We start from the raw sequence: 57,671 nt of genomic DNA, 5'->3' as shown, positions 1-57,671 counted from the left end.
CCGATACGACAGATTTCCGCGGCTTCGGCATTGCGGAAACCGGCGCCGGCCAGCAGCCTGTCTATCGAAGCGCCGGCGTGAAGCTGGGCGATCTGCAATGCCAGCTGAAAGCTGCGGGTTGGTGCTGCCATGTAGGAGCTGAGCGCGAGGGTTTTGCCGGCAGGATCGTAGTGCCGGATCAGACCGCCCGCCGCCTCCGTTCTTGTGATGTGGATGCCGTAACGGCTGCGCAGATGCGCCGCCAGAATGCCGTAGGTCTCGCCGCCTTCTATCTCCAGTTCCTGCGCCAGCTCCTCGGCCAGAAGGTCGATTTCGGCGACGTAATTGTCGACGAAGTGGAAGAAGTCGCGCACCTCCTCATAGGGGGTTCTTTCCACCTGCGCGGTGCCGCGGCCCAGCCGGTCGTCCAGCTGCACCAGCTGTTCGCTGTTCTGCCGGTAAGCCTGATGGGCGCGCAGCAGTGCATGGGCAAAACCGGGAGCGTTCTGGGCAATCAGCTTCAATTCCTGAAGCCCCGGTTCGTAATTCATGAACAGCGGATCTTTCAGCGCCTCGCGCACGGCGGAAACCAGCCGGTCGTTTTCGCCGGTCGCCAGTTCCGCCATGTCGAGCTGAAATTTCTCCACCAGCGTCACCAGAACACTGGCCGAAACCGGACGCTGGTTATTCTCGATCTGGTTCAGGTAACTTGCGGAGATGCCCAGCCGTTCGGCAAATTGCGCCTGCGTGGCGCGGGCATTTTCGCGAAGGCCGCGAACCTTGCGGCCGATGAAGAGTTTTTCCGTCGCCATGTTGCAACTTTGCAAAATTTAATATTGCAAATATTTATGGCACGCATACGCGCACGATCAAGGCTTCTGGACGACTATTTTCTGGGCTATGGATCGTAATGACAACGCATGGAGGAAACATGCCCGGCATTCTGGAGCAGTTGGAAACGCGGCGGGAAGAGGCCAGGCTCGGCGGTGGCGTCAAGCGCATCGAGGCGCAGCATGCCAAGGGCAAGCTGACCGCGCGTGAGCGCATCGACGTGCTTTTGGATGAAGGCTCCTTCGAAGAATACGACATGTATGTCACCCACCGGGCGGTGGATTTCGGCATGGCGGGCCAGAAGATCGCCGGCGATGGCGTCGTTACCGGCTGGGGCACCATCAATGGCCGGCAGGTCTATGTGTTTTCCCAGGATTTCACCGTGCTTGGCGGTTCGCTCTCGGAAACCCACGCCCAGAAAATCTGTAAGATCATGGATATGGCGGTCAGGAACGGCGCGCCGGTGATTGGGCTCAACGACAGCGGCGGCGCGCGCATTCAGGAAGGTGTCGCCTCGCTCGGCGGTTATGCCGACGTCTTCAAGCGCAATGTCGTCGCCTCCGGCGTCGTGCCGCAAATCTCCGTCATCATGGGGCCATGTGCCGGCGGTGCCGTTTATTCGCCCGCCATGACGGATTTCATCTTCATGGTGCGCGACACCTCCTACATGTTCGTCACCGGGCCGGATGTGGTGAAGACGGTAACGAACGAAATCGTCACGGCCGAAGAGCTGGGCGGGGCCTCCACCCATACGAAAAAATCCTCTGTCGCTGACGGCGCTTACGAAAACGACATCGAAACGCTGGAGCATGTGCGGCTGCTGTTCGATTTCCTGCCGCTCAACAATCGCGAAAAGCCGCCGGTGCGCCCGTTCCATGACGACCCGGCGCGGCTGGAAGCACGGCTGGATACGCTGATTCCCGACAGTTCCAACAAGCCCTATGACATGAAGGAACTGATCCACGCGCTGGCCGACGAGGGCGATTTCTTCGAGTTGCAGGAGGCCTTTGCCCGCAACATCATCACCGGCTTCATTCGTCTCGAAGGCCAGACTGTGGGGGTTGTGGCCAACCAGCCGATGGTGCTGGCCGGCTGCCTCGATATCGACAGTTCGCGCAAGGCCGCCCGTTTCGTGCGCTTCTGCGATGCCTTCAACATTCCGCTGCTGACGCTGGTGGATGTGCCGGGCTTCCTGCCGGGTACGGCGCAGGAATATGGCGGCGTCATCAAGCACGGCGCAAAACTTCTCTTCGCCTATTCGGAGGCCACGGTGCCGATGGTGACGCTGATTACGCGCAAAGCCTATGGCGGCGCTTATGACGTGATGGCCTCAAAGCACATTGGCGCAGATGTGAACTACGCCTGGCCGACGGCGGAAATCGCGGTCATGGGCGCCAAGGGTGCGGCGGAAATCCTCTATCGCTCCGAGCTTGCCGATCCCGAGAAGATTGCCGCGCGCACTAGGGAATATGAGGAGCGTTTCGCCAATCCGTTCGTGGCGGCGGAACGTGGTTTCATCGACGAGGTGATCATGCCGCATTCCTCGCGCCGCCGCATCGCCCGTGCATTTGCCTCGCTGCGCAACAAGAGTGTCGAAACCCGCTGGAAGAAACACGATACCATTCCGCTCTGATCCGCTACGGGGCTGGAAAAATGCTTCGGCCACCTTACTATAATGATGTTCAGGCGCCCGGACCTTCGGATGCCCTCCCGAAACGCACAAGGACAGAGTTTTATGGCCGAAAATTCCTCTGCAGATAATTTCCCCGCTGGATATGAAGTGCCCAAGGTCTGGACCTGGGACAAGGGCAATGGCGGCCAGTTCGCCAATATCAATCGCCCGATTGCCGGTCCCACCCATGAAAAGGAACTGCCAGTCGGCAAACATCCGCTGCAGCTTTATTCGCTGGCGACGCCGAATGGCCAGAAGGTTTCCATCATGCTGGAAGAATTGCTGGCCGCTGGCCACAAGGGCGCCGAATATGATGCGTGGCTGATCAAGATCGGCGAAGGCGACCAGTTCGGTTCCGGTTTTGTCGGCGTCAATCCGAATTCCAAGATCCCGGCGCTGATGGATCATTCGACATCAGAGCCGACGCGGGTTTTCGAAAGCGGTTCGATCCTCGTTTATCTCGCGGAAAAATTCGGCGCTTTCCTGCCGAAAGAGGGCAATGCCCGCACGCAGGCGCTGAACTGGCTGTTCTGGCAGATGGGCTCCGCCCCCTTCCTCGGCGGCGGTTTCGGGCATTTCTACGCTTATGCGCCGGTGAAGATCAAATACGCCATCGATCGTTACGCCATGGAAGTGAAACGCCAGCTGGACGTGCTGGACCGGCATCTCGCCGAAAACCGTTATCTGGCCGGTGACGAATACACGATTGCCGACATGGCCGTCTGGCCGTGGTATGGCAAGATCGCGATCGGTCAGGCCTATGGTGATGCCGGTGCTTTCCTTGAAGGCGATGGCTACAAGAACCTCATGCGCTGGACGCTTGAAATCGGCGAACGCCGGGCGGTAAAACGCGGCGTGATCGTCAACAAGACCTCGGGCGATCCGTCCGAACAACTGCATGAACGCCACGATGCCTCCGACTTCGAGACGAAGACGCAGGACAAGATCGGCAAGTAACGAGAGACTGGAGCGCTTCTGGTTTATTGGACCGTGGAAGCGCTCCCATTATTTGAATTTGCGCATTCTCAGGACATAAAGCAAACCCGCTTTTACTGAAAATGCTTCTGGAAGGAAAAGACATGGCGAACCTGCCCGAAATGACCAAACACAAGGGGTTTCCCTCCGGCATGCCAAGCACGGGCGTCCAGTTCACCATCCGCCGCGCCAACCCCAAAGGGGTAACGCCCATCAAGATGATACCCCGCAGAGCGCGCGACGACTCCAAGGAACATCGCATCGACGCCGCTTTCCTGCACTCGCTCTGGCACCATTTCGGTCCGGAACCGTTCGAGCGGGGTAATCTCGACGCTGCCCGTCTCAACCTGCTGTTCGGTCGCGAAGTTCTTCCGGCGGAAAAAAATTTCGATCCGCTGTCCTACCAAGCGATGCTTGTCATCGACGAGCGTGTCGCCCGGCAGAATTTCCCTGAATCCTTCGAGAATTTTTTCGAGATTTGAGTGTGCTGTCATCTACCAGCGGGGAATGAAATTCGATGTCGGCAGCAACCAGCAAGTTCCTGAGTTATGTTCTGCGCCATGCGCCTGAAAGTATTGGCCTCACTCTGGATCATCAGGGTTGGGCAGATGTCGCAGACCTGCTGGCAAAAGCCAATGCGAGCGGCACGCCGCTCGATGAGGCAGGCTTGCTTGCGGTCGTCGCCGAAAGCGACAAGAAGCGCTTCACGCTGTCAGAAGATGGTCGCCGCATCCGGGCGGCGCAGGGGCATTCCGTGAAGGTTGATCTTGGCCAGCCGCCGGCCGAGCCGCCACCGCAATTGTTTCACGGTACGGCGACGCGTTTTCTCGATTCCATCCTGCAGCAAGGATTGCGCCCGGGGGAAAGGCAACAGGTTCATCTTTCCGCTGACCGGACGACGGCGCTTGCCGTCGGACAACGGCATGGAAAGCCTGTGGTCCTGATTGTCGATGCCACCAAGATGTTTGCGGATGGTTGCCGTTTCTACCTGGCCGATAACGGCGTTTGGCTGACGGATGCCGTGCCCTTTTCCTATCTGACCGTGTCTGCGGATTCCTCAGCGGAAAGCGACAGGTGACGGGGTGAAGTTTGATAATGGAGGAGGGAGGCGAAATGGGTGTCGGTATATTTCAGATCGATATGGATTGGCTGCATCGCTGGCTGCGGCAGCGGCGTCACCCTGGCTCCGGTAAGACATCCGGCAATCGTAACCTGAAACCCAGGCTGACACCGGAGGCCGCGCAGCAAGATCATCGGCAGATGCTGCGCTTCATGGCGCTCAATGCGGCGGTTGGTGTTTTGATCGGTATCTGCGTCGGTGCGGCACTGTTCCTTCTCGATATTGGCGGTTTGGGCGCGCGGATCGGCCGGGCCGCAAATCCTGTCGTGCCGGTGCTGCTGGTCGTCGTGCCCATCGCGTCCCTGTTCGGCGCGGCGGCCGCTGCCTCGGCGATCTTGCTGATGCCCTATGAAAAGAAATTCCGCGACGATGATGACGATGCGAGGGGAGAATAACCGCATGATCAAGAAAATCCTCATCGCCAATCGTGGCGAAATCGCCTGCCGGGTGATCAAGACGGCTAAGAAAATGGGCATCGCCACCGTCGCGGTCTATTCTGATGCAGATGCCAATGCGCTGCATGTAAAGATGGCTGATGAGGCCATTCATATCGGCCCGGCCCCTTCGTCGCAGTCCTATATCGTCATCGACAAAATCCTTGAGGCAATCGCCAAGACCGGGGCGGATGCGGTGCATCCGGGTTATGGGTTCCTGTCGGAAAATGCCGCCTTTGCCGAGGCGCTGGAGAAGGCGGGCGTCATTTTTATCGGCCCGCCCGTTGGCGCCATCAAGGCGATGGGTGACAAGATCACCTCGAAAAAACTCGCGGCAGAAGCGGGTGTTTCCACCGTTCCCGGCCATATGGGGCTGATCGACGATGCCGAAGAGGCGGTCAAGATCGCGTCACAGATCGGTTATCCCGTGATGATCAAGGCCTCTGCCGGCGGTGGTGGCAAGGGCATGCGCATCGCCTTTAACGACGCCGAGGCACGTGAGGGTTTCCAGTCCTCGAAAAACGAGGCGAAATCCTCTTTTGGCGACGACCGCATCTTCATCGAGAAATTCGTCACCCAGCCACGCCATATCGAGATACAGGTGCTGGGCGACCGGCACGGCAATATTCTTTATCTCGGTGAGCGCGAATGCTCGATCCAGCGCCGCAACCAGAAGGTCATCGAGGAAGCGCCGTCGCCATTTCTGGATGAGGCAACTCGGCATGCAATGGGACAAGAGGCCGTGGCGCTGGCAAGGGCCGTCGGCTACCATTCGGCCGGAACGGTGGAATTCATCGTTGATGGCAACCGTAATTTCTATTTTCTGGAAATGAACACCCGCCTGCAGGTGGAGCATCCGGTGACGGAACTCGTCACCGGCATTGATCTGGTCGAGCAGATGATCCGTGTCGCGTCCGGGGAAAAGCTGTCCTTCGGGCAGGCGGATGTGAGGCTGAACGGCTGGGCGATCGAAAGCCGGCTTTATGCCGAAGACCCCTATCGCAACTTCCTGCCCTCCATCGGCCGGCTGACGCGCTATCGCCCGCCGCAGGAAGGCGAGCAGGAAAACGGCACCGTCATCCGCAACGATACCGGCGTTTTCGAAGGCGGCGAGATATCGATGTATTACGATCCGATGATCGCCAAGCTGTGCAGCTGGGGTAAGGACCGCGAAACGGCAATCGACGCCATGGGAGAGGCGCTGGACCGTTTCGAGGTGGAGGGTATCGGCCACAACCTGCCGTTCCTGTCGGCGGTCATGCAGCATGAGCGTTTTCGCGCCGGGCGCCTGACGACGGGCTTTATCGCGGAAGAATTTCCGGAAGGCTTTTCCGGCGTCGAGCCTGATGAGGCTTCAGCGCGTCAGCTTTCCGCCATTGCGGCCATTATTCAGCAGCGGTTGCAGAACCGCGCGGTGGAAATTTCCGGCACCATCGGCAATCATCGCCGCATTGTCGGTCAGGATTGGGTCGTGTCGTTTGGCGCTTCCCGTCACCGGGTCGGCGTTGAAACCGGCGCAGATGGCACGGCGATCCGTTTTGAGGACGGCACAGCGTTGACGGTCGACACCGGCTGGCTTCCCGGCCAGAGGCTCGGGCTGTTCACAGTGGCGGGCGAGGTAGTCGCTGCCAAGGTCGATCTTGCCGGGGCCGCGATCCGCCTTCGCTGGCGGGGCATGGATGTTGTCGCCCGCGTGCGCAGCCCACGCGTGGCGGAACTGGCGTTGCTGATGCCGGAAAAACTGCCGCCGGATACCTCGAAACTGCTGCTCTGCCCCATGCCGGGCGTCATCACCGGCATCACGGTGAGCGAGGGTGACGAGGTGGAGGCTGGTCAGGCGCTGGCGACGGTTGAGGCCATGAAGATGGAAAACATCCTGCGTGCGGAAAAACGCGGCCGCGTCTCGAAAGTTTCGGCAAAGCCGGGCGACAGCCTTGCCGTGGATGAGGTGATCCTCGAATTCGAGTGATGGCCGCTGCCGTTTTTCCGGAACGCATGTGGGCCGGAGCGGTTTACGGGGTCGGACCTGCGGGCGGATCGTTCGATTTTCGTCACGATCACCCGCCACAGTGCTAAGATGAAATGCAGAAGGGGAGAGATGCATGTCGGGTGAAAAAACGGTGCGGGATTGGCTGCAGCTTGCCGAAAAGGAGCTGAAGCGGTCACCGGAAACACTCGTCTGGCACACGACTGAAGGCATTGACGTCAAGCCGCTTTATACGGCCGACGACCTGCAAAACGCGTCGCATCTCGAAAGCCTGCCGGGCTTTGCGCCCTTCACCCGCGGCCCGCGCGCCACCATGTATGCCGGGCGGCCATGGACGATCCGCCAATATGCCGGTTTCTCCACGGCGGAGGCCTCAAATGCCTTCTACCGCAAGGCGCTTGCCGCCGGCCAGCAGGGCGTTTCCGTGGCTTTCGATCTCGCCACCCATCGTGGTTACGATAGCGACCATCCGCGGGTGGAAGGCGATGTCGGCAAGGCCGGCGTGGCGATTGACAGCGTCGAGGACATGAAAATCCTGTTCGACGGCATTCCGCTCGAAAAAGTCTCGGTATCGATGACCATGAATGGCGCGGTTATTCCGGTGCTTGCCAATTTCATCGTCGCTGGCGAAGAACAGGGCGTTTCCCGTGAAAAACTTTCCGGCACCATCCAGAACGATATCCTCAAGGAGTTCATGGTCCGCAATACCTATATATATCCGCCCGAACCTTCGATGCGCATCATCGCCGATATCATCGAGTATACCGCGAAAGAGATGCCTAAATTCAACTCCATCTCGATCTCCGGCTATCACATGCAGGAGGCGGGCGCGACGCTGGTGCAGGAGCTTGCCTTCACGCTGGCGGATGGGCGGGAATATGTGCGGGCCGCGCTTGCGAAAGGGCTGAATGTCGATGATTTCGCCGGCCGCCTGTCGTTCTTTTTCGCCATCGGCATGAATTTCTTCATGGAGGCGGCAAAGCTGCGCGCCGCGCGTTTCCTGTGGTCGCGCATCATGGAAGAGTTCAAGCCGCAAAAGGCCTCGTCGCTGATGCTGCGCACCCATTGCCAGACTTCCGGCGTGTCCCTGCAGGAGCAGGATCCCTATAACAACATTGTCCGCACCGCCTTTGAGGCCATGTCCGCCGTGCTTGGTGGTACGCAGTCGCTGCACACCAATTCCTTCGATGAAGCCATTGCCCTGCCGACGGAATTTTCCGCCCGTATCGCCCGTAATACCCAGCTTATCCTCCAGCATGAAACCGGCGTCACCAAGGTCGTCGATCCACTGGCCGGTTCTTATTATGTCGAAAGCCTGACGGACGAACTGGCGCAAAAGGCCTGGGCGCTGATCGAGGAAGTCGAGGCGCTTGGCGGCATGACCAAGGCCGTGACGGACGGTCTGCCGAAACGGCTGATCGAGGAGGCCGCGACACGCCGACAGGCAGCCGTGGACAAAGGGGAAGAGGTCATCGTCGGGGTCAACCGCTACCGGCTGGAGACCGAAGAGGATATCGATGTCCTCGATATCGACAACGCCGCCGTGCGTGCGGCACAAATCCGCCGGCTTGAGGACACCAAACGTCGCCGGGATGGTGGAGATGTTTCCAAGGCGCTCGCCACGCTTTCCGAAGTCGCCCGCAGCGGCAAGGGCAATATTCTCGAAGCGGCAGTCGCCGCCGCCCGCGCCCGGGCCACGGTCGGCGAGATTTCCGATGCGCTGCGCGTAGCCTTCGGCGATCACGCTGCCGTGCCGGAGGTGGTGAGCGATATTTACGGTGAAGCCTATAAGGACGAGCCGGAGCTGGCCACGCTTGCCGCCCGGCTTTCCGGCGTTGCGGCAAGGATCGGCACCAAACCGCGCATCATGGTCGCCAAGCTCGGGCAGGACGGGCATGATCGTGGCGCGAAGGTCATCGCCTCCGCCTTCGGCGATATCGGTTTTGATGTGCTGGCCGGCCCGCTATTCCAGACGCCCAACGAGGCGGCCGATCTTGCCGTTCAGAACAAGGTGCATGTGGTTGGCATGTCGTCGCTGGCAGCCGGCCACAAGACGCTGGCGCCACAGCTGGTCGAGGCACTGAAACACAAGGGTGCGGAAGACATCATCGTCGTCGTTGGCGGCGTCATTCCGCGTCAGGATTATCAGTTCCTGCTCGACCACGGGGTCTCGGCAATCTTCGGACCCGGCACCAATGTCATGGACGCCGCCAACAAGGTTCTCGACCTGCTGGAAGGCGTCAGGCGCAACGCGTGAGGGAAAACACCCATGTTTGGAAGATTGAACCACGTCGCCATCGCGGTGCCCGATCTCGATGCCGCCATTGCCCGTTACAGGGCGCTTGGCGCAGATGTATCGGAACCACAATCCCTGCCCGAACATGGTGTGACGGTGGTGTTCATTCAGGCTGACAACACCAAGATCGAACTCCTTCATCCGCTCGGAGAAAGCTCGCCGATTGCCGCTTTCCTCGACAGGAACCCGGGCGGCGGCACCCATCATCTCTGCTTCGAAGTGCCTGATATTGTCGTGGCCCGCGATGATCTCGTCAAAAAAGGCGTCCGGATTCTGGGCGATGGCGAGCCGAAGATCGGCGCGCATGGCAATCCCGTGCTTTTCCTGCACCCGAAGGACATGGGCGGCGTGCTCTATGAGCTTGAGCAGGTTGGGGCAGTTCCCGTGAACAACGGTTCACGAGAACTGTCCTAACCTTTTGTTTTGACACATTGTCTAGACGTAAAAGCGATTCCGCTTTTACTGGAAATGTTCTAGCCGACACATGGCTGAAACACAGACGCCCTAAGACGCTGGCCATGCGGTGGACGGCGGGCAGTGGCCGCCCGCCTTTGCCGTAACGTGTTTCGTTTGTTTTCTTTTGACATTCGTTTTGTTTTCGTTTTTATGGCAATTGTCTTTCAACGATGGGGATACGATCCCCTGCGCTGTCGTGGAGGCTCTATGTCCGGCGAGAATATTTTCGATCTTTTTGTCATCGGTGGCGGCATCAATGGCTGCGGCATTGCCCGCGATGCGGTGGGCAGGGGTTACTCCGTGGCGCTTGCGGAAAAGGGCGATTTTGCCTCCGGCACCTCTTCTGCCGCGACCAAGCTTATTCATGGCGGCCTGCGCTATCTCGAACACTACGAATTCCGCCTGGTGCGCGAAGCCCTGATGGAGCGGGAAATCCTTTGGGCCATGGCGCCGCATGTCATCTGGCCGATGCGCTTCGTTCTGCCCATCCAGAAGGGCGGCGTACGCCCGGCCTGGATGGTCCGGCTCGGTCTGTTTCTTTATGACAATCTCGGCGGCCGCAAACTTCTGCCGGCAACCCGCACGCTCGATCTGAGGCGAGACCCGGCGGGCAAGCCGCTGAAGCCGGCTTTCGCCAAGGCTTTCGAATATTCCGATGGCTGGGTGGATGACGCCCGTTTCGTGGTGCTTAATGCGCGCGATGCGGCAAATCGCGGCGCGACGATCATGAACCGCACACGGGTCGTCTCCGCGCGGCGTGAAGGCGGCCTTTGGCTCATCGAAACGCTGGACGAAAAAACCGGACGGGCGGCCACGCACAAGGCGCGCATGCTGGTGAATGCCGCCGGCCCCTGGGTGGACAAGGTGCTTTCAGGCGTCTTTGGCCGCCAGGATGTTCATAATGTCCGGCTCGTGCAGGGCAGCCACATCATCGTGCGCAGGAAGTTTTCCGATCCGCGCGCCTATTTCTTCCAGAACCCTGATAACCGCATCATCTTCGCCATTCCCTATGAGCGGGATTTCACGCTGATCGGCACAACGGACCGCGATTATCAGGGCGACCCGGCGAAGGTGCGCATCTCGGAGGAAGAGATTTCCTACCTCTGCAATGCCGCAAGCGACTATTTCAGCGACGCGGTAAAGCCGGAAGATATCGTCTGGACCTATTCCGGCGTGCGGCCGCTTTTTGATGACGGTGCTTCGAAAGCACAGGAGGCCACCCGCGATTACGTGCTGAAGTTGGAAGAGGGGAACGGCGAAGCCCCGCTCCTCAACATTTTCGGCGGCAAGCTGACCACCTATCGGCGGCTGGCCGAACATGCGCTGGAAAAGATCGGCACGGCCATCGGCGAGAAGGGCAAGCCATGGACGGCGGGCTCCCACCTGCCGGGTGGCGATTTCGGCGCGGAGAGATATGAAAATCAAGTGAGGGGACTGATTGACCTTTATCCCTTTCTTGAGCGCCGCCATGCGGAACGCCTCGTCAGGAACTACGGCACCAAAGCGGTAGATCTGCTCGGCCCGGCCACCGATATATCCGGCCTCGGCCGCCATTTCGGCGGCACGCTTTACGAATGCGAGGTTCGCTTTCTGGTGCAGCATGAATGGGCCTGCGCGGCAGAAGATATTCTCTGGCGGCGCACGAAGCAGGGCCTGTTGCTCAACAAGGATCAGGCGGCCGGTCTTGATAAATTCGTCCGGCTTTTGACAGGCACCGAGGAAAAGACCGTTTCCGTAGCCGAGCGGGCCTGAGCCTTTAGCAATTGTTGTCAGTTCCCCGAATTGCTCGCAGGCTTCGGGGCTCTCAACGGTTCACAATAGAGCTTTCACGTCGTTTCATCCGACTTCAGCTTCGCCAGCTCCTTGCTTTCCTTCTTAAGCGGCCGGCCAACGGGGCAGACATCCTGGACGAAGCCGTTGAGTGTGTTCACCAGCTTGTTCGGTGTCAGCGAATAACGAATGAATTGGCCCTCACGCTTGCCGGAAATCAAACCGGCGGTTTCCAACACATTTAGATGCTGTGAGATGGAAGGCTTTGACATGTCAAAGCGCGCAGCGATTTCGCCGGCCGTAAGATCCGTATGGGAGAGATAGGCCAGGATTTTGCGGCGCGGGGCGGATGCGAGCGCCTCGAAAACCAGTTGCATGGGCGGAGTTGTTACCTGTTCTGCCAGCATATCGGAATCATTTTTCTGCCCAGTCACGTCGTCCTGTCTTTCATTGGCAATCCATAAGTATCGGCGCCTGAGTTAATTAGCTAATTGCCTAATTAAAAAAATCGGCTACAAAGGTAATTAGCTAATAGACTAAATAAGTACCATTTGCTGGCTGGCGAAGCAAGCGTGCGAGCGGCACGGAAAGGACATTGTGATGGCGATTTCCACAGGACGCATGATCTCGCAACCGTTTTCCGATGCAAGCGAGGGGCGGGTATGCTGGATGCCAGCAAAATCGCTCTGGGTGGGGTCGATGACCGCCGCGGCGGTGGTATTCGGACCGCTGACATTTTCCTGGAGCAGTTTCACTCTGTTCGTTGTCATGACCGGGATTACCATTTGCGCGGGGCACTCGGTGGGGATGCACCGATTGCTGATCCACCGCTCCTTCCGCACCGGCAAGACTGTTGAGCGCTTGCTGGTCTATCTTGGCACGCTGGTTGGTATGGCTGGGCCTTTTGGTATGATTTACGCACATGACATCCGCGATTGGGCCCAACGGCAAACAACGTGCCATGACCTCCATGCGCACCGGCGTTCCTTCTTTGGAGATGCTTGGTGGCAAATGCATTGCTCAGTCGTACTGAAGAATCCGCCTACGTTCGTTATTGAGCCGGAGGTTGCGAATGACAGGTTCTATCAGTTTCTGGAGCGTAGCTGGATGGCGCAGCAACTACCCTGGATGCTGTTGTTTTATCTTCTCGGCGGCTGGAGTTGGGTGGTGTGGGGCATTGCGGTACGCATTTCGGTTTCATTGACAGGGCATTGGCTTGTTGGCCATTTTGCGCATCGCGGGGGACATCAGGGATGGGCAGTCGATAATGTCGCCGTGCAGGGCTACAATATTCCCACAGCAGCAGTGGTCACTTTCGGCGAGTCCTTTCATGGTAACCACCATGCTTTTCCGGACTCTGCGCGGCTTGGGCTCGAAGCGGGACAAGTCGATCTCGGTTGGAATTTCATCCAGTTTTTGGTGTGGCTTGGGGTCGCCAGTGAAGTTAAGTTGCCGGAAAATACGACGCATCGCGAAGGCCTACGCCGGCTTTGAGGAAGCAGCGAGTGGTTGCGTGCCGTTGTAGAAGCGCGGTTGGTATCCGTCAGTCGCCAGAATTTCTTGCCTGTCTCTCAGGACCATCGGCGCTCAATATATAGTCGTCGGCAGCGGAAAGCGCGTGTTCCATATGCCCTTCGAATACCAGTTCCGGTTCGTCTGGCGCGATGCTGATTTTGGGCATGCCGCCGAAACGCACCGCCTGGGATTGCGCAAGGCCATCATGCAGGCCGCTTTCCAGAAGATCGAAATAACGGGTGCCGGGTCCGGTCACGAAAACCGGCATATGGCCATGCAGGCTGAACAGGCGTGAAAGACCGTTGCCGAGTGCCAGACCGGCGGTGCGGAAGGCAAAACGTGCCATGCGGGCACCGCCGCGGGCTGAAGCGGCGATCTTGTCTACTTCGGCAATCGGCACAAATTTGGCCGGTTCGGCCTGCGGCGGGGCTTCGAAAGCCGAGCGCAGGATGGCGTAGAACCCGGAATAGGCTTCGATGCAGCCTTTGGTGCCGCAGCGGCACAGGGCGCCATCGGCCAGATGCAGCATATGGCCGAAATTGGGAGCGCTGACCTCGATTGTATCGCCTGCGGAGCGGGCGATGCCAAGACCGATGCTGTGGCCGAGCGACAGGGTGACGAGTGCTTCCGGCGCCGGGTCGTTTTTCGTCTGCTCGCGCATCCGGATGGCCTTGGCGGCGAGCAGGGTTTCGTTGTTCAGTGTGACGCGATTGCGGCCGTCAGCGGAAAGCAATTGCCGGAAATCGATCCTTTCATTACCGAGCACCGGCGACCAGACGAGCGTTGCCGCCGCTGCATCCACCAGCCCCTTGCTGCTGATCGATACCTGAAGAATATCGTGGCGGTCGATGCGCGAGCGGTCTGCAAGCCGTGCGAGGCCGGCGAGTATTGCCGCGCCGAATGTGCCTTTTTCGGCAGCTAACCTCTGTTCGGTGAAACGATCCACCAGCTTGCCGGCATAATCGACCAGCGAATATTGCACGCTGTCGGAGGAGATGATGACGATGGCGACGTGGCAGAATGCACCGCGCGGCGCAAAGAGAATGCGCGGCCGCCCGCGACCGGTGGCGGCGAGCTGTTCCTTGCGTAGAATGAGGCCGGCGCGCTCAAGCTCCATGGTGATTGCGGAGACGGTGGCCGAGGCGAGCCCGGTGAAGGAAGACATGTCCGTGTGGGAAAGGCTGCCGTGCAGGCGCAGGGCCGTCATAACCGACAGGCTGTTTTTCTGGCGCACCAGTTCCGTACTTGCAATGGCGGACATGGGCTGGGGCCTGCTCCCTGAACGGCTTTTTCCTGTCGTGCTCATCCTGTCTGATGGCGCATGCCACAGAGAAGATCAAGGCACCCGGTTGCTGCCCGCAGCCGTTGTTGACAGCATTGGGAATCTCTGACATTAATTTTCTCGACTGTCGAGAAAATTGTGAAATCACAGAGACCGTCAGCTTTTTTCCGGGCGTTATCCCTGCATGGAGGTGCAGGCTTCGCCCTTACCGGGAGGACATCATGAATTCGTTTGCCAAGCTTTTGGCGGGTACTGCCGTACTCGTTTCCCTGCATACTGCCGCCATCGCGGCTGATCTCGTTGTTGGCGTTTCCTGGTCGAATTTCCAGGAGGAACGCTGGAAGACGGATGAGGCGGCCATCAAGGCAGCACTCGACAAGGCCGGCGCGAAATACATTTCCGCCGATGCGCAGTCTTCCGCCGCAAAGCAGCTGACCGACGTGGAGTCGCTGATTTCGCAGGGCGCCAATGCGCTGATCATTCTTGCGCAGGATAGCGACGCGATTGGCCCGGCGGTGGAGAAGGCCGTTGCCGAAGGTATTCCGGTCGTTGGTTATGACCGCCTAATCGAAAATCAGAACGCCTTCTACATCACCTTCGACAACAAGGAAGTCGGCCGCCTTCAGGCTGCTGAGGTATTCAAGGTGAAGCCGGAAGGTAACTACGTCTTCATCAAGGGTTCGTCTTCCGATCCGAATGCGGACTTCCTTTTTGCCGGCCAGCAGGAAGTGCTGAAGGCAGCCATTGATGGCGGCAAGATCAAGAATGTCGGCGAAGCCTATACCGATGGCTGGAAGCCGGAAAATGCCCAGAAGAACATGGAACAGTTCCTGACCAAGAACAACAACAAGGTGGAAGCGGTCGTCGCCTCGAATGACGGCACGGCCGGTGGCGCCATTGCCGCTCTCGCTGCGCAGGGCATGGCCGGTTCGGTTCCCGTTTCAGGTCAGGATGCCGATTTCGCTGCGCTTAACCGCGTAGCACTCGGCACGCAGACGGTATCGGTCTGGAAAGACAGCCGCGAACTCGGCAAGGAAGCAGCCGGCATCGCACTGGAACTGGCCGGCGGCAAGAAGATGACGGAAATCAAGGGCGTCACCAGCTTTGATGGCGGTCCGAAAAAGGTAGCGATGCAGTCGGTCTTCCTCAAGCCGATCGCGATTACCAAGGACAATCTGAACGTCGTCATCGATGCCGGCTGGATCAAGAAGGAAACGGCCTGCCAGGGTGTGAAGGCCGGAACCGTCAAGGCCTGCGACTAAGACCCAAGGGTCCAGCTTTGGGCGCTGCGCCACATCGGTGGCGTGGCGCCTTTCAGATGTAAGGAGGACCGGCAGTTCATGGCCGATATGACCCAATCCAATTCCACAGCGTCGCAAAAGACGGAAAAGACAGGCTCGATAACGCGCTTCATCAGTGCCACGGAGCTGGATACCAGGCTGCTCGGCATGGTCGGCGCGCTTCTTCTGATCTGGATCGGATTTCATATCCTGTCCGGCGGACTATTCCTGACACCGCGAAACCTCTGGAACCTTTCAGTGCAGACCGCGTCCGTGGCTGTCATGGCAACCGGCATGGTGCTTGTCATCGTCACCCGCAATATCGATCTGTCGGTCGGGTCGATCCTCGGTTTTTCCGGCATGATCATGGGTGTCATGCAGGCGGAAATCCTGCCGCAGATACTCGGTTTCGAACATTGGGCGACATGGATCGTCACGCTTCTTACCGGCATTCTCGTCGGCGGCGCCATCGGCATGTTGCAGGGCTCGATCATTGCTTTCCTGAACGTGCCATCCTTCATCGTCACGCTCGGCGGGTTGCTTGTCTGGCGCGGTGGCACCTGGTTCATCACCAGTGGCCGTACCGTTGCGCCGATGGATTCCACCTTCCGTCTGATGGGCGGCGGCACCAATGGCTCGATTGGTGCGACATGGAGCTGGATCGCCGCTGTCGTTGCCTGCGTTGCCATCGTCGCGGCCATTCTCAATTCCCGCCATCAGCGCCGCCGTTTCGGTTTTCCGCTGCGGCCGGTCTGGGCGGAATATTTTCTGGTGGCGCTCGGCTGCCTCATCGTCGTCGGTTTCGTTGCCGTGGTGAACAGCTACCCCTGGCCGATCAACATTGCCCGCAACTATGCCGACGCCAATGGCATCGCCTGGCCGGAAGGCGGGTTGTTCATTGCGCATGGCATTGCGGTTCCGGTGCTGATGGCGCTTGCGGTCGGTGCGGTGATGACCTTCATCGCCACGCGGCTGCGCTTTGGACGTTATGTCTTCGCCATTGGCGGTAACCCGGAAGCAGCCGAACTCGCCGGCATCAAGACCCGCTGGGTGACGGTAAAAATCTTCACGCTGATGGGCGTTCTGTGCGCCATCGCTGCGGCGATTTCGACCGCCCGCCTCAACGCCGCCACCAATGCGCAGGGCGAACTGGATGAGCTTTATACCATCGCGGCGGCCGTCATCGGCGGCACCTCGCTTGCCGGCGGTGTCGGCACCATAGCGGGCGCGATGCTTGGCGCGCTCGTCATGCAATCGCTGCAATCCGGCATGGTGCTGGTGGGCATCGATACGCCCTTCCAGCGCATCGTCGTTGGTGTGGTTCTGGTCGTCGCCGTCTGGCTCGACACCATTTACCGCGCCCGCGCCAAGTAAGAATCGAGGAGAACTCCTATGACGGACCAAGTCACGCCCCTCGTGGAAATGCGCAATATTTCCATTTCCTTCGGCGGCATCCATGCGGTGGAAAACGCCTCTGTCGATCTTTTCCCCGGTGAGGTGGTCGCCCTTCTCGGCCATAATGGCGCGGGCAAATCGACGCTTATCAAAATCCTGTCGGGTGCATATCGGCGTGATGGCGGCGATATCCTCATCAATGGCGAGGATGCGGATATCCGTAATCCCCGCGACGCCAAGAAATACGGCATCGAGACCATCTACCAGACGCTTGCCGTGGCCGATAATGTCGATGCGGCGGCCAATCTTTATCTCGGCCGCGAGCTGAAGACGAAATGGGGCACGCTTGATGATGTCGCCATGGAAGCCTCGGCCCGCGAGGTGATGGGGCGTCTCAACCCCAATTTCCGGCGGTTCAAGGAGCCGGTGAAGGCGCTGTCAGGCGGCCAGCGGCAGTCCGTTGCCATTGCCCGCGCCATTCTGTTCGATGCCCGTATTCTCATCATGGACGAACCAACGGCCGCCCTCGGGCCGCAGGAAACGGCGCAGGTGGGCGATCTCGTCAAGGAACTGAAACGGCAGGGCATCGGTATCTTCCTTATCAGCCACGACATTCACGATGTCTTCGATCTCGCCGACCGGGTTTTTGTGATGAAGAACGGCAAGGTTGTCGGCCATGCCCGGACCGAGGATGTCACTAAAGACGAGGTTCTGGGCATGATCATTCTGGGCAAGGTGCCGCCGGGTGCAGTGCCGGGGCCGGGCGCTGTGGCGTCGTGAGTCCATTCGCCGCGCGTCGGCCATGGGCGAAGTAGTGATTCTTCTGCCGCTGGCGTAACAGCGGCTTGACGATCGGCAAGTCTGGATCAACCCGGATTGCGGCCTGAAACCCACAAATGGGAAGAGGTGAGGCCGCCGCTCGTCAATATCGTCGCCGCAGCTATCGAGCTTCGGCGCAGGCTGTCCTGATAATAGGCGAGGCCCGGCGAAAACCGGGCCTCGATCATCATTTGCGATGAAATCCCTTGGGAGGGGTTATGTGAGTGCGGGCAGATGCAAGATGCGCTTAGGGCGTTCCCGGCTGGAGGAGGGTGCGGGAACGTTCCGTCTTACGCATCTATGCGGCTGCGGATCGGAAATTGCTCAATGCAGATCGGCCGATGCGAAACCGCTGGAGTTCAACTCTGCGGCTACAGGCGGCAGGCCGTGCTGATTGATATCCTGGGCCAGCGACAACAATGCCATTTCCAGGAAGTAGGTCGACATGCCCAGTTCCATGGATTTCGAGCGCTGGCAAAGGTATGAAACCATCCTTCCAAGCGCCAGAATCTCGTCTGCATTATCCTGTTCAAGTATTGCTGTGGTAGACGCCGCCATGCTTCCCTCTCGACAATCGACAGTATGAAAACGCGTTGATCCCGCGTTATACATTTTCGACCATATCGAGCGTCACGCGAGCGTCACACCTGCGTTACTCGTCGTTTTTCTTCTCCGACGCCGTCGTATTTTCCGCCGTTTCGGTTGCTGCGAGCGATGTCACGAGGGCGACAATGCTTCGGCGGATGCTGGCGCTCTTGATTCGCGAAAAGGCCTGATTGAGCGAAAATCCTTCATTCGAAGCGACGAAGGACTGCATGGCATTTATCGAGCCGATGGCCGGATTGTCGTTTCCGACATCGGGCGTGGCATTGGCGAAAAGCGAGCTGACATCGACGCCAAGAACGGATGCGATGGCCTGTAAACGCGATGCACCAACGCGATTTGCGCCTTTTTCGTACTTCTGGACCTGCTGAAAGGTGATGCCGAGCCGGCCGGCCAGAGCGCTCTGGCTCATGCCGAGCGACTTGCGCCGCATTCTGATCTGGGTGCCGACATGCACGTCGATCGGGCTGGGGAGTTTGGGCTGCATAATAAATTCCTCCATGTTGAGGGTCTTAAATCGGATAATTATCAATTAATATTGTTGAAGGTATACATTCAACACAATTTCCACGGGTAATATGAACTCTTCTTGACAAAATAACGCGGTTTTACGGTCACGGAACACGTCACGAAGCCCGGCTTATAACCTTTGTAGCGCAACGCAACGCCCCGTTGCGGCTTGCAAGATGGCTCCATCCGGAGACGCCGATGGGATGGAAACCGAGCCCTTCCCAGATTTGCCTGTTGCCTTCGTCAAACTCCTCAAGCGCCTCCTCATCGCCGAAGTGCGGCAGCCAGACGAATGGCTGTTTTTGGCCTGATCGTGCAACATTTTCAAGAATGACATTGTTGTAAAGTCGCGGAATGCATTTGTTGCTGTCGATGGTGGGTGCGACAGGAATGGGATTTCGCCTTACCGCGAAGCCCTGCCGGATGAGCGAAAGCACCGAGGCGTCGAGTTTTCGTTTCAAATCCGTGGCCGCACGGGTGCTGCATCCCGCATGCGCCACCGGATCGGCGACCAGGAGCAGTGGGCGGTTATCCTGCGTCAGACCGGTCACCGAAACGAACTGGTCAACGTGGAAACCGCATTGGTGCATTTTCCGGGAGGCCACCGCCATAGGGGCTTGTCTTGTCGGAGAAAGATCGAGCGTGGCTTCCGTAACAGCAAGGTCTTCCGGCCGGTATCCAAAACTGTAAACTGTTCTGCCGTCCAGAGCCTCAACCTTCTGCCATTGCTGCGAGCGTTCTACGGCGTTGGTGTCGCCTCCTGGCCCACTGCCGTCCTTAAGGCTCGAATGGCCCACCAGCCGAAAATCCGGGCCAACCAGCTGGTTGCCACCATCCAAGAGGACGTCCGAAACGGCTGTTACAAGCCCGAAACGCTTGGCAAGCGCTCTGGCGCTGGGGTTTCCCGCCGCCGAAACCAGTTCGGTCGCAGTGCCTTTGCCATCGGTCCGAACATGGACCATATCCTGTATCCACGGATGCGAAATGCTGCTGTTTTCATCGAGCGGCAGCAACTCGGCGGCGCAGCGGAGGGGCAGCTTTTCGAGCCAGCCCTGCGCCGATGGAAGGCAGTTCTGGTCGATGACGATAGTCGCCATCATTTCGTGGGGCAGAGCCGAAAGCAGGTTTCCGATGGGGAGGAGTGGCGAGATCCGATGCCTGTCGTGATCATCGGTAAAAAACGATGCCGGAAGCGCGAATGCGATCGTATCAATCAGTCCACCACAATCGGCTATGAAAGATGGCGACGCGGAAATTGTCACGGCGTCTTTTCTCCCGTCATCCGCCGCGCCGCCAATTGCTGAAAAAACACCGTGTTCTGGAATTTCCATGATGGCGCTGGCGGGGACGGCAGCTCTCCGGCATTGAGCACCTCCAGAAGCTCGATCGCGTCGTTTCTTTTTACGGAAACGGCCTCCTTGGCCAGAAAATTTGCCACTTCCGAACCAAGCCCGGCTTCGGCGGCAATGGTACGCCATGTTCTGCGTGTAAAATGCAGCTGTCTGGCAACGCCCAGCAGCGTATCATGGTCTTCCGGTGTGATTTTATCGCGGTACGCTTCCAGTGTTGCCTCGGCGTCGACCAGCGCGATTGTCAGCGGGCGATAGCCAAGTTCACCCGGCGCGTGGCTGACCGCGACATCGGCGTCCGAAACCCGTCGTCCGTCACGATAGGCTGCGAAGATTTCGCCGATGCCGATCATGCCGAAGGTGGCGCATTCCGCTGCCCTGAGCGCTCCCATGCTGGCGGCCCCGAGAATGGTGACGCCGGATGACAGGGCGTGCAGGATTTCCTTGTGCCAGACGGCGGCGCAGTCCCCATAAAGGCCATCGATGAGACCGATTGTCCGGACGCCCTGCTGCGCGGCATCGAAAATATCACCGCAGGCGGCCGGTCCGCGAAGATCGAGACCTGACATTTTTTCGCCAGTGACGCCATGAATGGAAGGGCCGGCAAAAATCACCGTTTTCATCGAAGACCTCCGGCGCTCAGGAAATGATCGAGCGTCCGCGGCGATATGTTTTGCAGGCCTCCGCTGGTCGGGGTAAGGCCGCTTGCCAGAACCCGCACGACATTGAGGCCCGGGACACCCGTTTCCAGTGCGAAGACATAAATATCCTCAATCCCAGCTGTAAAAAGGCGCTCGGCAAGCTGGCGCCAGGGCGGCAAAGATCTGTCATCCGTTACAAGATCAAGCTGCACCGGCGTCCGTTCCACCGGTTGCCGCGTGGATGCAGGCGCACTCAACATGTCTCGCTGGTAACGCAGCGGGGAGAGATCATCCCGCGCGCCGCTGATATCCGTCAGTCGCGACTGGATCGCTTCGAGCAACGCCGCAACGGCGGCGTCATAGGTTGCGGGCCGGCAGGCGGCGCCCGCCGCATTGCGGGTTGCGGGGCCGTCCAGCGCGTTAACGGAGCGGGGAAGGCTTGCCATCACCACCGGTACGCCGAATGTATTCGTCATGTCGAAGAAGGATGGTGTCAGGTCAATCTCTGAAAGGCGGCCAACAAGGCTGTCGAACGACGCATCGACACCGGCCGGAAATGTGACCGGCTCCGGCGCGATCGTGCGGGTTTCGAAAGTATCGACGAGAAAGCAGGCATCGTTTTCGACGAGCTCGAGCAAGGCGTGGAGAACCGCCTGGTCATGGTTAAACCCCGCCGCGAGACCCTGCGAACTCATGAGGAAAGCCTGTCGATCCCAGGGGAAATCCGCGCGAAAATCCATGCCGATGAGTTCGTAGGGCGCAAATACCTCCTGCTGCCGGCGAACGGATATTCCCTTCACCCAGCCGCGTTCGCGCCGCGGATCCAGCCTGTCCGGATCGACGCGGCCGACGGTTTCGAAAGGAATGAGAGGAACGCCCTTCACCCGCATCTGCTCGAGAGAGCCGAAGGCGGAGACATGTTTGCGGGTATCTTCAGCGACGGCACCTTCGACCGCTTCCATGATCGCCGAGAGCCGCGCCTGTTCCGCAACAAGCCCCTTGCCTTGCGAAACCGAGAGCCCGCGCGAATTGGGGCGCACCGCAAACCAGACGGGTATGCCGATAATATCGAGACCGGTCACGTCACCGACACGGGTAATCCCGAACTGCCGGAGCAGTTCGGGATCGAAGAACGATGCGTCCGCATGCCTTGAAGCCGCTGTCGCTGATATGGGAGCACCGGCACCGGTCAAGGCTGCGGAACCGCGATCAGGGTGCAGAGTTGGCGTCGTCGGCAAGGATGGCGTCGAACAGCTCGCCGGTGATCGAACCCGCCGGACCGACAGCCTTCAGCGCCGCGCCGATCGGCGCCTGCACCATGCGGTTGAAATCCCAGCCGGCGTCGGTGACTTCACCGATAAAGGCGAAATCGGCTTCGGAAACCACGGCACCACCGGCGACGAGGGCTTCGATGCCCTGGATCTGGACCTGGTCCAGTTCAGCCTCGGGCTGGCCGTCCTGGCGGACGAGCATGGCCTTTGCCGCGGCTGCGACGCGTGCATAGCCGTCCACGCCGGGGTGGCTGGCTTCATAGGCCGCAATCGTCTCATGAGATACGGACGCAACCCTGAGCGGCGTCGTGCGAATGAAAAGAACGCCGAAGCCCTTTTTTCCAACAATGAAGAAATGCGAGGACATAAAATCTCCTATTTGATCCCAGCTAATCGAAGTGCGTGATAGAATTTTTCATTCGCTATCGGGTCACGGTCTGGAGAAAGGCTGCTGATCTCCCTCGCCGACATACCCGGATAGTTTTCCTGAAGCCTGCCGCCGGTTTCCCGGGCAGCGGCCAAATCGCCATGCAACGCGTGGCTTGCGGTCAGCACCCGCAGGGCCGGCTCGTCATTTTCCATTCGCGCGCATAATTCCACCGCCGCGCCGTAATCCTCGCGCTTGAAGGCGATGCTGGCGCCTGCCCACCAGTAGATATCGGGTGCGAGCGGGTTGAGATCGATCGCCTGCTGGAACTTCTCCCAGGCGGTCTCGGCATCGCCAAAGTGGGCAAGTGCATCCGCATGCTGGAGCAGGAGATCGGCGGAGTTGGGCGCAAGCGCCTCCGCCTCGAAGAATTTTTCGGCGGACATGTCGAAATCCCGCTGGTAGAGCGCCACCACGGCGCACATCCAGTGGCCAACGCCGAGGGCAGGGTCGATCTCAACGGATGCGTCAGCCTCCGCCTTGGCGCGGTGCAGCAGGTGAGGGTCGTTGCCGCCCAGCATCAGCCATTCCAGCTGCAGGCTCTGCGCCACCCGGGCGCGGGCGACGGCCATGCTGTGATCGAGATCGACGGCTCTGCGGAACATCGAACGGGCTCGGCGCAGAAGCGGCAGGTCGCATTTGCCGCGCAGGAGCTGCTGGCCCTCCAGCAATTGCCGGTAGGCCTCGCCGCTGTGGTTCCGGTCGGGTTCCACCTGCAGCCGCTCGATCTCGCGGGCAAGCGCCGCAGCCACCTGTTTGGAGAGCAGACGAAAGGCGGTGTGGATGTGCCGCTCGGAGAGGACCACTTCCAGCGACCAGACGATTTCACCGGTCGCTTCCTCGATCAGCGCCACTGACATGCCGGTATCGTCGAAAACCGACGACATGATCCGGTAGTCGGCCCGCAACATGGCATAACCATCATCGGCCCGGTCCCGCGAGAGCGCAAAGGTGCTGTGCGGCGAAAGGACGGTGAAGGTCCGGTAGCGCACCAGGCTGTTGGCCACATCCTCGATAAAGGCGTGCATGACCGGCGATGCCGGCAGCCCGTCCACCCGCGCGGGCAGGCCGAAGGCGACGCGTGGTTTCGCGGTCGCTTTTCGCCGGCTGGCTTCGTCCGGCTCGGCGGGGGTGGTTATCGTTGAGGCGAGGCTCTGTATCCGGCGTCTCAGCGCCACGGTCTCGGCTTCCGGCGAGCGTGCCTCCTGACGCAGCTGCTCCAGCAACAGCCCGAACATGCCCTCGCAGGCGCTGATATTTCCGATCCGCGCATAGGCGGCCATGGCGGCGCGGTAGGTTTCCTCGCGCTCCGGCTCGATCTTGCGCGCGCATTCGGCAAGTCTCGCGATATCGTTGGAGCTGGCGCGGCCAAAGCGGGTCAGCTCCTCCAGAAGCTGCGTGTAGCTCGAAAAGAACAGGTCCTTGAGACGGCGACGTTCCGACAACAGCCAGAGGTAGAGATGATCCTGCCCGGCATCCAGCCCATCCAGCAGATCGCCGCCGAATTCAAGCAGGGCCTGCAGCCGCCGCATCGGGTCTTCGGTTCTCGCGCCGGCAAGGAAGATCGCAAGGTCGGTCCGCTGTGCCAGCTTTCCGGCCTTCAGGTCGTTCCCTTCGGTCAGAAGGATGGCCTCGTCTTCATTGGGCAGCTTCTGAAGGCGCAGAATGAGCTGACGTAAATTGCCGAGTGCGCGTTTCTGCTCGACATTTTCCCACAGGAGCGATGCGGCGGACTGGCGGGAAAGCGACTGGTTGGGCGCAAGAATGAGGGCGGCTATCAGGGCAAAACCCTTGGACGGGAAAAACGCTTCCCTCACCGCGTCACAGCGCGGGGTGCCAAAAAGCCTGATCGGTATCAGTTCAGCGTTCCCAGCCACTTTCGTCCCCTCATGAATCATCATCTAACAACGTGTCCGGGAAATTGAAAGTCATCATAGCGTTCCATTTGACGCTGGTGTGACGCGGCCTGCCTATTGTCGCAAACAGAAGCATGAAAGACGGGCGGAAAACAGCGGACATGCAGCGGGCAGGTATCGGGAAATTTCGAAATTGATAGCGTTCAACGGAAGCTACATGGCGTTCGAGCCGCGTATTGAACCTTACCAGCGTGCCGACGATGTCGGTTATGCGGTCAGCGAATTCATGTGGTTCAAGGGCCGTCCGTTCTATCCGGTCTCCGCGCTCGTTCATGCGAAAGTTGCCCATGCCAGACTGTCGGCGGAAAAATGCGAGGACGAGGACGAAGACAACCTCGATATCCTCTTCCGCATGCCATTGGTGGCGGGCGGGCATTTTTTCGAGATCGTGCTGCGTTCGAACGAGGGCACCTCTTACGGTGGCTGGTTGTGGGGAGAAGAGCTGGAAATCCTCAACGAATTCGTCAACGGCTATCGCGTGCTGGCGGGAAAGTTCGAAGGCAGGCTGATCCGGTTCGAATATTCAAGGCGGTTTCAGCGGTATCGGACGGCCGAGCCGCTGCCGGTCGAAAAATCTGTCTTCCTGATCCAGCGGGAGGCCAAGCCTTACGCGGTCAGGCGCGATTTGCCGGCAGGCCCGGCACGGTGATTACCGGGGCGCTTTTGCGTTCAGGGGGAGGCAAAGGCATGGGGGAATACCTGGTCGGTCGATGCGCGTGAACTGCGCATATCGCTGACATATCAGGCAGAGCCACGGCTTTGTCCGGTATTACAGGTGAATATTTTTATTTTTATTGTGTGGAAAATTATGATGCCCAATCGAAGTAACATGCGTAACAGGCGGGTGTCATCGCAACTTCTGGCGGTGAATTACGCTTCCGGCGACGGCGCGCTTTCCAATGGGGAGAGCGTCGACGATGAGCCGTCTGTATCAATGCGCAACGACAGGCTTTATGTCGTAAGCGAACCGGACATCAAGACGTCATCTCCGGCGCGGGGCGGACGGGGCGAAGAGACTCCCGGCGTGGCCGAAATCAGCAACACCGTCGTCGATTCCGATATCAGGGCTGCAAAATGGGCCTGGGCGGTTTTGGCGATTGCGCATTGCTGGCTGATTTATTTCATGGTGTACAATCTCGGCTGAGCCGCTCACCGCGGTGAAGCTATCAGCCAAGTTCACCGATGCCGTGCAGAATCATCGCCGCCGCGCCAAAGGCCACGGGGTTCGTCGCGACGACTTCCGGCAGCAAGACCTGCGGCTGTATGATCTTCACGCTGGTGCGAGATCGCGGCATGCCGCGCGACAGGTTCTTCTTCTCCTTTTCCGAAGATATGCGCCGGTGCCTGGCCGCCGCCGCATGTGAGTTTCGCAAGATGATGACGCTTGATATCGCCAAGTCGCCCTCGCTGGCGGTGGCGGTGCACCATGCCCCGATCATCGAGAACACGCCGGCGCAGATGCGCAAACCCGGACTTGTCGCGGCATGCCGCAAGGCCGGTCTCGAAGTCATGGTATTACCGCGGAGATGACGTCGACCTTCATAATGAGATCGCATTAGCCGGAGTAGACTACGCCAATATCGATCGCCCGGATTTGTTCGATACGGCGCGGCGTGCCGCGCGGCTGCCTGAACTAACATAACCTTATCTACTGGAGATGACGACATGACAAATCTGATTGGTACCGGTTTCAACGCCGGTTCGGATAACGGCGAACTGGCCACCCTTGAAAGCGATCTGCGCGCACTGGCCGAGATTGGCTGCGACACGGTGGAAATTGCGGCGACCAGCCTCGACATGATCGCCGGTGGCCGCATCATCGAAGAGCGTGCCGATCGTTTCGTGGCGCTCGCGAAAGAGTTCGACTTCCGCTACACCGTGCATGGTCTGGTTTCGTCCAATTTCATGGACCCTGTGACTTGCCGTTACCAGATCGATGCCGCCAAGGCGCTCGCTGTCCTCTGCGACCGTATAGGCGCGGGCATCCTCGTCCAGCATAGTGGCGCGCTGCGTGCCGACCAGATTGCCGAGCGGGCCGATGCCGATGCCCGTGAGCGCGAAGCACTGTTCGAACTTGCGGAATTCTGCAAACCCTATGGCGTGCGTATCGCGCTTGAGAATATCTTCTCCACCGAACCCGGCCAGTATCGTCAGACCCCGGCCGAGGTGGCGGCGACCGTGAAGGCTGTTGGTCACGACAATGTCGTGGCGCTGATCGATTTCAGCCATGCCTATCTCGAATCCACCTATCGTGGTCTCGATTTCCGCGAGCAGCTTCGTGCCATGGCGCCCGTTGCCGGCCATCTGCATGTGCACGATTCCTTCGGCAGGCCGCAGGGCTTCTACGAGGCCTATTTCACACAGGAAAATACCGCCCTTGGTATCGGCGATCTGCATATGCCGCTCGGCTGGGGTGATATCGAGTGGGAGAGCATCTTCTCGGAACTGACATTTCTGCCGGAGACGGTGCTGATGATGGAAATCGGTCGTCGTTACCGCGCCGAGCAGCCCGCAAGCCTGAAAACCGCCAAGCATCTCATGTCGCTTTACGCCGCCCGGACACAGCTTGCGGCTGAGTAAGGCCTTCGAACAAGGCGCAGCCTGCAAAGGCTGATGTCTGCAACGCCGGCAGTTCTGGATGCGACTGCCGGCGTTTTTATCAAGCGGCCCAGTCGGACAGCGAATAGGCCCTGATGTAGTCGATCATCATCTGCGAGCCATCGCTGAAATCATTGGCAGAGGGCGTTCCCGCCATGCCGCCGACGGCGAGATTGACGACCATATACATGGGGTCGTGCATATCATCAGGCGTATCCGTCTGCGCCACCGCGACATCATCGAAATACCAGGTAATATGTTCGGCATCCCACAACACACCATAGGTGTGAAACCCTTCCGTGCTCGGCACGCTGACATTGTTGATGACCGATGCCTGTTCACCGGTGGCGTTGGAATGGGTGGACATGATGAGCGTGTTGGGATTTTGCCCGCGCATTTCGATGACATCAAGTTCCGGCGGCCAGGATCCGTCCTCCGGCAGAAGCCAGAAGGCCGGCCATGCGCCGCGGTCGGTCGGCATATCGGCGCGGATTTCGAAATATCCATAGGTCTGGCTGAAGGAGGAATAGGTGTTCAGCATGCCGGAGGTATAATCGTAACCCTCGACCTCATCTGCGACCGATTGTGCCGTTTCCGCAGCGGTGATGGTCAGTACGCCGTTTTCGACGCTGAACGGGTTGACCTCCGACGTGCCGGCATAGGCAGGGTTGATATACCATTGCGCCTCGCCATTCGTCGTCAGCGAACTTCCCTTTTCCGGAGCCCACCAATATTTGGCATCCCAGGTTCCCTGATCGCCGCTGCGCAGCGAAAGCGCATCGAATTCATCGGCAAAGGTCTGGGTCAGGGATGAGCGGTCGAGACTGAGCTCGAACTGGTCGGCCTGAAGGTCGTCGATGGTCGTACCGGCAACAACCACGGCTTCGCCGTTCGAAAAATTAAGCCACAGATCGCCGCCTTGCTGCGTGGCATTGCTGACGAGTTGATCGAAGGATGTGATGCCGTAACCGTTGAGCCGGATCGTATCGTTGGCGCTGAAATCCATGATGAGATCGGTGCCGTTGCCACTGGTGAAGACGAAGGTGTCTGCACCACCGCCGCCGATCAGCACGTCATTGCCGGCTCCGCCATCGATCGTCTGGCTGCCCGATCCACCGGTGATGATGTTATCGAGCGAGTTCCCGAAAGCATAACGGCCGTCGCCCGTCACCCTGAGATTCTCAAAATTGTCGGGCAGGGTGTAGCTCATCCAGGTATCGATCGTGTCGATGCCTTCCCCGGCATTTTCTACGGCGCGGTTGATGCTGGAATAGAGATAATAGATATCATCGCCCGTGCCGCCCGCCATCGTCACATTGACGGAACTGTCACCCCACATGGAATCATTACCACCGGTGCCGGTGAGCAGTGGACCGGAACCCGTGGCTGAGAAAAATCCGGTGGAACTGTCGCTATAATAGAGCGTATCCCCAAGCGCATTCACTACTGTCCGGGCCATTGCTGTCTCCTGTTCGTTAGCGTTGGTGTCCTCACTCCTCCTGCAAGACAACCTAGCAGGGCAAAAAGCCTCCTGTTAGAGCCAGAAATGAGGGGTATGTTCCCTCTATGCGGGTTTCTGAATGTTGCGCTCTTGCTCCGTCACGGGGAGCAATGGCAAAACTGGACTGGAGAGAGATGCCCATGCGGTATCTCAACGATTTGGAGTGCCAAGGATTGAGCGTAGCCTTTACCAAGGAAGACAGTGCCGAAACAGCAGCCGAAACGGTTCTGCCCGATCGGGTGATTTCGCCGCATCCCAATCTGGTGACCGAAGCCGGACTGAAAGCTCTGGAACTGCAGTTGCATGCGGCGCGCGAAGCCTGCGAAGTGGCCAACGCTATTGAGGACATCAATGAAAGACGGCGGCTTTCCGCTAGCCCCCTGCGCGACATCAGGTATTTCGCCGAGCGTGTCCGCACCGCTCAACTCATGCCGCACCCGCCTGCGGATGGCATTGTCGCCTTTGGCAGCCTGGTAACCTTCAGCCGCGATGACGGACGGACGCAACAATTCCGGATTGTCGGTGAAGACGAGGCTAACCCTGCTGCGGGATCAATGTCTTATGTTTCCCCTGTCGCCCGGGCGTTGATGGGGAAGACGGCCGGTGATCTGGTCAGTTTGGGTGGGAAGGAAATTGAGATCGTCGCGGTTGCGTGAAGCTTCATGCGGCGGCCTCAGGTGGACTGTGTTGTCACCCGAGTTTCTTCATTGGCTATTCCTGTGATGCGCAGCATCTTATTTTTCAGAAAAAGCCTGAAGTCCAGATCGATGAAAGCATATGCGAGAGCAAGGCCGACATGGGCCATGAAGACAGGATTGAAATTCAGTTCTTCAAATTGATAGCCGATAATGACTCCGATTGCCGAATAGGTAAAAAAGCTGATTTTCCGCTTCCGGAAAATCGCATAAACAAGCGCAAACGCGCCAAGAAAACAAAAGCCGATGCCAGATGCGTAGGCGGTGGCCAGAAAGCCGTTATGCGGTGTGCCGCTATGCGATATTGCCGATAATTCCTGACTCCGTGCGGTGAAACCGACGCCTAAAGGATGATTGAGCATCACCTGAAAGCCGCCGATGAGCGTCCCCAGCCTTTCCTGCACATTGTTGCTGCTGTTGCTGTCTTCCACAAAACGCTTCGAAAATGCCTGTTCTGCGAAATCGAATACGCCCAATGGCAATACCGAGGCGAGGACAAGGGCGGAAAGAGCGAAACCGAAATATGTGCTGAGCAACATCCTGATCGAGAAATTTCTGATATAGAAATAGAGCCCGATGGCGAGAACGGCAAACACGCCCGACCGGTTGAGCGTGAGTGTGAAACTTGCCAGATAGACAAGCAGAAACACGGCGAACAGAACCGGACGCCGGTAGCGCTCCGCAAGATATGCGGCTGCCGCGCCGGCAAGGGCAAAGGCAGGGCCGGCTGTGTTGCCAACCGGCCAAATTCCGCCAGCCTTTTCGACACGCAAGAGCAGCGGACTCATTTCACCTTTTGCAGCGGCTTCCAGGACGGCGGCTTCATCGAATTTGAATGACAGGCCGATGGAGGCCAGCTGGTCATGTATGAAGATGTCCAGAAATAGCAGGATCGTCACTGCAACGAAGCCCGCAAACATGCCCCAGCAGAACAGCTCGAGAAGGTTCTCCTTGAACAGAAGATAGGCGAAAAACAGAAAATAGACGGCGTAAAAATAGGTCATCGCCGTCGTGTAAAATTCTCCTTCGCCGCGATCATCGGCAAAGCCAGCTGAGAGCACGAAAAGCAAAGTGAGCGGGACAAGGTAAAACAGAAGGATGGAAGGTGTCAGGCAACGAATGTAGAGGAGGGCAATGACGGGCAAGGTCATCAGCACCAGCATATCGGTAATGTTGAGAAAGCGCAGGCCGAGATTGCTGGTCAGGACATTGCATTGAATGAAAAAGCCAATAAAGAAAACAAAGATCGACAGGAAGTGACCGGGAACCCCTATTGTCCTTGAAGGATAAAGGGGCATCGCCACGATAAAAGCCGGTAATGGCGACGGATGCGATGACACCATATTTGCACGTCTGGTCATTCGCGGCCTGTATCTTTCACTGGCGGACCTGAGACGGCCCTGTTGTTAGGGTACCATCATTGCGAGGCAGGGCGATGATGGCGACGGATAGTGGTCTTGACGACATCGTCGTGCAAGACGGAATTTTCTCTGTCTTTCAGCCGCTCAGATTGCCTTTGGGCATGGCACCTTCCACGGCGATTACTCTCTGAATGTAAAGCGGTTCGTTGGAGCTGGGTGGGCTGGTGCCAAAGGCTGGTATTATTCTTAGATAAAATGAGTAGCCATCCGGGCTGATATCGGGGTCGATGGAGATTCCGTTTGCTGTTGCCCACATCCAGCCGCTGTTCACAGAACTGCTCGCATTCGAAAATTGCAGGGCTGAACAACTGATGGTCCTTGTCGCTCCGACGCTTTTCGTAACCAGCGTGATATAAGGTGGACGTTGCTCCGCGCTGTTTTTGTAGAGAATCGCAAAGGATATGGTTTTGCCGATTATCGCCGCTGCCTCTGCATTCCGCACATAATGAAACAGTGCGGCCGACTGGCTGCCATTGGCGCGCAAGGCGAGACTGTAAGCGAAGGATGGGGAAAAGGTAGTGTCGGTGCTTTTGACGACGGTGCCGGGCGCGCTCAGGTTCCAGCCTGCCGGGGCAGAGCCTGACCACTCGGTGAAATCTCCGTTGGCGATGAGATTTGCAGCAGGGAGCTTCGGCCAGCACGGTGTCTGAAAGCCGCTATCTGGTGCCGAAGCCAGATAGGAACCGAACAGAGTGCGGGCAATGAGCTGTGAGCCGGCATCGTTCGGATGGATGTTATCCCGGTAAAGGGTTGCGTCCTTACCCTTTGCCACAAATGCTGCATGTGTATCCACCAGCGTCAGCTGCGGGTGGGATCGAGCCACATCAAGTATTGCCTGATAGACCTTGTCGTAATCCGTACTGTCGCGCCAGGGGTTCTGGGTGGTAATGAGTTGCGGTGTGCCGGGCCATTGCCATTCAGTCATGCCGAGTGGCCCCAGCAGTGCAGATCGTCCGGAACTTAAGATGCCCCCTGGCGTCTCGAAGCTCTGCATATTGTGACCATGATGCAGAATGCAAAGATCGGGGCGTGGAATCCTCAGCGCCGCCGCGCGCTGGTCTGCAAGCATGTAGCCTGCCATACCGCCAGGCAGCGCCGCGAGATAGACCGTGAGCGTTGGACCCTCACCGGTGTTGCGCAGCGTGATCGGATCGGCGTAAGCTTTTGGTCCGGTCGCGGCATTTATCTGCCATTCGGCCCAGCGGTACAATACGACCTTTGCATTGTGAAGATCACCAAGCATCGAGGCGAACTGCTGGAATGGTCCACCGTCGGCATAGGCGGTGCTGTCCCCGTTCACGAAGATCGTGGCGTTCTGGCCGGTGGTCAGGCGTGCGCGCAAAGGCGAAAGCGCGTTCAGGGAGGGGACGATGGCTGCCCTGTTCCCGGGAATAATGCCGAGCGTCACGCCGATCATGCCGACACCTCTTCCGTTGCCGGCATATATATGCATATCTTGCGTTTGAGCGGTGTCATCGTTCGTTCTCCTGGTCTGGCGCTAGGATAACCCCACAGTAAGATCCGGGGAAAAGGCGCCAGGAGCGGAACGCTGAACAGCGATAAAATTAAACGTCATGAAATTTTCTTCGATTTCTTCTAAAATATTTAAATTGATTATTATTTTTTATTTCGCGCGGGCTAAAATATAAATCCGCATAAAGGTTTGAATGTCTTTTCTTTTAATCGCAAGTAAACGTAGCCATTCTTATACCAGATCGACGCGGGAAGATATCCCTGCTATTGTCGCCTGCGCCGAACTTTTTTACCGGGTGCCTGGTCATGCCCGTCATTGCGGGCCAAGGCTCCTTCAGGGTATGTGCGTGTCGCAGGTTAGTGCATGACATCCGCGCTTTTTGTCAGCCATACCGGAGAGAAGGGTGGCGCCGAGCTTTTCCTCACCGATCTCGTCAAGGCTGGGCCAGATTCCTGGCGTGCCTGTTTCCTCAGTGGCGGTGGTGCTGCCGAGGATCTGGCGGCGGCCGGCAGACCTCCGGTTCTGTTGTCGGCCGGGGAAAAAATGTTGTCGATCCGCCGCGATTCATCATTCGGTGCTATGTTGCGCGGCGCGGCCGACGTGGCGGCGGTTGCCTGGCAGTTGAGCCGGCAGGCAAGGCATTACGATGTCATCTGCGCCAATTCGCAAAAGGCGCTTTTTGTCTGCGCGCTTGCGGCGAAACTCAGCCGCCGTCCGCTCGTCTGGATTTTGCACGATATCGTCACGGATCCCGCCTTCAGTTCCGCCAATCGCCGTGCTTCGTTGGCCTTTGCCCGATATTTTGCAAGGCTGGTGGCCGTTAATTCCGAGGAAACCGGCCGGGCCTTCGTTGAAGCCGGCGGCGAGGCGGAGAAGGTCCGTATCGTTTATAATGGCTTTGATCCTGCAATGGCGGTGTCATATGACCCCGCAAGAGCTACACGGCTGCGTGGGGAACTCGGCCTTGGTCCACAGCCGATCGTCGGGTTGTTTGGCAGGCTGAGCGAATGGAAAGGCCAGCATGTCTTTCTGGAGGCGATTGCGGCGATGGATGGTGTCCAGGCCATCATCGTTGGTGGAGCGCTTTTTGGGCAGGAAGCCTATGAGACGCGCATCCGCGAGCAGGCATCCCGCCTTGGCCTTGATGGTCGGGTCCGTTTTCTCGGCTTCCGTTCAGATGTGCCGGAATTGATGGCGGCTATGGATGCTGTTGCCCATACTTCGATTGTCGCTGAACCTTTTGGCCGGGTAGTGGTCGAAGCCATGATGTGTGGCCGGCCGGTTGTCGCCACACGCGGCGGCGGGGTGACCGAAATCATCAGGGATGGCGAAACGGGTCTTCTCGTGCCGCCGGGTGACGCGCCGGCGCTTGCCGCCGCACTCGGCTGCATCCTTTCGCACCCGGCTCTGGCGGAAAGGTTGGCGCAAAAGGGGCGGGAGGATGTGAGCCGCCGATTTTCGCTGGAGGAGACCTGCCGTTCGGTGTCCGCGCTGCTATCGGAAGTGGTGTGAGGCGGAGCTGGTGATCGATCCGGATAGACAGTGTGGGTAAGCGGAAAGGCCAGGATGCGCATTCTCGTAAATATGCCGAGCCAATATGGCGGCAAGCCGTCCGGCGTTGCCCGTGTGACCTTCAGCCTCTTGGAACAGCTATTGGATCAAACGCAGGATGACTACATTTTGCGATCGCCCTGGACGCGGGAGCAACTGCCTGAAAACCTGCGCGACAGCCGTTTGCAACTGCTGGAGATACCGCGACCGCGTATCATGGTTCTCGATGTGCTGCGCCAGGCCGCTACGCTGCCCGCACTTTGCCGTCGGCACGATATTGACGTGCTGTTCAATGCCGATCCATTTGGAAGTCCTCTCGGCGGTAAACGGCGGGTTACCCTTGTTCACGATCTTTATTTCAAGACCATTCCCGAACAGATCGGTTGGCGGGCGACCTTGACGACCGATTTCATCTTTCGCTTGATGATGGCAGGTTCAGATCGGATCACCTGTGTGTCCGAAGCGACACGAAGAGACCTCGCCCACTTTTATCCTGCCGCTGCCGGCAAAAGCCTGACGATTCATTCCGACAGCACGTTGAAAGTCGATCCCGAGATTGCTGGCAGCGCGCGGCCAGTGCCAGGGCCTTATATACTAGCGGTCGGAAACGCGACGTCCAACAAGAATTTCATCCTTCTGGGCAAGGCGTTTGCGCGGCTGGGCAAGACAATGCCGACGCTGCATGTCGTTCATGTCGGCCGTGACGATGCAGAGGAAATCGGCAGCGTGCTGGGCGACCCGGAATTGAAGGCACGGCTGATCCGGCTTTCCGGCATAGATGACCGGCAATTGGCCGAGCTTTACCGCCACGCTGCCTGTCTTTGTGTGCCCTCTACCTATGAAGGTTTTTGCCTGCCGGTGCTGGAGGCACAGCAACTGGGATGCCCGGTCATTTGCTCCAACCGCTCTGCCACGCCTGAAATCGCTGGCAAGGGGGCCCTCACTTTTGATCCTGCCGATGTTGACGGCCTTGTCGCGGCACTGGAGCGGCTTTTTCGGGAGCCGGATCTGGCGGGCAATCTTCGCGAGGCGGGTTATGAAAACCGCGCGCTATATTCATGGCGGAACGCTGCGGACAGCTATGTAACGCTCTTTCGTGAGATTTCCCGGCGTTAACAACATGCACTCCTTTCGGACGGGGTGCTGTTCCTGTTGCCAAATAGGTAAAAGCTGCCACTCTGCCGGTGTTTAGCCGCCGGTACGGACACGGACATCCGAATAGAGCGTTTCATATGCCGCAACCACCCGTTCAGGCGCTACTCCTTGCGAAATTCTTGCTCTGGTTTCGGGAGACTCTGCAAGGATGCTGGGGTCGCGCATGACTTGCGCCATACGTGCGGCGAGTTCACTGGCGTTGCCCGGAGCAAACAGGCGTTCCGGCCTGTCCTGACCGATCTGTTCGGCGACGCCTGCGAGGTTGGCACCGATGACGGGTACCGCACGCAGAATGGCTTCGGCAACGGTGCGCCCGAAAGCCTCCGGCCACAAGGGCGGTACGATCAGGCAATCGATCTCAGCGAAAAAACTGTCCGCCTCGACATAGCCGGGAAACTCAACGGGAAGACCGATGGTTTTTTGCTGATAAGACTCGATGCCGCCGGGCGCGCGACCGGCCATGACCAGCCGCCAACCCTGTGGCGGCAGCCGCCGCAGAGCATCTACCAGCAAGTCCGCACCTTTAGGGGCTTCGATGCGGCCGAGATAACCGAAAACAAGCGGTTGTCCAGGCGCGCGGAGATTGCGCATTTTTTGTTGGGTCGGCGGTGCGATGGCATTCCAGATCACGGTGCGGCGGTCTTCCGGGATATTGGTGAAGAAGCCCGCCTGTACATGGCGCTCGACAATGTCGCGGCCGACGCCCGCGACGGCATCGACGGCGCATTGGCAACGCCGGTGCAGATAGGAAAAAATACGGCATTTCCTGCTGCTGCCGTCGCAAATATGCCCGTCGTGAAACAGGGAGCCATTGGTGCACATGCTGGTGAAATCATGCAGGGAATGGACGAGCGGGATGCCCCGCCTGCGGATCATCGGCCAGATAAGCGGGGTTAATTCCGACAGCGAATGGGTGTTGACGACATCTGGACGAAAATCATCGATGACATGTGCAAGCCGACGCACGAGGCGCGGATCGAGCTGTACGGCGATCTTGTAATATTTTCGCTTCCATCCCGGTTGCCGTTCCCAGTCTCCAATAAAAAACGGCGTGGTGTGCCCGAGGCGATGAATGGAAAAACCATCACGTTGCTCGACGGCCTGTTGTTCCCGGGAAATGGCGGCTACGGCAACCGTATGGCCCTTTTCCGAAAGTCCGCGCGCCAGGTCTTCCACGAAAATTTCCGCGCCCCCCACCCGGTCTGGAGAAAATAGCGACGTTATCTGCAATATCCGCATGCTGAAATTCTCGTCTCTGTCTTCAGTTCTACAATCGTTACAATGACTTGGCATCCAGTATGTGAACGCGCGGGTCAGTTGCTATGGCTTTAAAATACCAATTGTGCCGTATGGTCATGTCCCCCGGGCCCGGGCGTTGAAAGATCGGCTGGGTCCTGCCGCTGCCGCCGCCGTCCATTCCGGTCAGTTCCCGGCGAATTGAGGCAAAGTGTGACGATAGGGGCGAGGAAGATGGCATAAGCCATGGCGAAGCCGGGAATCTGTAATGAAAAATCAAGCGTCGAATGCAGTCCGACAAGCAGCAGACCTGCAATGCCGAGATGGGAAGCGTAACGATAGCTTTTGCGTTTGCGCATCCCGACGATAAAAATGAACAATTGGGCAAGCACGAAAAAGGCCGCGTAAAACGGGAATGCAGCGCCAAGCGTCAGAAGGCCTTCGGCATAGACATTATGGGCATGGGTGACGACGGCGTTCACCCCGCATTGGGCCAGATGATAAGGCGCATAGGTTTCCGCAAAGCTCGCAAGCCCGGATCCCCAGGGCCAGCTGTCTGTTATGGCGCGGGTGATGCCCGGCATGTAGCAGAAGCGCATGTCATCTTCCAGACGCGTCTCCATGCGAAGCGCTACCCGATTGGCAAAAAGCGAAAACAGGCCGGCAACGATGGCGAGCATGATCGCCGCCCGGCGTTTGAAGCCGCGCCGCCGGCGCCTTGGAGTTGCGCTGCTGTTGGGTCTTGAAGGGGAGTTGAAGACAGTCAGAAGGATAAGGAAAAGCAGCGCCACGAAGCTGGACATGATCCCGGCGCGCGATCCCGTCAGCATCAATGCGATGAAGCAGAGGGCGGCGAGAACGCCGGCGAAGGCCGCCTTGCGGATAAGGCGTTTCTGGTCGACCGGCACCGTCAGGCGATTTGCGACAAGTGCCCTTACCATGTGCCAGTCTGGAGCCAGCAGCCGTTTGTGAAACAATGAAAAAAGCGCAAGCAGGATGAGGCCGAACAGGGTCGCGGCGGTATTGCGGTTAACAAAAAGGCCGGTCAGGCTGCCTAGATAGAAGCGTTTTTGAATGAAGCCGAGCATATCCGGAAAAAGCAGGAACTGCACGATCGACCATAACGCAAGCCAGCCGCCGCCTATTGCGAACCACCGCAACGTTTTTGCCGCGCGCTCGTCAGTATCGAAAATCACGAGGCCGGCCATAAAAGCGCCAAAGGGCAGGGCGGCGCTGAGCAGGCCGAGCCGATCATCTGCGGGAGTGAGCGAGATCGTGGCGGCAGGTGCGATCTGCGTGAACATGGTTGCGGCGGACCATGCCGGGTTGGGTAAGGCGAGGCCTGGCAGGGATGATGCCTGCAGCATTATCTGAACGATCAGCGCCCCAAGCAAAAAGCAGGTCGCCACGAGCGCCTTGCCGGCACCGCCCCGTGGCGGTCCGAACGTGAGGATGGCCGGCACCAGCAGGAGATAAATCGCAAGCGTGACAACGATGCGGCTCTCTATTTCTGTTGCGCCACGATTGAGAAGCGCAAGCAGGAAAATTGCCCAGAATGCGACAGTGGCAGCCACCCGGACATAATCGCGAAATGCGACCGGTCGTGGCGGCGAGGAGGACAGCGCTTCCGATGGGGCGAGGGTGGGTGTCATGGGTTTTCGTCTTTGCAAGAATTCTTCGTGGTGGCGATGTGCGGAATGTCAAAGCGCGATCCCGTTTTCACGTCACCGCAGCGGTATGGAGCGTTTCACATTATCCGCAGGCTCCTGTGGACAGACATCGCGCAGCGTCCAGCGCAGGATTTCCCCTTCCTTGCCACAGACGACAGTGGTATCCGCCTCTCGCGCCGCCTCGGCCTGCGACAGGGTCTCCCTTGGAAATTGCCGCCACATGGCGAAGCGTCCGCGTATCAGATTGGCGTCAGCCGGCCCGTAAAGCTGGGAAAAATTCATCAGCACGGCTGTCTCCAGGGGCGAGGCGTTGCGCAGTGAGCGAACCATGGCAAGACGCAGCCACACATCGCCATTGGCGGGAAGGCAAGAGAGCGCATGACGAATATAGGTTTCGGCAAAGCCAAGACGCGCCGCCGTGGCCTCTGGCGCTAACTTTCCGATACTTGCATCAAGATCAGCCAAAACCAGTCGCAATCCGGCCTTGACGATATCTGAACGGCAGATTTTTTCTGCTATGACGGGGTGAAGCTGGCTGACCGTGTTTGCAAGCAGATCGGGTGCCAGACCATTCTTGTCGTCGGCAATTCTCGCCATTGCGACGATGTCGGAAAAACGCCGGCTTTCGGAAAATGCCTGGGCTGCGACAGCCAGAACGAATATGGAAATGACAAGGACGGGCACGACCGCAAAGATTGTACGCAGGCGCGTCATCCCATCCTTGTCAGTCATGGTAATAGCGCGTGTAACGTGAGTAATAATATTCGCTGGAACCGTAGGCCCGATAGAGCTTCAGCTTTTCCGTATCCACCTTGTTAAGAATGACACCAAGGCATTTTTTACGGATATGGACTTCATTTTCGATGGTATTACGGACTGCCCTGCGGGCAGTTTTACCCCATTCGGTGACGAAAACGAAACCGTCAATCCGGCTGGCCATGGCCCGTGCATCGACCACCGGACCGAGCGGTGGCAGATCGACGATTATATAATCGAACACGCCGCTCGCCTCGGCCAGCAATTTGTGCATCTGCGCCGAGGTCAGCAGTTCGGAAGAATGTGGCACCCGTTGTTTGACGACCGTGGGCAGGAATGCGAGCCCTGTCTTTTCGTCGCGCAGCAGCACATCACGTACATCGCGACCTTCCAGCAGGACTTCGAGCAGGCCTTCACCGGCATGGCGACCCAAAGCGCGCGTGGCGCCCGGATTGCGGATATCGGCATCCAGCAGCAAAACCCGCGCGCCCTGCCCGGCCAGAAGCTGTGCCAGATTGATGGAGATGGTAGATTTTCCCTCGCTCGGCAGGGCCGATACGATGCCCACCACCCGCGCGCCGCTTTTTGCGGGAATGCCGAGATCGAGCGCAAGCCGTGTGCTGCGCAGGGTTTCGGCAAAGGAGGATAGCGGGTGATCGACGGCGTAGCGGGCAACACTGGATGGACGGGTGGCGGCTGGGTTGTGCTCCTGCCCCTTGGAGAGGGCTTCCTCGACCGGCTTGTTCGGGATGAGCGGCGTATTGCCCAGAAACTCCAGCCCGAGAACATCGCGAACCTGTTCTCCGGTGCGGAAGAAGCGGTCGCGAAACTCGCGGAACATGGCGATGCCACCGCCAGCGGCTGCTCCCATGATCATGAAAAGTGCCAGAAGCAGCGGTTTGTTCGGCTTGCTCGGAATTTTAGGCGGCATTGCCTTGGAGATCACGCGTGCTTCCGTCACGGGGAAGGATTGCTGTTGCATGGCTTCCTGATAACGCTGCAGGAAGGTTTGATACATGTTCTTGTAGGTTTCCGCCTCGCGCTGCAATTCGCGAAGCTGAACCTGGGTCTGGCTGGCCGAATTGCTGACGTTGGTGGCCTTGGCAATGCTTGCCTCAAGGGTTTTTTCCCGTGCTTCAGAGACCTCGAGATCGCTTTTGTAACTTTGCGCGATACGGCTGACTTCCTGGAACATCAGCCGGCGGTATTCCTGCATTTCATTGCGCAAACGCACGGCCTGAACATGGTTCCTGCCAAGCCGACCGGCGATTTCGGCCTCTATTTTTGAGGATTCGAGGTATTTCTTACGCAGATCATTTGCGACCGAACTGTCGAGAATATCGGTGACGACGGCATCGACATCGTCGGTGGCGAGAATATGTTCGATACGCTGGAATCGTGCACGCGCCTTGGCGGTTTCGGACTGCGCCAGAATCTGCGCGCTGTTCAGTTCCGCCAGCTGCTGGTCGGAAAGCAGGCCATTATTACCCGTCTCGATGAGATTGTGTTCGGCGCGAAATTTCTGCACGGCCAGATCGGTGTCGAGCGCCCTTTGACGCAATTCGGCTATTCGATCGGACAGCCAGTCGCTGGCCCGCTTCGTCGCCTCGTATTTGGAGTTGAGCTTATCGACCAGATAGGCCGCCGCCACGGCGTTGACGATCTGTGCGGCGAGAGCTGGTGATGTTGAATTATAGCTCAGCTCCAGCGCGTAGGTGCGGCCGATGCGCTTGACGGACAGGCTCTGCAACAATCGGTCCGACAGCGCTCTCTTCAGCGTTCCGTCATCGATGACCGCTTCCTTTGCCGGCGAGAACCACTGCGAAACGTTGACCAGCGAACGGATCGTGCCCACGATCGAGCTGAGAAGTGATGCGCGGGTGGCCCTGAATTCCTGGTTTTCCGTCAGATTGAGACTGTCGACGACGGCGAGCCCGATGGTTTCCGATTGCAGAACCTCGACCTGGCTGAGGATCGACGCCTCGTCCTCTATGACGCCGCCGATTGTTGAAAGCTGTTCGACGACCTGGCTGTTGTTACGGTCGATCAACAGGGTCGCGCTCGCCGAATAGATCGGAACAGCCGTTGCGGCATAAGCGAGCCCGATTGTCCCGGCGATGGCGATGGTCGCAAGGACGATCCGCCACTGCCGGCGGATCGCCGCCAGAACCGCTTCGATATCGATAAAATCGGCCGTAAAGGCGTTTTTATCGTAATCGCTCATCGTCACGGGATCGTGCCTTTGCAACAACTGTCAGCCTCGCTCTTTTCGGCGAGCATAATGCCCGCCAAGTCTCGGTTGCATCGTGGGACAGGCGAAGGCCATCCCCGTGACGGGGATGGCAAAGCCGATTTCAAACGGGACTTGTACTGATTGGCGTCGTGGTGCTTCCGGTCGAAACCGTGATGTTAAAGATGGTCGTCGTTCCACCGCCGCCGCCGGCACCGCCGCCGCCAACGGGTGCGCTTCCGCCGCCGGCCTGTGCAATGCCTGCCTCGGCGCCCGTGGCTGCCGAGCCACCGATGCTGTTGCCGCTGGCCGGCGTGGAGCCGGCGCCGCCAATTGGCGAAGCGGCTGCAGCGGCGGCCGCAGGTGCAGCCGGACCGGCCGCCGTTCCTTCGATGTTTTCGCTAAAGGCGATCAGAAGATCGGAGGGCACGCCTGTGCCCTTGGTCTGCAGCTGGATGGCGGCTGCGAGTATCGTGTTGCCTCTCTGCATCGCCGTGGAATAGGCAAGCGCCAGGCCTTCGCCGACAACTTCGGAGAAATCCTTGTTCGCGACTTTTTGAGCAAGTGCGACGATGGCGGGCAGCTGGCCGGAATCACTCAGAACCAGTGCGGAGAGCTGTTCGGAAAATTGCGCCGCGCTGGTGGAAACCGCGATGACGGGAAAACCGCTCATCACCTTTCCGGTCAGATCCGCAGCGGCGGCATCAGTGCTGGAGGCGATGGCAATCAGGTCACCAATCGTTCCAGGCGTTGGAGACAGCTTGAACAGTTCCGCGGCGGAAAGCGTAACCATATCTGGATTGGTGCCGTGGACGCGACCGAGAAATGCGGCGGTGGTTTCGTCTGCGGCCTTGACGGGCGCAGCAGCAGGAGCACTTTCTGTCGTCTGCGTCTGGGCAACGACCGGTGCTGTTTCAACATTCTGGGCATTTTGAGCATTGGCCGATACGGAAAAAGCAACCATGCTGGCCATCAATACTGCACCAGTGAGCGTCGAGCCATTACGAGGGCGGGACATCACAACTCTCCAAATTTTTAAAATACGACTTTAAGTAATTTGATGTCGAACATGGTTATCCAACATCCTAAAATTTCCCTTTAAATCGCACAGCCCAAGCAAACGATCAAGTGTAAAAATGCGCTTCTGGTGGGAACTTCCCCCTATACTTAACGGCCTGCCTGCGGCGTTTATTCCGGGATCAGGTCACGGCGACTTTCCGCCGGGATGTTATCAGCCGATCACGAAGCCAGGCATTTGCCGGCATTTCGATCAGAATATGGAATGCATGAGCTATGGCGATGGTGCCGGCGACAACAACGAAATAGATGAGGTTGTTCCACTCTGGCGGTACGCCGCCGAATACAATCTTGAATCCGCGAAAAATGAAAGGGTGCAGCAAATAAAGCGCGTAAGACGACTCGCCAAGCGTTGCCAGCGGTTGAGCGAAACGGGGCAGCGCGATGTTTCTTGTCAATGTTGCTGCCGTCATCATGAAGATCGCACCGCCGCCGAAAACGATAAGCCGCGCAAAGGAATAACATCCCGGATCGCACTGGAACCCGACCATGCTCAAATCTGTGAGTAGCCAGATTGCCAGACCGCAGAGGGCGACCGCGATTCCCGCCAGGGGCGGCAGACGCACACCTCTCAGGAAAAGTGTCGCAAGCACCATTCCTGCGACGAATTCGAGGATGATCGGCTGGAACCAGAAACTTAGCGGCAGGGCTAGATCGAAATTGGCGCCGATCAGGACGGCGATGAGCAGTGCGCCGGCTGTCGCCATAACGGCGCGTTCCAGCGGCAGGAATATGAATACCGCGAAAACGAGATAAAAAAACATCTCGTAATTCAGGGTCCAGCCGAGATCGATGAGCGGAAACGGATAGGCGTCGCCGTAACCCATGCTGTCGTAAGGAATGAAAAGATAGGAGGTCAGGATCGATTGTAGTGAAGGGAAGGCTTTTGCGCCGAGAATGGCCGCGGCGGCGGCCATGGTGAGCCGCAGGGTCAATACAAACCAGTAAAGAGGAACGATGCGGAGAAGCCGGCGCAGGAGAAATGCCGAACGCCCGCCCGCAGCGGCAAAATAAGGCCGGGAGGCATAAACGATGACGAAGCCGGAAATGACGAAAAACAGGTCGACACCTGCGCCAAGTCTCCAGGTATGGATGGGGAGAAGCGAAAACTCCCAATTCACGCCCGCATGCAGCGCGACAATCATGATTGCCGCCACGGCACGCATCAACTGAACGACATCGAGACGTTGCGTCCCTGCAGCAGGCGCATTCTTAAATTTTTGCGTCATCATCATCATCTGTAAAAAAGAAAAAATATATTTGGTATTATTTTCGTCCGCTCACGCGGACATAAAGTCATTTATCAAAGCAGGCTATCACGCATAAGGTTGGCACGATATATAAAATTTCGCGACTGCGAAATTTCGCCGGCCGACCCTCAGAAAACCTCCAGAACGGTGAGCTGGTCGCTGACGGAAAGCTGGTATTGCCCGCCTTGCTGCGTGATCACCCGCTGGGTCACGGATCCGTCGTCGCTGAAGCGGTGGGCGATGACCTGATTATGAGGCCCGGTTACCGAAAAGGTTGCCAACCGTTCGGCGGGCGGATTTTCGATCCGGGCCGGCCATTGCCATCCCCGGATGCCGAGCCACACGGGTGCAAGCAGCGCGCCGTCGGCTCTTGCCAGCCGCAGCGTCACCCTTTCGGCATCGTTCTGGAGAAAATCGAGGCGCCTTTCCACCGGGACAGTTTGCCGCGCCGCCTTGCAGAGCGACAGAAGAGCGCGCACAGCCTCATAAGCGGGCGTGCGGCTGAGATCATGGCGCAGCAGGCCGAATGATGATTCCGGGTTTGTCTCGTCCTGCGCGAAGCTCGAAACCATTTCATAAATATAGGCCCGGCGGATGCCGTTGAGGAAACACCACAAAAGCGCGCGGGGCATGTAGCGCGCCTTGATTCCCTCGGTAACGGGGAAATGGAAGGTCTTCGGCTGCAATGACGTGTGGTAGCCGATTTCCGTGGCGAGCACCGGGCGGCCGGGCGCGATATGCGCCGAGGCGGCAAGCGACTTGGAAAGTGCCCCCGGCCCGGTCGTTTCGGGATGCTCCATCCCGGCATAGGGGTGAATGTTGCCGTAGTCGCAAACGGCCTGCAGATCCAGCGCCAGCTCCCTGTTCGTCAGGACATAGCTTGGCGCGGCAAGCGGAACGCCGCTGAGGTCGGGTGTCGAGTGGATGATCTCGTGCAGCGCCGTCTGATGCCGTGCCGAAATGCCTGGCGCGTTCGCTGGATCCTTCGTCAGCACCGGTTCATTGCTGCCCTCGAAGAGGGCGATGCCGCCGTCACACCAGTCGTAGAAATCAGCGATCCTGTCGAGCGGCGTGGAAACATAGGGATTGAGATCATCATAGCAGATGATGGTAAGGCGAAGGCCGGCCGCCACGATCTGGCGCAGGCGTTGAAAGGCGGGGCTGTTACGGCTGTCTCTTGCGGTGATCAGTCCCTCATCGCGCAGATGGCGCACGCCCAGCGCCTCTAGTTCAGGCAGGATGCGCTCGAAGGCTTCCGGATAGATGCCCGTCGTGCGAGCGAAATGACCGCACACGCCCACACTGTCGAGAAACGCTTCCGTATCGGCGGAAAAAACGGACGGGGTCTGTGCGAAGGCGGGATAGCGGCCGGTGGCGGCGGCCAATGCGAAAGGTGTTGCCGAGAGCAGGCTGCGCCGTGTCAGATGGCCCATGGTGATCGGCTGTTTTCCGTTCATCTGCGTCTCCTGATAATCATGGCGACAGTGCAAAGCGAGGCATGGCCGGGAGGGCGCCGATTAAATGCAGGCGTTTCTCACTATGCTGCGGCCAGCATGTCCTGAAAGCTTCGCGGCGTTTTCAGACGCCATCAAATCCATGTTTCCAAAAATAATAAAACATAAGGCAGTCACCCTTCCACCCGGTGTAAAGTGCCGCGTTGGTCGGGGTATTTCGTATGCAGATAACGTAGCACGGGGCCGGTTCTTTTCGCAACACGGGATGACTTTTGTCGCGCCGCGAAAAAAATCACTTGAAATGCCGTCAATTCCCGTGCTTTTTGAAAGTGAATTTTTGGTTATTCATATTTTCAAATGTTAGTTCCACTCCGGCTTTTGTAGTTTTTACAAATGTCTCATTGGCTCCGGGCAATTCGGGAGCGTGGCAAGGCCAGAGCGGAAGTCATAAATTTTCGATTAAGGAAAATAGAGCGTATCCGCATGCGAATTCTCCATTTGAGCAGTCTTTACCCGCCGCATATTGTCGGCGGATGCGAACGGTCGGTCGAGCACCTTGCGGAGGAACTCGTCTCCATGGGGCATACCGTCGGCGCCGCCTGCATTGAACGGCAGGCGGAGCCCAAAACGGTGCGCAACGGCGTCAGCGTTTACCGCATGTTCCACAATAACGATTTCTGGCTTGAGGACTGGCCTCAACATACGCCGCAGCAACGGCGTATGCAGAAGATCAGGCAGCAGTGGAATTTCAACGTCGAGAAGCAGTTTGAAGCCGTTCTTGATGATTTCAGGCCGGATGTTCTCAACACCCATTCGCTGCTGGATGTGACGACGCTGGTCTGGCGGGCGGCGCATAAGCGCGGCATTCCGATCGTTCATACGATTTGCGAATATGATCTGCTGTGCGGCAATGCCGCCATGTTCAAGGGCGGCAAGCCCTGCGAGCATATCCATCTGGGCTGTCAGGTGGTGAATTTCACCAAGAAATTCACGCAGCGTTATATTGGTGCGGTTGCAAGCGTTGGTACGGAAATCCTCAAGACGCATGTCAATCACGGACTTTTCCACCATATTCCGGAAAGCCTGCGCCGTGTCATCTTCTATTCCTGCACGGTTCCGGAGGGCGATCCGGTCGCCCGCCGGCAGATCAAGCGGAGCGGCAAGCCGCTGACCTTCGGTTATATCGGCCGCATCAATACGGAAAAAGGCGTTGGCAACATGGTCGACGCTTTCAGGGAAATCGGCCATGGCAACTGGCGCTGTCTGGTCGCCGGCCAGGCGATGGATGATTCCATCGAGCGCTTCACGAAGCAGGCGGGCGATCTGCCGATCGAATTTATCGGCTGGGCGAAGCCGAAGGAGTTTTTCGAAGAGATCGATGTTCTGATTGTTCCCTCTTTCTGGGCCGAACCCTCGCCGCGCACGATTTATGAGGCCTATGCCATGGGCGTTCCGGTCATCGGCGCGGCTTCGGGTGGTATCCCGGAACTCATCGGCGAGACCAATCACGACTGGCTGTTCGAGCCGGGTAATGCCGCTGACCTTGCCGCGCGCATTCGCCGGGTGCTGACGCTTTCGCGCGAGCAATTGCCGACGGAGGCCGATTTCGGAAACATCGTCGAGGAATCCACCTCACGGCGGGTCGGCGAAAATTATGTGAAACTCTATGAAGACGTGCTGGCGAAAAGCAAGGCTGCAGCCGCATGACGGGCCTGCGGATGCCACGCGCTGATCTTTCAGCCGCGGGCAGGGCGCCATCTCGTGTTTCCGGGTTTTGCAGATGTTGAAGTTGGACGAAAACGCTCCCCGTCTTGAAAGGCGCTCGGTCACGAGCGCCCTGTGGAGTGCGGTCGGCGGTTATGGCAACGTCTTTCTGTCTTTCGTCGTCTTTCTCATTCTGGCGCGCCTGCTGACGCCGGACGAGTTTGGGCTTGTCGCCATCGCAACGGTTTTCGTGGATATCATCCTCGTCATCGCCCGCGGTGGATTGCCGGAGGCGGTGCTGCAGCGACCGGAGCTGGACGAAGACTATGCCGACACGGCTTTCTGGTTTTCACTCCTGTGGGGAGCCGTGCTGTGCGCTTTGCTTTCACTGGCGGCGCCTTTCCTCGCGGACCTGTTTGGAATTGCAGAACTCAGCCCGGTCTTGATGGCGCTCTCCACCGTACTCTTCATCATGGGCGCCGGCACCATTCATGAAGCCCGCCTGCAACGTGAGTTCGCGTTTCGCAAGCTTGCCATGCGTGCGCTCCTGTCCAATTTTCTTGCTGGAGTGATCGCAATCGCTCTGGCCTTGAATGGGTGGGGCGTATGGGCAATGGTCGTGCAGAGGCTGATCGCCAGTCTTGTGACGACTGGTATGAACTGGGTTGCCTGCGGCTGGATCCCGCGCCCGCGTTTCGTCAGAGCCTATGTGGCGGATCAGTGGAGTTTCGGGTCGCGCATCTTTGCGGCAAATTTCCTGATGGGTCTCAATGTCCGGCTGCAGGAGCTGATCGCCGCGACTTTTCTCTCGACCGCGGCCGTGGGGTACATCCGGTTGTCATGGCGGTGCATCGATCTCGTCAGTCAGCTGGCCGTCATTCCCCTGACATCGGTGGCGTTGACGAGTTATGCACGCATCAATGCCGAGAACAAATCCCTCGAAAATGCCTATTTCGGCTTCATCCGGCTGTCGGGCATCATTGCTTTCCCATGTTTCCTCGGTCTTGCGGCCACGGCGCCTGTTCTGGTTCCCGTTGCTTTCGGCGAAAACTGGGCTGCCGCCGCACCGGTCACGCAATTATTGTGTCTGACAGCTTTGCCGTTTGTCGCCAATTCATTCGTCTGGCCGTTGCTGACCGCCATCCGGCAGGGCGGAAAAACCCTGTACCTGTCGTTTTTGCAGGTTGTTATCGGCTGTGGGCTTGGTCTTGCCGCTGCGCCTTTCGGCTTGGTGGCGGTTACTCTCGCCCATGTCGTGCGGGCTTATCTGACGTGGCCGGTCGCTTTGGTCAGCGTCCGAAACAGCGCCGGCATTTCGATAGGCGGCACACTTCGCACCTGCATGCCACCGCTCATCGCGGCCTTCACCATGGCTGTTCTGGTTAGCGGTCTTTACTGGATGATGGGGGAACGTTTCTCCAAGCCGGTAACACTATGCCTGCTGGTCTCGGCGGGGGCGGTGATCTATCCGGCTCTGCTTTTTATCACCATGCCCGGGGACATACGGGGGGTGCTCAAAGAGGCCAGGGCGCTTTTTTCACGAAAATGAAATTGCAGAACGATTTAATTTCAGGACGAGGTTCCAATGAAGACGATTACCATTCTCGATACAACCGTAGCCTCGGACAATCTCGGCGATCAGATCATTCTCGATGCCGTCAAGGAGGTGCTGCTTGAGGTTGTTCCCCAAGCGTATCCCTATCATGTGGCGACCCATGAATATATGACGAACGTCTCGAAGTCGCTGCTGCGCAAGAGCGAAGCTGCCTTTGTTGCCGGCACCAATATTCTCGCATCGAACATGGAAGCCCGCGTCTTGTGGAAGTTGCTGCCGTGGGATGCATTCGCCTTCCGGGAGACTGTTCTGCTCGGCTGCGGCTGGATGAATTACATGAAACAGCCGAACGCTTATTCGCGCTGGATTCTGAAAAAAATTCTGTCGGATGGATTCACGCATGCGGTGCGCGACAATTATACCGCCGAAAAACTCAGGTCCCTGGGCAAGAAGGTTCTGAACACCTCTTGCCCGACCATGTGGGGCCTTGATCCGGACCATTGCAGGTCCATTCCCACTTCCAAGGCCTCTTCCGTCGTCACAACGCTGACCTTCTACCTCAACCGCCAGGAGGAGGACAAAAAGATGATTGAAATTCTGAAGGATCGCTACGACACCGTCTATTTCTGGCCGCAGCAGCGCGAAGATGCGGCCTATCTGGCTTCCATGAACATTTCCGGGCTGAAGTTCATCGATCCGACCCTCGCAGCCTATAACCATTTTCTTGACAATGAGGACGTGGATTTCATCGGGACGCGCCTGCATGGCGGTATCCGCGCGATACAGAAATTCCGCCGCGCCCTGATCGTCAAAGTCGATAATCGCGCTACGGAAATTTCCAAGGATACCGGTCTGCCGACCATGGACCGCAAGGATTTCGACAGCATGTCGAACTGGATTTCCGGCAGTGAGCCGCCGCCGATAAAGCTGCCGGTGGAGGCAATCGAAACCTGGAAACGGCAATTCAAGAGAGCCTGAAACCTCCACACTGGGGTTCTTGCGAATTCCCGGGAAAAGGGATTGCCGGCGGGCTGTGGATTGTCCGCCGCCAGATCGATCCTCTTCGTGGAAGCCGGATATCGGAAGACAGTACCTGTAAGTCCGTCTTCTCATATGGAGCTCTGATCGTTTCTGATCGTGACAAAGGTCGTTTGGTCGCGGCCGGCTTTGAAACTGGTGGTCAACTGATGTCGGAATCAAGTTCCATAGGCAGCGCCGCTATCAGAGGCATTTTTTGGTCCATCGTCCAGAACTGGGGTGGAAAGCTCTTTACCTCGGTTCTTTTCATTGTTCTTGCCCGTTTTCTCAGTCCCACCGACTACGGCATGGTTGCAGCGGCAGGGCTGGTTCTGATGCTGATCCAGCTGGTCTCCGAATTCGGCTTTGCCGACGCCATCGTGCAGAAACGCAATCTTGAGCCGAGTGACATCAACCTGCCATTTTACGTATCGGTGGCCGTCGCCACGATGTTTGTGGTTGCGGTCTGGCTGCTGTCTCCGAGGCTGGAAAGCTGGTTCGAGGTTGAAGGGCTCGCGCCAATCATCGTTGCGGTTTGCCTGTTGCTGCCATTAAACACGGCTTCCCTGTTTCAGGAATTGAATTATCGGCGGGCGCTTGCCTTCAAGCCGCTGGCGATCAGGACCTTCATCTCCAACATTCTCGGCGGTGGCGCAGCGATCATGTTTGCGATCGCGGGACTGGGTGTCTGGAGCCTCGTCGTTCAGGGTTATGTTGCAACCATCGTCACGTTGATCTGGCTCTGGCGAAAACCCTATTGGCTTCCCGGGACGACGCTGAAGCCCGACACTTTTATCCAGCTGCTTCGGTTCGGTTCATCCGCTCTGGGTCTGCGCATCGTCGATTTCGGCTCCACCCGTCTGATCGATGTCATGATCCTCGGACATTACGGCGTGGCTCTCTTCGGACTCTACACTGTCGGCAGCCGCCTCTATCAGCTTCTGATGCAATTGCTTCAGGCCGCACTTTATGACGTCTCGTTGACGGTCCTTTCGCGCATATCGCATGAGCGAGAGCGCATGGCGGAATTATATAAGCAGTCGATCACGATCTCGGCGATTTTTTCGACACCCATTTTCGTGCTTTCGGCAGCATTGGCGCCGGAAATATGCAGCGTATTGTTCGGCGCCCGCTGGCAGGGGGCGGACGAGGTTGCGCAGCCGCTTCTTCTCCTCGGCGCATTGCAATGCGTTCAGTTTCAGAACGGGCCTTTTCTCTCCGCACGGGGAAGACCGGACAGGGTGTTGATTGCCGGAAGCGTGAAGGCGATTTCGACCATTCTCCTCATCCTGCTGGTCCCTGCGGACAGTATCGGGGCAATGGTCATTCTTTATGTTTTCGGACAGCTGACCTCCACGCCGTTCACGTTTTTTTATGTCGCACGCGAACTTGGGGTTCCGCTTCGGAAGATATTTCTTCTGCTTCTGCCCAGCTTTGCCTCCTGCGCCTTCTGCTTTCTGCTGGTGCAGTGGATGCGCCCTGAAGTCAAAGCTCTGGGGGCTGGGGAGTTCATATCGGGAACGCTCCTCGGGTTCATATTCGCCCTTGCATATCTTCTGCTCATGGCCCTGACCGCAAGACATCAGGCACGACCAGTCGTCATGCTTGTCATGAGCAAAATCGTCTCTCGAAAGGAAGGCAAATGCGCAAGCTGATAAAAAGACTGTTGCCGACCCCGCTGCGTCACAGACTGGTGGCGTATAATGAGCGGCGCAACAGGGATATTGCGCTTCGGCAGTTCTTTAACGATCTGCAGGAACAAAAGCGTAAGGCCAGGCCCGTTGGGGGCGGCGGTCGGTTGAAACGACTTTTGATCGTGGCCTGTGATCCCCTGACAGTGCTGGGCTCTGTCGGCGATGATGCGATGATCACCGCTACACTGCAACAGGCGCGTTCCAGCAATCCGCACGTCGAAGTGGACATCCTTGTCGAAGGATCAGAGTGTATCGATCCCGTTCTTGAGCGCGGTTTTTCCCCTGTCGATATCTTCGGCAGGGCCGACTTCATACGGGCTTTGACGCAGCAATTTTCGGCACGCAATTATGATTGCGTCGTGGTCGTCGGGGCCGACGTCATGGACGGATATTATCAACCGCTGATGAGTGCAAAACTTCTTGCCAGCGCAGACCTTGCTGCCGCCGCCGGGATCAGGAGCGTGATCCTTGGTTTCAGTTTCAATGACAAGCCGCATCCCGCGTTGGCCATGTTCTATCGCTCTCTTCACCCGGCAGTTTCGCTCAATGTGCGTGATGTCGTTTCTCTTGGTCGGCTGAAATCCTTTGCAAAGACCAATGCAGCACTCGTTGCCGATTCCGCGTTCAGCCTCGTCCCATCCGAGCCTGATGAGAACACAAGTTCATGGATCGCGCGAAAACGTGCCGAAGGATACCGGGTGATGGGTTTCAACCTGCATCCCATGCTGTTCAAAAATGCCGATCACTTACAGATTGAGACAATCGTCAGGCGCGGGGCGGAAGCACTGCAATCCGTTGCCGATGACAGGCTGGTATGCTGGCTGCTTATCCCGCATGATTACCGCGAGGGCTTCGGCGATCAGGCTTGTCTGAGGACCATTGCCAGCCTTATGCCGGCAGCGCTTGGCGACAGGGTTCGGTATCTGGATGGGGAATGGCCTGCGCCATTTCTGAAGGGGGTTGCGGGACAACTCGACGGCCTGGTCAGTGGCCGCATGCATCTTGCAATTGCCGCACTCGGCAAAGGTGTCCCGGTCATATGTATCGCTTATCAGGGAAAGTTCGAGGGGCTGTATCAGCATTTTGATCTGCCGGTGGAAGATCTCCTTTCACCGGCTGCCTTTTACACCGAAGACGGCATCAAGCGGGCCTTGATCGATTTTGTCGACCGGGTGGATGACGTCCGTGAAAAGGTGAAGAGGAGGCTGCCTGACGTTCTTGCGCTTTCGCAAAAGAACTTCCAGCTGTTTGACGTATTCTCCGGCAAGCCCTGAGACATCGACATGAGGGTCGCTTTCGTCTCAGCCATTCCCGCCGTACCTGCCAATGCCGGCAATCGCAGCAGGATATTGCAACTCACCCGCGCCGTGCGGTCGCTCGGCCACGATGTGCATTTCGTTTATATCGATACTCCGATAATAGCCGATTTCGATCCCGCCGCTCATGAAGTTGAATTCGGGTCCGGCCATTTGCATTTTGTGTCCCGAAAGCGGGACAGTTTGAAAGAGCGGCTTGCCGAAGACCCGGCTTTTGAAGTTGGATTGACCCTGTTTCGGGCGGTTCGGAAGATTTACCGACTACTGGGCCGCGACAGAGGGTTCTACAATTACCTCGATGAATTTTATTATCCGGAAATAGGCCGGCAGATACGGGATGTTCAGCGTCGGCTGGGGATCGATGCGGTCATCGTGGAATATGCATTTCACTCCCGGGCGTTCAGGGGGCTGCCGGCGGATGTGCTTCGCATTCTCGATACGCACGATTCCTTTGCCGATCGTCACAGGGCATTCGTTAAAACCGCCAACAAATATGGATACTGGTTCTCGGTTCCACCAAAGGCGGAACGCAGGGCCTTTCGTCGCGCCGATGTCGTCCTTTCCATACAGGAAGAAGAAGAGCGGATATTCAGGCAGCTGCTCGGAAATGAAACGCCGACCGTTACGACCGTCAGCCATATTCTGGATCTCCATCAACGAGTGGAGGACTTTACGTCTGACGATTTTCTGTTTCTCGGTTCCGGCAATGATGCCAATGCCATTTCCCTCAACGGCTTCCTTCAGAATGTCCTGCCTTTGGTGAGGGCCGCTCGGCCGGATATCCGGCTGGTTTTGGCAGGCAGCATATGCGACAGGATCAAAGACACGGAAGGTGTTCTCAAGCTGGGTCGTGTCGATAATTTGAAGGATGCTTTTTCGCGCGCGCCAGTGTCGATCAATCCGATTACGCTGGGCACCGGCATCAACATAAAGCTGCTCGACGCTCTGGCTGCCGGTGTTCCAACGGTGAGCACCCAGACGGGCGCGAGAGGCCTTTCGGAGCATTATCGCAACGGCGTGATCGTCGTGGATGATGGGGACCATCAGGCTTTCGCCAATGCAGTCCTGTGGCTTGCCTCCAGCCAGCAGCAGCGACGGGAACTGGGAGACAGGGCGTTTACTGATGCCGTTGAATGGAAACGCCAGCAAATGGCAGCACTTGGCAATGTTCTGGACTTTAAACAGGACTGATTGCTCGAAAGTCCGAAAATCGAGATTTTGAGGCCCGCTGACGCATGGTTTGCCGATGACCGGCCGTCAGACAACCAATTGCGGGCCAACATCTGAAAGCTTCAGGATCGTTAGCCTGCCCGTTGTAAAGGCGCCGGTGTCGATACCGATCCGCTGCGGGCCCGTCTGTGGTTCCGGGACCGGCGTGTGGCCATGAATGACAAGCAGGTCCAGCCCGGCTCCCTGCGACAGGAACGGTTCCCTGATCCACAACATGTCCTCATCGGTCTGCGCATCCAGTTGTAGTCCCGGCCGGAAGCCGGCATGCACGAAAATATAGGGTCCGATGCGCGCATAGACCGGCAGGCTGGATAAAAGCTGGCGATGGGTGTGCGGGATCGCACCGATCAATGCGTCCCTGAAAGGCTGAAGCCGCAAACGGCCCTTGTGCATGAAATAATCGATATCGACGCCATAGGATAAAAGCGTCTGGCGGCCGCCGAAATCCAGCCAGTGCATGTTGTCCTGCGGATTTTCCAGAAAGTCGCTGAACAGCTGCTCATGATTGCCGCAGAGCGCGATACGGCGCAGTGGCGCCGGCGGCGGCTGGAGAAGATGGTCGATGACACCGCAGGAATCCTGTCCGCGATCAACATAGTCGCCAACCAGAACGACCAGGGCGGGGGCGGGGTCCGGGCCCAGATCAGCAAGGATTTTCCGTTCCGCCTGTAAAAGCAGGTCGAGGCAACCGTGCACGTCACCAATGGTGTAGATTGGAAAGGAGGCGGGCTTGTCGCCAAGGTCTAACCGGCGCCGCCTCCGGTCGTCGCGGGGGGCTGGCTGTTTACGACCGCGAATCCAGTTGAGCACCTTGGGCATAGCTGCCGATACTGTCTCTCCGGTACAAGGTCAAGAGCGTTGACCGTGGCGGTGGCACAGCCTCCTCGGGCCGGGCCCTCTGGATGCCATGATCTCTGCAAAGGCTGTGTTGAGGTGCCGCGTCGGCGGCGTTCTTTCCAGTCAAGGACGCTTCGATATGAGGGGACAGGATACCCTCTTTCACATTTGAAAGATATGACACCTTAAATCATCGGTCGAGCACGCGTCCGGTCTCGCGAAAAGAAGGGACGCGCGGATATTGTCGGAGACGTTCTAGAGCTTCAGCCAGACGCGCGGGTTTTCGTGCGACTGGATCTTGATCCATTTCAGATCCACTGCTTTCCACGGCTTGACGACGTTGGTGCGGTTGTCCAGCACCAGATCACCCTGGGTCGTGCTGACGACGAGAACCGCATGGCCGACACCGCCCGGGGTGCGGGCTGTGGCGATGCGAAGCGCACCCGATGGCCAGCCGGCCCGCAGCAGGCGTTGCCGCTTGGTCACGGCGTAGTCGTCGCAGTCACCGCTTGCCGGATTGAGCTTCCACTCATCTTGCCCCTCCAGTTCGCCGACATAGACGATCGCCGTGTTGATCTCGGAGTTGATGCGCTGCAGTTCCGTACGCTTCTGTTTCGTCAGCTCGATCGTGTCACGATCGCCAATGCGGACGCACTGGTCGGCGGCATTGTCGCAGAATTTTGCGAAGGCGATGGGGGCGATGGTCGGACGGCTCGTTGACATGAACTGGCCGGGCCGCGTTGTGACCGGGTTTTTGGCGAGACCACCAAGCTGAACGGCCGAAGCCGTCGTCGCGATGCTTGCCGCCATGCCGACGGCAACTGCCAAAGTCTTTACCAGACGGCCTGTTTTCTTCGCCATGTCTCTGCCCCTGCGCAGTTGTTTTATCTGTGCCTGAACATACCGGCCCTTTCTTGCAGGCCTTTTAAGTCGATAGATTGCTTTTTAGTGAAATCGAATTTTGTTGCCGGCGGAGGAAGCTGACCGAAAAATCGGCGCAGCGGCGTTCAGTTGCAGCGGGTTCTGCCCTCGGTGTCTATAAGGCATGTTTGTTGCGGCACAGGGCTTCCATAGTCGCGCCGCGCGTCTGATGAAGCGCGGCGGTTTGCCGGCGGCCGGTCATAGTTGCGTTCGATTTCAAAATTGCGCCCGCCGATCGTACCCTGCGCACCACCGCGACCATCCGGCGTGACTTCGAAATTCTGATATTGCTGCGCTTGGGCCAATGCGGCCAGACTTATCGTAAGGACAAACAGGCCTGTTGCCAGTCCCGCCCGCAACGCTGCCGATGGATGATGCCTGCGGGAAACCATGCGCTCTCCTCCTGCTGATGGGGCGACAGATAGGTGTCTGATCGGGATGTGTGCTCCACTTTCTCGGTCGCGATGATCATATCACCAATGGTGCAACAGGCGTGAGACCGATTTTGTGATCGAGAGCGCCGAATCACTAGCTCGGCGGCTGTCAGGCGGCAACCCGTCGGGCTGCTGCCGTCCGGTCGTCAGGAACATAAAAGAGCCTTTTTCCCGCTGAAAAATTAAGCTCTTCTCCGCTGCATTTATAGGCTTCACAATCCTGTAACAACGGACCTAATATACAAGTGCAGATGCCGAATCGCTCAGGAGAAGCCCTTGACGATTGCAGTTTCACCACAGGCCCTGCCGGCGCTCGTTCTGAACGCAGACTATAGGCCATTGAGTTATTATCCCTTGTCGTTGTGGTCCTGGCAGGACGCGATCAAGGCTGTCTTTCTAGACCGTGTGAACATCATCGCAGAATATGATCACGCGGTGTCATCCCCCAGCTTTTCCATGCGGCTGCCGAGCGTCGTCAGCCTCAAGACCTATGTGCAGCCCACCCGCAATCCCGCCTTTACACGCTTCAACGTTTTCCTTCGGGACAAGTTCGAATGCCAGTATTGCGGCACGCGGGACGAATTGACCTTCGACCATGTTATTCCCCGCGCGCATGGCGGTGAAACCACGTGGCACAATGTCGTGGCGGCGTGCTCTCCCTGCAACCTTAAAAAAGGCAGCAAGCTTCCCAAACAGGCGGGCATGTTCCCGGCGCAGAAGCCATTCCAGCCGACGGTTCAGGATTTGCACAATAATGGGCGGTTGTTCCCGCCCAACTATCTGCACGAAAGCTGGATGGACTATCTTTACTGGGATACCGAGCTGCAGCCCTGATCCTCAGGACTGCAACGCGGCTTTCCCGTTTACCGGTTTTTCCGGCTCGCGCCAAAAAAGGCGATGGCCGCAAGTGCAATGCTTGCGATGACGTTCCAGCCCGCGAAAGAAAGGCCAAGCACCCGAAGTGCCGCATCATTGCAGGAAGGCGCCTTGATGGCATTCAGATCACCCAACAGATCGCCAGCATTGGTGGTGATGGACGGCGCGCCGGTGGCGCAGGTGATCGGGCCTTCCCAGAAACCCCATTCTACACCGGCATGATAAACACCAAGCCCGGCGCCGATCAGCATCGCCACGCCGATGAGGGCGAGAAGCAGCCGCGTGATCTGAACCGGCAGTTTGAAGACGCTGGTCGCAACGGCCAATATGCCCAGCGGAATGGCGTAATAATAGGGATCGCGCTGCAACAGGCACAGGGCGCAGGGCGTGTAACCGCCAATATGCTGGAAACCGAGGGCGGAGCCGACGGTGAAGATCATTCCCGCCGTGACGCCGAGAGCGGCGAGCGTACGGCTGTTGTCGGCGGTGGTCGCATTGGCCATGATGTTTTCCTCAAACTTCGCGAAGAAGCAGATATTCCCGGACGGGCTTTCAAAAAGGCGGGCGTGATGGCGAAATTAAGTCGCCGATCAACGGTGTGTCACGGGATTCGTCTAATCCAGTCCGTTACTTCTGGCAAATGAAAGCCCGGTAATAAACGGGGGGTGGATGAGCAAAGTTTCGTGATTTTACGGCGGCGATGAAACAGTCGAACGGCGGTTTGTTTCTCTGCATCGTATAGAGGCTTCACTAGAAGAGAATTTTGGGGAAAACTCCCGGTTGAAATCCTTTTGTGCTTACTGAATATCACAAATCCAGCAAGATGGCTTAGGTTCATTGGAGCGAAGCCGCATGCCGAAGAACATCCTTATACTTTCAGATGGTACAGGTCAGGCTGGCGGGCTACTTCCCGATGAGCGCCGCAGTAACGTCTATAAATTATTTCGTGCAACCCGGTGTGGTCCAGACTCGGCGGTGAACCCCGATGATCAAATCGCGTTTTACGATGCCGGGTTGGGTTCGGCTTCAGATGCCGACGATATCAAGATCGGTGCCTTCCGGAAAATCTATAACGTTCTCTCACAGGCGACAGGACTTGGAATAACCAAGAATATCGTGGACTGTTACACTTTTGTTCTCCAGTCCTGGGAGCCAGGTGACCGGATTTTCCTGTTTGGCTTCAGCCGTGGCGCCTACACCGCGCGATGCCTGGGTGGCGTGTTAGGTTGGTGCGGCGTGCCGACAACGATGGATGATGGCGTTACTGTCTTTTACCGGGACCCGAAAACGGCTCGCAAGGTTGCAAACGAAGCGGTGAAAACGGTTTATCAGCATGGCGCCGGTAAAGGCAGCAAGCTGCTTGACGCCCAGCGGAAAGAGCTGGCCGCCCGCTTTCGCGAAAAATATCGTTCCTCTGATGAAACTGACCGGGCCAATACGGTGCCTTACTTCGTCGGAGTATGGGACACCGTGGGCGCATTGGGGGTCAAT

52 protein-coding genes and 1 pseudogene (2 of these 53 running past the window's edge) are annotated in these 57,671 nt (G+C 58.0%); 29 read left to right on the top strand and 24 right to left on the bottom strand.

All coding sequences use genetic code 11. The features are described from left to right. Window positions 1-791, bottom strand: partial view of a helix-turn-helix domain-containing protein gene (locus PL640_RS10085; protein WP_271361750.1) — the 5' portion only. 628 nt of this gene lie to the left of the window's left edge; only the first 791 of its 1,419 coding nucleotides appear in the window; it begins with the start codon at window positions 789-791; the stop codon falls past the left edge of the window. Window positions 792-910: 119 nt separating this feature from the next. Here PL640_RS10085 and PL640_RS10080 point away from each other — a divergent pair, with 119 nt between their 5' ends. From PL640_RS10080 to PL640_RS10040, 9 genes are all read left to right on the top strand, one after another. Beyond that, window positions 911-2,443: an acyl-CoA carboxylase subunit beta gene (locus PL640_RS10080; protein ID WP_022562997.1), complete on the top strand. Its 1,533-nt coding sequence runs from the start codon at window positions 911-913 to the stop codon at window positions 2,441-2,443. 102 nt (window positions 2,444-2,545) lie between these two features. Next, a complete protein-coding gene (gene yghU, locus PL640_RS10075; protein ID WP_271361749.1) occupies window positions 2,546-3,439 on the top strand; it encodes a glutathione-dependent disulfide-bond oxidoreductase in 894 nt (297 codons plus the stop codon). A gap of 122 nt (window positions 3,440-3,561) precedes the next feature. After that, complete coding sequence (locus PL640_RS10070; RefSeq protein ID WP_046799812.1) at window positions 3,562-3,939, top strand: hypothetical protein; 378 nt, start codon at window positions 3,562-3,564, stop codon at window positions 3,937-3,939. Window positions 3,940-3,974: 35 nt separating this feature from the next. Continuing rightward, entirely contained in the window at window positions 3,975-4,535 is a 561-nt protein-coding gene (locus PL640_RS10065; RefSeq protein WP_271361748.1) for an RNA 2'-phosphotransferase, read from the top strand. A gap of 35 nt (window positions 4,536-4,570) precedes the next feature. Beyond that, window positions 4,571-4,972, top strand: coding sequence for a hypothetical protein (locus PL640_RS10060; protein ID WP_193559523.1), 402 nt, complete (start codon window positions 4,571-4,573; stop codon window positions 4,970-4,972). A gap of 4 nt (window positions 4,973-4,976) precedes the next feature. Next, window positions 4,977-6,980: an acetyl-CoA carboxylase biotin carboxylase subunit gene (locus PL640_RS10055; RefSeq protein ID WP_271361747.1), complete on the top strand. Its 2,004-nt coding sequence runs from the start codon at window positions 4,977-4,979 to the stop codon at window positions 6,978-6,980. Between the two features lie 133 nt (window positions 6,981-7,113). Further along, window positions 7,114-9,255, top strand: a complete 2,142-nt coding sequence (gene scpA / locus PL640_RS10050; RefSeq protein ID WP_271361746.1) for a methylmalonyl-CoA mutase — start codon at window positions 7,114-7,116, stop codon at window positions 9,253-9,255. 12 nt (window positions 9,256-9,267) lie between these two features. Beyond that, complete coding sequence (gene mce / locus PL640_RS10045) at window positions 9,268-9,708, top strand: methylmalonyl-CoA epimerase (protein WP_271361745.1); 441 nt, start codon at window positions 9,268-9,270, stop codon at window positions 9,706-9,708. A 249-nt stretch (window positions 9,709-9,957) separates the two neighbouring features. Further along, window positions 9,958-11,502 carry a glycerol-3-phosphate dehydrogenase gene (locus PL640_RS10040; RefSeq protein WP_271361744.1) on the top strand — a complete coding sequence of 515 codons (1,545 nt, stop codon included), beginning with the start codon at window positions 9,958-9,960 and terminating at the stop codon, window positions 11,500-11,502. A 74-nt stretch (window positions 11,503-11,576) separates the two neighbouring features. Here PL640_RS10040 and PL640_RS10035 read toward each other — a convergent pair whose 3' ends face one another. Then, on the bottom strand, window positions 11,577-11,897 hold the full coding sequence (locus PL640_RS10035; protein WP_142841760.1) for a metalloregulator ArsR/SmtB family transcription factor: 321 nt from the start codon (window positions 11,895-11,897) through the stop codon (window positions 11,577-11,579). 220 nt (window positions 11,898-12,117) lie between these two features. On the opposite strand from PL640_RS10035, the gene PL640_RS10030 reads away from it, so the two are divergent. Beyond that, entirely contained in the window at window positions 12,118-13,014 is an 897-nt protein-coding gene (locus tag PL640_RS10030) for an acyl-CoA desaturase (RefSeq protein ID WP_271361743.1), read from the top strand. A gap of 49 nt (window positions 13,015-13,063) precedes the next feature. Here PL640_RS10030 and PL640_RS10025 read toward each other — a convergent pair whose 3' ends face one another. After that, complete coding sequence (locus tag PL640_RS10025) at window positions 13,064-14,296, bottom strand: ROK family transcriptional regulator (RefSeq protein WP_271361742.1); 1,233 nt, start codon at window positions 14,294-14,296, stop codon at window positions 13,064-13,066. Between the two features lie 242 nt (window positions 14,297-14,538). On the opposite strand from PL640_RS10025, the gene xylF reads away from it, so the two are divergent. The 4 genes and pseudogenes from xylF to PL640_RS25810 all read left to right on the top strand — a co-directional run. Then, entirely contained in the window at window positions 14,539-15,579 is a 1,041-nt protein-coding gene (gene xylF / locus PL640_RS10020) for a D-xylose ABC transporter substrate-binding protein (protein ID WP_271361741.1), read from the top strand. 87 nt (window positions 15,580-15,666) lie between these two features. After that, the gene (locus PL640_RS10015) at window positions 15,667-16,971 is read left to right on the top strand and encodes a sugar ABC transporter permease (protein ID WP_371338322.1); all 1,305 of its coding nucleotides are present in this window, start codon (window positions 15,667-15,669) and stop codon (window positions 16,969-16,971) included. Window positions 16,972-16,989: 18 nt separating this feature from the next. Further along, on the top strand, window positions 16,990-17,772 hold the full coding sequence (locus PL640_RS10010; RefSeq protein ID WP_142841463.1) for an ATP-binding cassette domain-containing protein: 783 nt from the start codon (window positions 16,990-16,992) through the stop codon (window positions 17,770-17,772). Continuing rightward, window positions 17,773-17,961 (top strand): annotated as a pseudogene (locus tag PL640_RS25810) (hypothetical protein); the annotation flags it as partial. A gap of 174 nt (window positions 17,962-18,135) precedes the next feature. On the opposite strand, the gene PL640_RS10000 reads toward PL640_RS25810, so the two are convergent. The 7 genes from PL640_RS10000 to PL640_RS09970 form a co-directional block, all read right to left on the bottom strand. Next, entirely contained in the window at window positions 18,136-18,369 is a 234-nt protein-coding gene (locus PL640_RS10000; RefSeq protein ID WP_269699106.1) for a hypothetical protein, read from the bottom strand. A gap of 94 nt (window positions 18,370-18,463) precedes the next feature. After that, on the bottom strand, window positions 18,464-18,901 hold the full coding sequence (locus tag PL640_RS09995; RefSeq protein WP_142841461.1) for a helix-turn-helix domain-containing protein: 438 nt from the start codon (window positions 18,899-18,901) through the stop codon (window positions 18,464-18,466). 139 nt (window positions 18,902-19,040) lie between these two features. Then, window positions 19,041-20,186, bottom strand: coding sequence for a hypothetical protein (locus PL640_RS09990; RefSeq protein ID WP_271361740.1), 1,146 nt, complete (start codon window positions 20,184-20,186; stop codon window positions 19,041-19,043). Then, window positions 20,183-20,896 carry a TfuA-like protein gene (locus PL640_RS09985; protein WP_271361739.1) on the bottom strand — a complete coding sequence of 238 codons (714 nt, stop codon included), beginning with the start codon at window positions 20,894-20,896 and terminating at the stop codon, window positions 20,183-20,185. Before PL640_RS09985 ends, PL640_RS09990 begins: the two co-directional genes overlap by 4 nt. Beyond that, a complete protein-coding gene (locus tag PL640_RS09980; protein WP_271362092.1) occupies window positions 20,893-22,086 on the bottom strand; it encodes a YcaO-like family protein in 1,194 nt (397 codons plus the stop codon). The genes PL640_RS09985 and PL640_RS09980 overlap by 4 nt, the downstream gene beginning before the upstream one ends. Window positions 22,087-22,123: 37 nt before the next feature. Continuing rightward, window positions 22,124-22,552, bottom strand: coding sequence for a hypothetical protein (locus tag PL640_RS09975; protein ID WP_269699110.1), 429 nt, complete (start codon window positions 22,550-22,552; stop codon window positions 22,124-22,126). 8 nt (window positions 22,553-22,560) lie between these two features. Then, a complete protein-coding gene (locus PL640_RS09970) occupies window positions 22,561-24,513 on the bottom strand; it encodes a BTAD domain-containing putative transcriptional regulator (protein WP_161991339.1) in 1,953 nt (650 codons plus the stop codon). A 172-nt stretch (window positions 24,514-24,685) separates the two neighbouring features. Here PL640_RS09970 and PL640_RS09965 point away from each other — a divergent pair, with 172 nt between their 5' ends. From PL640_RS09965 to PL640_RS09950, 4 genes are all read left to right on the top strand, one after another. Further along, the gene (locus PL640_RS09965; RefSeq protein ID WP_271361738.1) at window positions 24,686-25,177 is read left to right on the top strand and encodes a hypothetical protein; all 492 of its coding nucleotides are present in this window, start codon (window positions 24,686-24,688) and stop codon (window positions 25,175-25,177) included. Window positions 25,178-25,303: 126 nt separating this feature from the next. Beyond that, entirely contained in the window at window positions 25,304-25,672 is a 369-nt protein-coding gene (locus PL640_RS09960; protein WP_271361737.1) for a hypothetical protein, read from the top strand. 38 nt (window positions 25,673-25,710) lie between these two features. Further along, a complete protein-coding gene (locus PL640_RS09955; RefSeq protein WP_271361736.1) occupies window positions 25,711-26,058 on the top strand; it encodes a hypothetical protein in 348 nt (115 codons plus the stop codon). Window positions 26,059-26,193: 135 nt separating this feature from the next. Next, complete coding sequence (locus tag PL640_RS09950) at window positions 26,194-27,108, top strand: TIM barrel protein (protein WP_271361734.1); 915 nt, start codon at window positions 26,194-26,196, stop codon at window positions 27,106-27,108. 79 nt (window positions 27,109-27,187) lie between these two features. On the opposite strand, the gene PL640_RS09945 is transcribed toward PL640_RS09950, so the two are convergent. Further along, the gene (locus tag PL640_RS09945; RefSeq protein WP_271361732.1) at window positions 27,188-28,585 is read right to left on the bottom strand and encodes a family 16 glycosylhydrolase; all 1,398 of its coding nucleotides are present in this window, start codon (window positions 28,583-28,585) and stop codon (window positions 27,188-27,190) included. Between the two features lie 215 nt (window positions 28,586-28,800). Between PL640_RS09945 and greA the strand changes: the two genes are divergently transcribed. Continuing rightward, window positions 28,801-29,283, top strand: coding sequence for a transcription elongation factor GreA (greA, locus tag PL640_RS09940; protein ID WP_271362090.1), 483 nt, complete (start codon window positions 28,801-28,803; stop codon window positions 29,281-29,283). Between the two features lie 17 nt (window positions 29,284-29,300). Here the strand turns inward: greA and PL640_RS09935 are convergent, their stop codons facing one another. Both PL640_RS09935 and PL640_RS09930 read right to left on the bottom strand, forming a co-directional pair. Then, window positions 29,301-30,683: an O-antigen ligase family protein gene (locus PL640_RS09935; RefSeq protein WP_271361731.1), complete on the bottom strand. Its 1,383-nt coding sequence runs from the start codon at window positions 30,681-30,683 to the stop codon at window positions 29,301-29,303. A gap of 136 nt (window positions 30,684-30,819) precedes the next feature. Beyond that, window positions 30,820-32,160, bottom strand: a complete 1,341-nt coding sequence (locus tag PL640_RS09930; RefSeq protein WP_271361729.1) for an SGNH/GDSL hydrolase family protein — start codon at window positions 32,158-32,160, stop codon at window positions 30,820-30,822. 420 nt (window positions 32,161-32,580) lie between these two features. Between PL640_RS09930 and PL640_RS09925 the strand changes: the two genes are divergently transcribed. Continuing rightward, window positions 32,581-33,729 carry a glycosyltransferase family 4 protein gene (locus PL640_RS09925; RefSeq protein WP_271361728.1) on the top strand — a complete coding sequence of 383 codons (1,149 nt, stop codon included), beginning with the start codon at window positions 32,581-32,583 and terminating at the stop codon, window positions 33,727-33,729. Window positions 33,730-33,783: 54 nt separating this feature from the next. Further along, window positions 33,784-34,884, top strand: coding sequence for a glycosyltransferase family 4 protein (locus PL640_RS09920; protein WP_271361726.1), 1,101 nt, complete (start codon window positions 33,784-33,786; stop codon window positions 34,882-34,884). Window positions 34,885-34,956: 72 nt separating this feature from the next. Here PL640_RS09920 and PL640_RS09915 read toward each other — a convergent pair whose 3' ends face one another. From PL640_RS09915 to PL640_RS09885, 7 genes are all read right to left on the bottom strand, one after another. Further along, complete coding sequence (locus PL640_RS09915; protein ID WP_271361725.1) at window positions 34,957-36,162, bottom strand: glycosyltransferase family 4 protein; 1,206 nt, start codon at window positions 36,160-36,162, stop codon at window positions 34,957-34,959. Window positions 36,163-36,251: 89 nt separating this feature from the next. Next, on the bottom strand, window positions 36,252-37,811 hold the full coding sequence (locus tag PL640_RS09910) for an O-antigen ligase family protein (protein WP_271361723.1): 1,560 nt from the start codon (window positions 37,809-37,811) through the stop codon (window positions 36,252-36,254). Between the two features lie 72 nt (window positions 37,812-37,883). Then, entirely contained in the window at window positions 37,884-38,543 is a 660-nt protein-coding gene (locus tag PL640_RS09905; protein WP_405049191.1) for a hypothetical protein, read from the bottom strand. Between the two features lie 10 nt (window positions 38,544-38,553). Further along, a complete protein-coding gene (locus tag PL640_RS09900) occupies window positions 38,554-40,809 on the bottom strand; it encodes a polysaccharide biosynthesis tyrosine autokinase (protein ID WP_269699123.1) in 2,256 nt (751 codons plus the stop codon). A gap of 130 nt (window positions 40,810-40,939) precedes the next feature. Continuing rightward, entirely contained in the window at window positions 40,940-41,833 is an 894-nt protein-coding gene (locus tag PL640_RS09895) for a hypothetical protein (protein ID WP_271361719.1), read from the bottom strand. 181 nt (window positions 41,834-42,014) lie between these two features. Next, entirely contained in the window at window positions 42,015-43,127 is a 1,113-nt protein-coding gene (locus PL640_RS09890; RefSeq protein ID WP_269699125.1) for an acyltransferase family protein, read from the bottom strand. A gap of 143 nt (window positions 43,128-43,270) precedes the next feature. Beyond that, window positions 43,271-44,599, bottom strand: a complete 1,329-nt coding sequence (locus PL640_RS09885) for a hypothetical protein (protein ID WP_271361718.1) — start codon at window positions 44,597-44,599, stop codon at window positions 43,271-43,273. A 480-nt stretch (window positions 44,600-45,079) separates the two neighbouring features. On the opposite strand from PL640_RS09885, the gene PL640_RS09880 reads away from it, so the two are divergent. The 6 genes from PL640_RS09880 to PL640_RS09855 all read left to right on the top strand — a co-directional run bounded on the left by PL640_RS09880 (window position 45,080) and on the right by PL640_RS09855 (window position 53,073). Then, window positions 45,080-46,303 (top strand): glycosyltransferase family 4 protein, encoded by a 1,224-nt coding sequence (locus PL640_RS09880; RefSeq protein ID WP_271361716.1) that lies wholly within the window; start codon window positions 45,080-45,082, stop codon window positions 46,301-46,303. Between the two features lie 73 nt (window positions 46,304-46,376). Beyond that, window positions 46,377-47,849 carry a lipopolysaccharide biosynthesis protein gene (locus PL640_RS09875; protein WP_271361715.1) on the top strand — a complete coding sequence of 491 codons (1,473 nt, stop codon included), beginning with the start codon at window positions 46,377-46,379 and terminating at the stop codon, window positions 47,847-47,849. A gap of 36 nt (window positions 47,850-47,885) precedes the next feature. Then, entirely contained in the window at window positions 47,886-48,833 is a 948-nt protein-coding gene (locus tag PL640_RS09870) for a polysaccharide pyruvyl transferase family protein (protein ID WP_271361713.1), read from the top strand. A gap of 209 nt (window positions 48,834-49,042) precedes the next feature. Continuing rightward, entirely contained in the window at window positions 49,043-50,527 is a 1,485-nt protein-coding gene (locus PL640_RS09865; RefSeq protein WP_271361712.1) for a lipopolysaccharide biosynthesis protein, read from the top strand. Beyond that, window positions 50,515-51,840 carry a polysaccharide pyruvyl transferase family protein gene (locus tag PL640_RS09860; protein WP_271361711.1) on the top strand — a complete coding sequence of 442 codons (1,326 nt, stop codon included), beginning with the start codon at window positions 50,515-50,517 and terminating at the stop codon, window positions 51,838-51,840. Before PL640_RS09865 ends, PL640_RS09860 begins: the two co-directional genes overlap by 13 nt. A 9-nt stretch (window positions 51,841-51,849) precedes the next feature. After that, a complete protein-coding gene (locus PL640_RS09855) occupies window positions 51,850-53,073 on the top strand; it encodes a glycosyltransferase family 4 protein (protein WP_271361710.1) in 1,224 nt (407 codons plus the stop codon). A 66-nt stretch (window positions 53,074-53,139) separates the two neighbouring features. On the opposite strand, the gene PL640_RS09850 is transcribed toward PL640_RS09855, so the two are convergent. The 3 genes from PL640_RS09850 to PL640_RS09840 all read right to left on the bottom strand — a co-directional run bounded on the left by PL640_RS09850 (window position 53,140) and on the right by PL640_RS09840 (window position 55,262). Beyond that, window positions 53,140-53,931, bottom strand: coding sequence for a metallophosphoesterase family protein (locus PL640_RS09850; protein WP_271361709.1), 792 nt, complete (start codon window positions 53,929-53,931; stop codon window positions 53,140-53,142). A 273-nt stretch (window positions 53,932-54,204) separates the two neighbouring features. Continuing rightward, window positions 54,205-54,810, bottom strand: coding sequence for a transglutaminase-like cysteine peptidase (locus PL640_RS09845; RefSeq protein WP_269699132.1), 606 nt, complete (start codon window positions 54,808-54,810; stop codon window positions 54,205-54,207). Window positions 54,811-54,956: 146 nt separating this feature from the next. Further along, window positions 54,957-55,262, bottom strand: coding sequence for a hypothetical protein (locus tag PL640_RS09840; RefSeq protein WP_271361707.1), 306 nt, complete (start codon window positions 55,260-55,262; stop codon window positions 54,957-54,959). Window positions 55,263-55,580: 318 nt separating this feature from the next. On the opposite strand from PL640_RS09840, the gene PL640_RS09835 reads away from it, so the two are divergent. After that, window positions 55,581-56,138, top strand: coding sequence for an HNH endonuclease (locus PL640_RS09835; protein ID WP_003585610.1), 558 nt, complete (start codon window positions 55,581-55,583; stop codon window positions 56,136-56,138). 29 nt (window positions 56,139-56,167) lie between these two features. Here PL640_RS09835 and PL640_RS09830 read toward each other — a convergent pair whose 3' ends face one another. Further along, the gene (locus tag PL640_RS09830; protein ID WP_271361706.1) at window positions 56,168-56,683 is read right to left on the bottom strand and encodes a disulfide bond formation protein B; all 516 of its coding nucleotides are present in this window, start codon (window positions 56,681-56,683) and stop codon (window positions 56,168-56,170) included. A 349-nt stretch (window positions 56,684-57,032) separates the two neighbouring features. Between PL640_RS09830 and PL640_RS09825 the strand changes: the two genes are divergently transcribed. Beyond that, a protein-coding gene (locus tag PL640_RS09825; protein WP_271361705.1) for a DUF2235 domain-containing protein crosses the window boundary here: on the top strand, window positions 57,033-57,671 show its beginning. The gene runs 786 nt beyond the window's last position; the window shows 639 of its 1,425 coding nt (coding positions 1-639); it begins with the start codon at window positions 57,033-57,035; its stop codon lies beyond the right edge, outside the window.

The sequence above is a fragment of the Agrobacterium sp. ST15.16.024 genome (assembly GCF_027956545.1).
GTDB lineage: Bacteria > Pseudomonadota > Alphaproteobacteria > Rhizobiales > Rhizobiaceae > Agrobacterium > Agrobacterium cucumeris.
This window is presented reverse-complemented; position numbering and strand designations above follow the sequence as displayed.

Bases quoted from the DNA above. Each gene is read 5' to 3' on its own strand.
- PL640_RS09895 (WP_271361719.1), bottom strand. From the start codon at position 41,833: ATGTCCCGCCCTCGTAATGGCTCGACGCTCACTGGTGCAGTATTGATG.
- PL640_RS09955 (WP_271361736.1), top strand. From the start codon at position 25,711: ATGCCGTGCAGAATCATCGCCGCCGCGCCAAAGGCCACGGGGTTCGTC.
- PL640_RS10060 (WP_193559523.1), top strand. From the start codon at position 4,571: ATGGGTGTCGGTATATTTCAGATCGATATGGATTGGCTGCATCGCTGG.
- PL640_RS10015 (WP_371338322.1), top strand. From the start codon at position 15,667: ATGACCCAATCCAATTCCACAGCGTCGCAAAAGACGGAAAAGACAGGC.
- PL640_RS10080 (WP_022562997.1), top strand. From the start codon at position 911: ATGCCCGGCATTCTGGAGCAGTTGGAAACGCGGCGGGAAGAGGCCAGG.
- yghU (WP_271361749.1), top strand. From the start codon at position 2,546: ATGGCCGAAAATTCCTCTGCAGATAATTTCCCCGCTGGATATGAAGTG.
- PL640_RS09840 (WP_271361707.1), bottom strand. From the start codon at position 55,262: ATGGTTTCCCGCAGGCATCATCCATCGGCAGCGTTGCGGGCGGGACTG.
- PL640_RS09875 (WP_271361715.1), top strand. From the start codon at position 46,377: ATGTTGAAGTTGGACGAAAACGCTCCCCGTCTTGAAAGGCGCTCGGTC.
- PL640_RS10040 (WP_271361744.1), top strand. From the start codon at position 9,958: ATGTCCGGCGAGAATATTTTCGATCTTTTTGTCATCGGTGGCGGCATC.
- PL640_RS09830 (WP_271361706.1), bottom strand. From the start codon at position 56,683: ATGGCCAATGCGACCACCGCCGACAACAGCCGTACGCTCGCCGCTCTC.
- PL640_RS09970 (WP_161991339.1), bottom strand. From the start codon at position 24,513: ATGATGATTCATGAGGGGACGAAAGTGGCTGGGAACGCTGAACTGATA.
- PL640_RS09885 (WP_271361718.1), bottom strand. From the start codon at position 44,599: ATGAACGGAAAACAGCCGATCACCATGGGCCATCTGACACGGCGCAGC.
- PL640_RS09855 (WP_271361710.1), top strand. From the start codon at position 51,850: ATGAGGGTCGCTTTCGTCTCAGCCATTCCCGCCGTACCTGCCAATGCC.
- PL640_RS10070 (WP_046799812.1), top strand. From the start codon at position 3,562: ATGGCGAACCTGCCCGAAATGACCAAACACAAGGGGTTTCCCTCCGGC.
- PL640_RS09845 (WP_269699132.1), bottom strand. From the start codon at position 54,810: ATGGCGAAGAAAACAGGCCGTCTGGTAAAGACTTTGGCAGTTGCCGTC.
- PL640_RS10035 (WP_142841760.1), bottom strand. From the start codon at position 11,897: ATGCAACTGGTTTTCGAGGCGCTCGCATCCGCCCCGCGCCGCAAAATC.
- PL640_RS10000 (WP_269699106.1), bottom strand. From the start codon at position 18,369: ATGGCGGCGTCTACCACAGCAATACTTGAACAGGATAATGCAGACGAG.
- PL640_RS09890 (WP_269699125.1), bottom strand. From the start codon at position 43,127: ATGATGATGACGCAAAAATTTAAGAATGCGCCTGCTGCAGGGACGCAA.
- PL640_RS09910 (WP_271361723.1), bottom strand. From the start codon at position 37,811: ATGACACCCACCCTCGCCCCATCGGAAGCGCTGTCCTCCTCGCCGCCA.
- PL640_RS09915 (WP_271361725.1), bottom strand. From the start codon at position 36,162: ATGCGGATATTGCAGATAACGTCGCTATTTTCTCCAGACCGGGTGGGG.
- PL640_RS09900 (WP_269699123.1), bottom strand. From the start codon at position 40,809: ATGAGCGATTACGATAAAAACGCCTTTACGGCCGATTTTATCGATATC.
- PL640_RS09880 (WP_271361716.1), top strand. From the start codon at position 45,080: ATGCGAATTCTCCATTTGAGCAGTCTTTACCCGCCGCATATTGTCGGC.
- PL640_RS10010 (WP_142841463.1), top strand. From the start codon at position 16,990: ATGACGGACCAAGTCACGCCCCTCGTGGAAATGCGCAATATTTCCATT.
- PL640_RS09985 (WP_271361739.1), bottom strand. From the start codon at position 20,896: ATGAAAACGGTGATTTTTGCCGGCCCTTCCATTCATGGCGTCACTGGC.
- PL640_RS10065 (WP_271361748.1), top strand. From the start codon at position 3,975: ATGTCGGCAGCAACCAGCAAGTTCCTGAGTTATGTTCTGCGCCATGCG.
- PL640_RS09925 (WP_271361728.1), top strand. From the start codon at position 32,581: ATGACATCCGCGCTTTTTGTCAGCCATACCGGAGAGAAGGGTGGCGCC.
- PL640_RS09905 (WP_405049191.1), bottom strand. From the start codon at position 38,543: ATGACGCGCCTGCGTACAATCTTTGCGGTCGTGCCCGTCCTTGTCATT.
- PL640_RS09870 (WP_271361713.1), top strand. From the start codon at position 47,886: ATGAAGACGATTACCATTCTCGATACAACCGTAGCCTCGGACAATCTC.
- PL640_RS09860 (WP_271361711.1), top strand. From the start codon at position 50,515: ATGCGCAAGCTGATAAAAAGACTGTTGCCGACCCCGCTGCGTCACAGA.
- PL640_RS10055 (WP_271361747.1), top strand. From the start codon at position 4,977: ATGATCAAGAAAATCCTCATCGCCAATCGTGGCGAAATCGCCTGCCGG.
- PL640_RS09975 (WP_269699110.1), bottom strand. From the start codon at position 22,552: ATGTCCTCGCATTTCTTCATTGTTGGAAAAAAGGGCTTCGGCGTTCTT.
- PL640_RS09865 (WP_271361712.1), top strand. From the start codon at position 49,043: ATGTCGGAATCAAGTTCCATAGGCAGCGCCGCTATCAGAGGCATTTTT.
- PL640_RS09965 (WP_271361738.1), top strand. From the start codon at position 24,686: ATGGCGTTCGAGCCGCGTATTGAACCTTACCAGCGTGCCGACGATGTC.
- xylF (WP_271361741.1), top strand. From the start codon at position 14,539: ATGAATTCGTTTGCCAAGCTTTTGGCGGGTACTGCCGTACTCGTTTCC.
- scpA (WP_271361746.1), top strand. From the start codon at position 7,114: ATGTCGGGTGAAAAAACGGTGCGGGATTGGCTGCAGCTTGCCGAAAAG.
- PL640_RS10025 (WP_271361742.1), bottom strand. From the start codon at position 14,296: ATGTCCGCCATTGCAAGTACGGAACTGGTGCGCCAGAAAAACAGCCTG.
- PL640_RS09995 (WP_142841461.1), bottom strand. From the start codon at position 18,901: ATGCAGCCCAAACTCCCCAGCCCGATCGACGTGCATGTCGGCACCCAG.
- mce (WP_271361745.1), top strand. From the start codon at position 9,268: ATGTTTGGAAGATTGAACCACGTCGCCATCGCGGTGCCCGATCTCGAT.
- PL640_RS09950 (WP_271361734.1), top strand. From the start codon at position 26,194: ATGACAAATCTGATTGGTACCGGTTTCAACGCCGGTTCGGATAACGGC.
- PL640_RS09945 (WP_271361732.1), bottom strand. From the start codon at position 28,585: ATGGCCCGGACAGTAGTGAATGCGCTTGGGGATACGCTCTATTATAGC.
- PL640_RS09920 (WP_271361726.1), top strand. From the start codon at position 33,784: ATGCGCATTCTCGTAAATATGCCGAGCCAATATGGCGGCAAGCCGTCC.
- PL640_RS09935 (WP_271361731.1), bottom strand. From the start codon at position 30,683: ATGACCAGACGTGCAAATATGGTGTCATCGCATCCGTCGCCATTACCG.
- PL640_RS09930 (WP_271361729.1), bottom strand. From the start codon at position 32,160: ATGATCGGCGTGACGCTCGGCATTATTCCCGGGAACAGGGCAGCCATC.
- PL640_RS09850 (WP_271361709.1), bottom strand. From the start codon at position 53,931: ATGCCCAAGGTGCTCAACTGGATTCGCGGTCGTAAACAGCCAGCCCCC.